The following is a 57,671-nucleotide window of genomic DNA, read 5'->3' on the forward strand; positions in this document are numbered from 1 at the left end:
GATCTGTTTCAGTTAATGACAACCATCGACAAGCAGTTCATGGCGGGATTGGCTTATTACTTAGGTGTCCAGGAATTAAACGCAGGAATGATCCGCATTGGCCCGGGTGTTCCGGCCTTACAATGGAATTCGATTTTAGAAAACAAACCGACCATTTTGATTGCCGTACCCAGTTTCTTAGTCAACCTGATTGACTATGCAAAACAAAACGGGATTGATGTCAATCAAACTTCTGTTCGTTCGGCGATTTGTATCGGTGAGCCGATCAGGGAAGATGACTTATCCGAAAATGTCCTGGCAAAACGTATTCACGCGGACTGGAATATCGAATTGTTCTCAACCTACGCCTCAACAGAAATGGGAGCCGCTTTTACGGAATGTACAGCACACCAGGGCGGACACCTGAACGAAGATTTGATCTACCTGGAAGTCCTGGATGATGAAGGAAATGAAGTTGCCCATGGTGAAAAGGGAGAGATCGTGGTCAGCACCCTAAACACCGAAGGAACACCACTTATACGCTATAAAACAGGCGATGTTGCACGAATTTACAGGGAAACCTGCAGCTGCGGAAGAACTTCTCCGCGTGTTGGCCCAATCCTGGGCAGGAAAAATCAAATGATAAAATTTAAAGGAACGACCATTTTCCCGCCGTCCATCTATGAGATTTTTGACAGCAGATCAGAGATCACTTGTTATAAAATTGAAGTAGCAAAAGATTACCTCGGACACGATACGATTACGATCCTCTTGGAAAACAGGATCGAACACTCACCCGTAATGTTTAAGATCATTGAGGATTGCAAGGCCAAATTACGTGTTGTTCCGCATTTTGTGTTTTTGGAAACGGACTATTTGAGAAGCCAGGTTTTTAAGAATCATATGCGGAAACCGGAGAAAATTGTATTCAAATAAGCGACTTCAACTCTTCCGGAACCCAGGAAAACAAAGGGCAGTTTGTCCGCCGCGGCGGACGAACTTGCAACTTTGATGTCCGAATTTTAATCATTACAACCCCGCACCCTTAGAACTACCAACTAACTAACCCGGTAAACCAAAAAAAGCCCGTCAGTTGACGAGCTTTCCAATATCATACTTTCATTCTACATCTTCACAATGTGTGCAACGGCATTTACCAAAGTACTGTGTTTTTTAACGAATGGATTTGTTTCATCCCAAACGTAACCTGCTAAAACGGAGCAAATTTGCTGTCTGATCAGGTCATCTACTTTTTCGCTAAAGAAAATATCTCCCAAGGTTCCTTCATACCAAGCAAGTACATACGTTCTGAATACATCAATTCCCTTTTTCAAAACAACACTGTAGTCATTCTCCCAATCCACCTGTTCACCGTGTAACTGTTTCGCAACCAGTGCTGCAGCCTTATAACCGGAAGAAATTGCCAGCGTTACTCCCGAGCTGAAAATCGGGTCGAGGAATTCAGTACTGTTCCCGCACAAAACATAGCCTTCACCGTAAACTTGTTTCACGGAAACCGCATAATTTACGATCAAACGCGGTTCAAACATAAATTCTACACCGTCGTATCGTCCGTTTAATCCCGGGAATTCAGCAACTTTTTGTTTGAAGAGTTTTCCACCGTCTGCGTAACATTCTTCAACAAATTCTTTATTTCCAACAATTCCTACTGAGGCCGTCCCATCCGAAAAAGGAATGGACCAGATCCAGGCAGTATTGTCATTGAACGCATGTACAAAGATGTTTCTGCCATCTTCCGGTGTTCTCCTTGTATCGTCCAAATGCGCAAAAACGGCTCCACGAGGCGGAGTTGCAACGGGAACTTCCAAATTAAACATTTGTGGAAGCACACGTCCGTAACCACTTGCATCCATTACAAATCGGCAATGAACTTCATGAATATCCCCGTTTTTATCGCGATAAGTAACTACTTGTTTTGCTGCAGAAGTTTTCACATCCGTTACTTCTGCCTGGAATTCAACTTCCGCACCTTGTTTTTCAGCCTCTTTGATCAATGCATGATCAAAATCAGCACGTTTTACCTGAAAAGTATAAGACCAACCTTCTGAAAACTGGTTTTCAAATAAGAAATCACAGCGTTCTCCGTCGTGGTAAAAACAAGCTCCTGTTTTCACCTGGAATTTCAATGCTTCAACAGCTGGAAGAAGGCCCAATTCGTCCAAATAATCCATACTGTGGGGTAATAAGCTTTCACCAATCACAAATCTAGGGAACTGCATTTTTTCCAAAACCAAAACCTTCAGACCCTCTTTAATTAATTTAGAGGACGCTACAGAACCCGCGGGACCTGCACCAATTACAACAACATCAACTTCTTTAGTCATACATTTTGATTTTTTCTATTACTTGCTTATTATCTACAAAATTAAAAGATGTTACAAGAGCACCAATAGTCGCTCCCAAAATTCCGTGAAATATGATGTTTTGACCTGTCAAAAACAGGTTCGGAACATGGGTCTTTGTATTGATCTGCGTCTTGTGTGTGTGGTTAAAATCTTTTTGGATCCCATACATCGATCCATTAGGTGTGGAAACATAATCCCTGTATGTGATCGGTGTGGAGGAATAAATCTCTTTCACTTTGGATCTGATACCCGGAAAGCGTTCTTCCAGGCGATTCAATGTCCGTTCTTCACACAATTTCTTAAATGCCTCATACTCTTCCTGCCTGCTTCCTTCTTTCACAATTGTACGAACCGAGTCTTCCCATGCTTTCAGTTCATTAAAATCAAGATAACACATCACAGAGATCGATTCTGCATACTCCTTCGTATTCTTCGAAACCTGTGCAGAGGTAAAAGTCATCTGTGGCCATTCTTCTGTAAAATGAAATTCTTCGTTCCAAATATTATCCGTATAGTAATCGTAATAATTCGAATTGAAGTAAGGGAGGGTATTTTCATGCAGCGACAAATAGATCATGAATGATGCAATCGTATTCGGAAGGGCGTTTACACGGTTGGTATAAGCAGTTTTGAAATGTTCCTTTCCGAACAAATGAATCGTTTCCTTCGGATGAAGATTTGAAATCACAAAATCGCATTCGAACTCTGAGCCATCGCTGCAAATCACTGAGCGAACTTTCCCGGAATCATCATAATTTGCTGCTACAACTTCTTTTCTTCTAAGAACTTCCCCGCCGTTTTCCGCAATCTTCTTCATCAGCAGTTTCGCTATTTGGGATCCCCCGTTTACAAAGCGATAGCTACCTTTGATGAAACTGTTCAGGATCAGGGCCACCACATAAAAGGGTGTTACTCCTTTTAATCCGGCATACAATGGTCCGGAACCCAAAATGGCTTTGACCAGATCTTCATTATCAGTAAGTGTCGAAAGGTGCTCCCAGGCACCAACCTGCAGAACTTCCGTATGCTCGACATAATTAATTTCCGATTCCAGCTCAATGTTGTAGAGTGGAAAATAGGTACAGTAAAGCTTGATTTCATCGGCAATCCGATCAACATCCGCTTCATTATCCGGAAAACTCCTTTTGAGCTGGGCTCTAAAATTATCGTATCCGATTCCATGCTTCGCACTAACCCCATTTGCCAGACGTACAATATCGAATGCGTTCTCATCCAGGCGCTTCATTTCCAAATCATCGAAAATCTCCAGGTACTTGAAGATCTTGTACAGATTCTCACCCTTATCCAAACCGCCAACATAATGAACTCCCGTATCAAATATCTTTTTATCGCGGCTAAACACCTGTAATGAACCTCCGATCTGATGATTTTTCTCCAGTACTTGGACATGATAGCCGTGTTTAGCCAATATCAGCCCACTGACCAAGCCACCGATTCCGCTTCCGATTACTATTATTTTCTCCTGAGAATTCAACTTACAGTCGTTTAAGAATCATCAATACATTGGATGTTTTTGATGAATGTTCAATTAATTCGAATCCAAACCCATTTTCCTGGGCAAAACGCTCAATTTCTTTTGCTGACAAGAATGACAGATCATTTGTTGTCTTATTAAATTTAAACCATTTCGTAGAAAGAATCTCGGTTAACTTCGTGTTTTTCAATCTATCCTGGAATTCAATGATCCCGTCACGGATTACAATAATTCCGTCCTTACCCAATTTCCGGTTCACATTCTCCAACAACTGAAGTTGTTCATCCGGTCGCAGGTAATGAATGACATCATTAAAGAAATAAACATCGGATTCAGGTAAATCCCATTCGCGGATATCCGCATTGATAAAGCTTAAATTCTGAGATCTTTTGATGCAGTTATCGGCCACAGCGACTTTATCCTCATCATAATCCATTCCGATTATTTCCCTGTGCGGATCGAAATAATGCAGGAAGACAGAAAGATATCCGTATCCACAACCCACATCCACAATATGTTTCCGATCACCGATCAAGCGATTATAAAAATCAAAATTCTTTCTTTCCATTGCCCATTTTACACGGACGTACCATTCCAGAACAGGTCCTTTCAGTAAATAGTTCTCCATTACCTTCCGCGAATAGAAAGCAGTAGTGGCGTACTCTTTTCTAAATTCCTTCATTCCATCACGCATCACCTTAACTGCGCGCTTTGAAAACTCACTATAAGATTCCTCCTCTTGTGCACACATCCTGTCAAGAGGTTTTACGAGAATTTGTCCTTGATTAATAATTAAATCATTCTTTGGATTGACCTCGTGATTTCCAAGAATTAACAAGGGTTGAATCGGAATATTTAATTCTTTGGAAATATAAAATGCGCCTTTATGAAAACGTTTGATCTCTCCGTCAGCACTTCTTGTTCCTTCCGGGAAGATCACGATCGAATATCCCTGGTTGATACGGTTCCTGATATCATCGAGGTTTCCTTCAGCTCCCTCTTCGGCAAACAAATAACCTCCGTAACGGATAAAGGGAGCAAAAATCGGTGAATTGTACACCCATTTTTTCACCATGATAATCGTCTTCGGATGAAGCATTAAAACAACCAGGATATCCAGGAAAGAAGTATGGTTCGGAATAATTACACTTGGTTTTTTATAATCCAGTTTGTGTTCATCAACTATTTTCTTCTTCACATGAACTCCTGCGTAAAGTGTTGATTTAGCTAACTTGGAGATACAAAAATTGAGAATATTCCGTTTGTGAATCCGCTTCATTGGTGTTGGAATCAGAATGAAGATCAAAAGAATATTCAGAATCAAACTTCCCACAAAAAAGTAGAAGAACAACAATAAACTATAGATAAAATAGAAAAAGGTAATTGGCCCCCGGCCTCTTTTGATCCGGTTCAGGACGAAGAAGTTGTAAACACGTGGCTGAACATATAAGGTTATGAGCATAATGGACCCGATCCCGATCACACTAATTGCCCCGATAGAATGAATAGCAGGATGCTGAGCAAAAATGAGAACACCGGTTCCGATTATTGTTGCAATGCCAGAAAGAATTATCCCGGATTGCGTGGACTTTAACGAATTCACACCGCTTCTTGCCTGTTGGATCAGTCCGTCAGTGGTGAAAATACTGAAATCATCACCCAGTCCGAAAATAAAAGTTGCGACGATAATATTGATAAAGTTGAACGGAATATCAAAAATACTCGCGATTCCCAGGATCCAAACCCAGCCTAAAACCATCGGGAAAAATGCAAACAAGGTCAATTCAATTCTTCCGTAAATAACCAATAATGAAAAGAATACGAGCATGGATGAAAACAGGAACAAGTAATCGAAATCCTGTTTTACGACATTTAGCATTGATTTGGCCATTTCAGAAATATCCAGCACAAATACACCATCAATCTTAGCCAATTGTTCTTTAACCTGGTCTTGTTTGTCTTTCTTCACAGTAATTGAAGTGACATAAGTATGTAAACCCCGATCCTCCGAAACAAACTTATTTAAACCAATTTCATCTACTAATTCCCGGCCTTCCTGCTTATCAAAAACAGGTTTACGGATCAACTGAAAGAAAGGCTGAAAACCAGCTGCATTCAAACCGAACTGAGGAGCACGCTGTCTTATTTCCTCTTCCACTGCGGGGTTTGCCTTCCAGAAACTCAACCAGCGATTTTCAGATTCCTTTAATGTCTGATTGGAAGGGAGGTAAGGAGATAAGGAAACAAATTCGGAAATTCCATACTGTTCCTTACTGGAAACAAAGCTTCTATAAACTTCATCGTTTTGGTAGCGTGCTGCTTCCATTTCCGGCGCAGATGAAAATACGAAGAGCTTTTTATCAGTATTCGGATTGATTCCCGTATAGAATTTTTCCTTTTGTTTTAATTCCGGTGTATGAAACGAAAGGTTATTCATATCCGAATCAAAGTTCACATTCGAAGAATGATATAGGAAAACCAGCGACACCAAAGTTATCAAGAGGAAAGAGACTCTAACAAACGCCTTATTTAGTTTAAAACTACTTTTATAGTCTCTGTTCTCATTTATTCGAATATTCAAACGCTCAATCAGAACAGGGAGAAACAATAGCGTGAAAAGAACTGATCCGGACAAAGTACACAACGCAATCAGTCCGAAATTTTGCAGAACTACGGAATTAGTAAAAAGCAATGCGGAAAGGGCAGCAATCGTTGTAAAGCTTCCCAGCATCATCGGTGAACTGATTTCCTTAACAGTCTTTACTACATTTCCCAAATGTTTTAAATGCGTAAAGAAATGAAAGGAGTAGTCGAGCACAATTCCCAGCAAAACGGAAGAGGTAGCTAAAGAAATTGCAGATATTTCAGGATGCAGGTATCCAACCAAACCTGCACCGCTCAAGATTCCGAAAAATCCGGGTAAGAGAAAATAAAACGGCGCCAGGACACTTCTGTAATAGAAAACTAGCAGCAGTAAAATGGCTGAAACACTAATAATGGAAGTCAAAAATGCATCAAACTTTACCTGTCTGGCATTTTCCACAGCAATCTGAAAGGTTCCGAAATAATCGAAGTTCAATCCCTTTTCCTTGGCTTTTGCTTGCTTGAATTTCTCCAGTCGATTGGCAAATGCTTCCAATTTCCTGGTGTCTTTTTGGTTCAGGTCGATCGTTCCGAAGAAAAAAACATGCTTTTCATTTCGGGAATAAACCACACCGTCCTTTATCACGTAGTTACCGGAATCACTGCTTGGATTCAACTGCTTAAGCTGTCCGTAAAACAATCCCAAAGGATCATTGGCAGCCAATTTACTAATGAAAAAAGCGTTCGGCCCTGTCAATAAATGAGAAGTGCGTTTTAAGGCTGTTTCAATAGAATCAGGTTGAAGCTTTGTGCGGATCTGTTTATAATCTTCATTTGTGAGGTTGCGAACCGAGCTTTTTTGTAAGAAGGCTATCAGAGCTCCTTCGTCCACTGATTTAATTACCTCAATATCCTTCAGCTCCTTAGAAAATTGCTTTTCCAGATCCGCTTTGAGGCCTTCCAGTTTTTCCAGGGTGATTTCTTCATCTTCCTGGGCTCTTATAGAGAAAACGACTTGTTTATTGAGTTTGTTCTTTTGAACTATATCATTGAACTTCTTGAATTCCTTACCTTGAGGAAAGATAGCATACAGGTCTTCGTTGATCTTTAACCTGGAAACGCCAAAAAGCAAAAAAGCGACCACAAGCGTAAAGCTTCCCCAAAAAACAAGTCTTTTTTTAAGAAAAAATTCAACTATTCGAGCGCAAATTTGACCGATCATTTGTGTTAGTTTCAGGAAGAGGAGAAATATTAGTTGGCAAAACTACAAAAATATCTCATGTTGTGAGTTTTGAGCCTTTTTTGTATGCATTGAGTAGTCTCTTGAATTTAGGTTTGTCCCATTTTTTCAGGATAATTAAGGACGCATTGAATGCTGTTTTGACTGCAATCGGAACTCCACCGCCTAATTCCGCCCACTGCCCACCAACAATCAGGTTTTTAACCGGTGTGCGGTAATGCGCAATTTTACTCTGCATATTTTTCTTACCCGGTCGTGTTCCCATCATGGAACCATTCTTATTCCCGGTGTAGCGATGGTAAGTTATCGGAGTAGCGACTTCATAAAACAAAATATGTTCGCGTAGATTGGGACACATTTTGGATTCCACCCGCTCAAAAATGATTTGAGCAAACTCATCCTTCAATTTTTTATATGCTTCTGTCCGGACAAAATCCCCTTTTGCATTTCTTTCAGTTTTCCAGTTATCCATGTAATCCATCCATGCCGGAACATACAAGGTAATCGTCCCTTTTCCCTCCGGTGCAAGGGTATGATCTCTGACGGTCGGAGCCAAAACAGAAATTGCAGATTTATGTGGATCACCTGAGCTGTGCTCTTCGCGGGTACTGGATTCCTCACAGATTAATGTCAACTCATGTCCGAAACCTAAACTTTCAGCCGGGCAGTCTATTGCAACGGAAATCGTTACCGAAGAACTGTACATCTCGGAATCATTGAGCACTTCAAAAAATTTCGGAGGCACCAAATTGGGTGGTACCAATTTGCGGTAAAGGAAATCCACATCACAGGCTGCAATAACATATTTTGTTTTCACCAAATATTCTTTTGCCCTGTTTTTATAGCGAACACCGGAAATTACATCCTCATTGAATTCAAAACCGGTAACTTCAGAGCTCAGGCGTATCTCACAATGATCTGTTTCCACCTGTTTTTCCAGCCACGCCGGAATAACCTGACTTCCACCAATCGGTGGATTTTGGTAATCCGAATTATATGCCCAAGCAATCGGGAAGATGCACGACAACAGATCGCGCTCCGTGCAGAACAGTTCCTGTAATTCCGGATCCTTGAAAAATTTGCTCAATCCTTTTTTCACATCGTTTCCACCTATCGCATATGGGATCAGGGGATAAATGATTCCCAGCTGTTTCATCCGGAAGAATGGGATTTCAAATGGAGATTTTGTCTCAACGGACTGAAAAAACTCTGCAAATCTCAGTGAAACTTTCGCTATTCGCTTCGCGACCTTAAAAAATCGTTCAATTCCTGATTTTTCGTGCGGGAAATCATGGATCAACTGATCTCTCAATTCATCCGGATTGTTTGTAAGTATGTAATCGTGATTGGTAGAAATGTGACGTTGAATGCGTTTCATCAGTTGTGGTTTCGGATAATCTTCACCCAATAGTTTAAAAACACGGGTCACAGTTCCTTCCTCATTGTACTGATTCAACCAATGAATTGCCGTATCGAAAATAAAATCCTTCCGCTCAAAACCCTGCAAATATCCACCAATCAGATAATGCTTTTCAAGTACAAGTACTTTCATTCCTGATTTAGATAACAGCGCAGCAGAAAGTAAACCGCTGACACCTGAACCAATGATGGTGACGTCAAATTCTTCGTTCATTCGGCTTCAAAATTAATGAAATAGAGCTTTCAATGCTTCGAAGACCCGAATTTTAGTAAAATGCTAGCTACTAAGAATTAACATACGGGCAAGAAACTATTTTTTTTTCTAACTTTGCCGCCACATTTTAAATTAACCCTGATCGAACAACAGTAACTAAACTCAAATTCGACATAGATTGTACCCATGAAAGCATTAAACTCTTTATACGAGGCGCAAAAAATTGCCTTTAGTCCGTTTGTATTTCAAACAGTTTATACCATGTCCAGCTTGGGAATTATGGACGAACTATATGAAGAAAGAGATGGCTTAACGATTGAGGAAATTGCAAAACGCAAAAAAATCAGTGAATACGGTGTTCGTGTTTTGGTTGAAATGGCTAAAGCAGCAGATATTCTCGAATTGAATGAAGATAAATACACGCTTTCCAAAATCGGGTACTTTTTAACACGGGATGAAATGACCAAAGTGAACATGATGTTTACACAAGACATCTGTTACAAAGGATTATTTCACCTGAAAGATTCCATTCTGAATGGCAAACCTGAAGGATTAAAAGAAATCGGCCCATGGAAAACGATCTACGAAGGTTTATCACTCCTTCCCGAACCCTTAAAAACATCCTGGTTCGAATTTGACCATCATTATTCCGATAATTCATTCGGAGAAGCATTGAAAATTATTTTCCAGCACAATCCGAAACACATTTACGATATCGGTGGGAACACCGGAAAATGGGCTATTGCCAGTACACAGCACGATCCAAACGTTCGTGTAAGCATTTTTGACCTGGGGGTTCAGTTGAAAGTTGCGCAAGCAAACATCGAAGCGATTCCTGAAATAAAAGACCGCGTAGATTTCAACGAGCGCGATATGCTTGATCCGAATTCAGAAATTCCGACCGGGGCAGATGTTTATTGGATGAGCCAGTTCCTGGATTGCTTTAGTGAGAAAGAAATTGAAGCAATCTTACTGAAGATTAAGAAAAACATGAAACCTGATTCAACGATTTTCATCATGGAGACTTTCATTGATGATCAGCGTTTTCCTGCGGCAGAGTTTAGTTTGATCGCTACTTCACTTTATTTTACGGCAATGGCAAATGGAAACAGTAAAATGTATTCCTCTTCTGCAATGAAATACATCGTTGAAAAAGCAGGTTTTGAAACCGTTCAGGAGCACAGACTTCATATGGATCGTTTCCACACTATTCTTGAAGTTAAATTACCGAAATAAGTTACTCTCCACTTTACAAATTACATGAACAAACTTGATTTAAAACAAATAGAAGCATTTAGCCTTGAGAAAAAGGAATATGTGATTTCTGACGATGTTCGTAAAGAATTAGAAAGATCATTTTCATTCCTTCAGGAATTTTCAAGTGATAAAATCATATATGGAATCAACACCGGTTTCGGGCCAATGGCTCAATTTAAAATCGATGAAGACAAACTCAATCAACTTCAGTACAATTTAATCAGAAGTCATTCATCAGGAACAGGAAATGTTCTGGATGCAGAATCTGCACGTGCTGTTGTTCTTTCACGTTTAACGAATTTCATGCAGGGAAATTCAGGAATCAGCTACGGAGTAATTGAAAAGCTCGTTCAATTCCTGAATCATGATATCATTCCTGAAATTTATGAGCACGGTGGAGTCGGTGCAAGTGGTGATTTGGTTCAATTGGCTCATTTGGCTTTGAATTTAATCGGTGAAGGGTATGTATATATCGATGGAGTTCGCAGAAAAACTTCCGAAGTTTTAGCAGAAAAGAACATCACTCCTCTTAAAGTTAAATTGCGGGATGGGCTTGGTTTAATGAACGGAACTTCCTGCATGTCGGGGATCGGTTCGGTTAACCTGATCTATTCCTACCGCTTATTGGACTGGGCTATTGCAGCGTCCACAATGATCAATGAAATTGTAGAAGCATATGACGATTCTTTTTCTGTAGGTCTAAATGAAGTAAAACTGCATGCAGGTCAGCAGGCAATTGCCAAATCAATGCGTGATTTCCTTACGGACAGTGAACTGATCCGCAAACGCGAAGAGCTTTTTTCAGACGATAAGGTAGCAGAAACCACTGAATTCAAGAAAAAAATCCAGGAATACTATTCAATTCGCTGCATTCCTCAAATCCTTGGTCCGGTAAAAGACACCCTGGATTTCGCGAAGGCGATCGTTGAAAATGAAATCAATTCCACCAATGATAACCCGGTTGTAAGTTTAGAACGCGAAAATGTTTTCCACGGAGGAAACTTCCACGGCGACTATATTTCATTGGAAATGGATAAGATCAAATTGGTTATCACCAAATTGACGATGCTTGCTGAAAGACAGTTAAACTTCCTGTTAAACAGCAAAATCAATGGTATTTTCCCTCCATTCCTGAACACACAAACTTTGGGTTTGAATTTCGGGATCCAAGGAATGCAGTTTACGGCAACTTCAACAACTGCAGAAAATCAAATGCTTTCCAATTCCATGTATGTGCACAGTATTTCCAACAACAATGACAACCAGGACATTGTAAGTATGGGAACAAACAGTGCAGTTATTACCAAAAAAGTGATTGAAAATGGTTTTCAGGTAATGGCGATTCATATGATGTCAGTATGTCAGGCGATTGATTTACTCGACGAAACCAAGAAAAACAAACTTTCTTCCAAGACTAAAGAAATTTATCATCAAATTCGTGCCGTTTCTCCAACAATTAATGAGGACATCCCGCAATTTGAAGCTATTAAAAACGTTACAAACACCCTTAAGAAAACAACTCTCAACCTATGAAATGTGCTCTAGTGACAGGTGCATCCAGAGGAATTGGCCGTGCAATTGCGCTACAATTATCTCAGGACTTAAACCTGCATATTTTAATTAATTACGCTTCCAATCAAGCTGCAGCGGAAGAGACCCTGAATTTGATCCGTCAATCGGGTGGAACCGGTGAGATCATGCATTTTGATGTAAAAGATGGTGCTGCTGTAAAAGCTGCCGTTGAAAACTGGTATTCAAGCAATCCTGAAGGAATTATCCATGTTTTGGTAAACAATGCAGGAATCACAAAAGACAATTTGTTTCCCTGGGTAACGGAAGAAGATTGGGATGCTGTTTTGAACACTTCGCTGAAAGGGATGTATAACTGCACACAAGCAATTATACAACGCATGCTAAGACAACGAAGCGGACGCATCATTAATATCGCTTCTTTGAGCGGATTAAAGGGTGTTCCCGGACAAACCAATTATTCTGCTGCGAAGGGAGGAATGATCGCAGCAACCAAAGCACTTTCACAAGAAATTGCGAAACGAAATATTACAGTAAATGCCATCGCTCCGGGCTTCATTGAGTCGGATATGACTAGTGAGCTGGATATGAATGAATTAAAAAGAATGGTTCCTGCAAACCGCTTTGGAAAAGTGGAAGAAGTGGCGTATCTTGCAAGTTTTTTGGCGTCTGAAAAGGCGGCCTACATTACTGGAGAAGTAATTAATATTAACGGAGGAATTTACGCTTAATGGAACATCGTGTAGTAATTACCGGAATTGGTGCCTATTCCTGTTTGGGTGAAAACCTGGACACGGTTCTGGAATCCCTGCGTTTAGGCCGCAGCGGAGTTATTTATGACGAGCAGCGTAAAGACTTTGGTTATCGTTCATGCTTTACCGGAATGGTTGCCGAACCGGACCTGAATCCGTTCTTGTCCCGTCGTCAGCGAATTGGAATGCATCAACCGGCACGCTTTGCTTTTATGTCAACGAAAGAAGCCATGGAAGGATCCGGCCTGGATGCTGACTTTTTAGATAAAACAGAAACCGGAATTATATTTGGAAACGATTCAACGGCAGGTGCTGTGGTTGAAACGGTAGATAAAGTACGTACAAAGAAAAATACCACTCTAATCGGAAGCGGGGATATTTTTCAGAACATGAATTCTACCGTAAATATGAACCTTTCAACGATCTATAAACTGAAAGGAATGAATTTTACGATTTCTGCAGCTTGTTCTTCAGGTTCTCATTCGATCGGAATGGGATATTTACTGATCAAACAAGGCTTGCAGGAACGCGTCGTTTGTGGAGGTGCACAGGAAATCAATGTCTTTGCAATGGCAAGTTTCGATGGTTTGGGCGCCTTTTCCGTGAGAGATGCCGACCCATCGATGGCAAGCAGACCATTTGACCGCGACCGCGACGGACTGGTTCCTTCAGGTGGAGCAGCTACTGTGATTATCGAATCTCTGGAATCAGCTTTGAAAAGAAACGCACCTATCTATGGTGAGATCGTTGGTTTCGGCTTTTCTTCCAATGGTGATCATATCTCAAATCCAAACTTCGACGGTCAGTTCAGATCTTTGAACATGGCTTTGAAGCAAGCGAATTTAACTCCTGATGATATTGATTATGTAAATGCCCATGCAACTTCAACTCCAATCGGAGATTCAACGGAAGCACAGGCGATTTTCAATGCATTGGGGTCAAAAGTTCCCGTAAGTTCTACCAAGAGTATGACTGGGCACGAATGTTGGATGGCAGGTGCAAGTGAGATTGTTTACTCCCTGTTAATGATGAATAATGACTTCATTGCACCGAATATCAATTTTGAGAATCCGGATGAAGACTCGAAAAAGATCAATATTATTCCAAGCTACAAAGAGCAGAATATTGATTGCTTCTTGTCAAATTCATTTGGATTTGGAGGAACTAATTCCTCGTTAATTATTAAAAAGTATAAAAAATAGAGTTACCTAAACATATGAAAAGAGAAGACATCATTCTTACAACAAAACAATTTTTATCCGAAGAATTTGAAGTGGATTCGGCATTAATTTTACCTGATAATAATTTACAGCAAACTTTGGATTTAGATAGTTTGGATTATGTTGACCTGGTTGTTGTTATTGAAGAAAACCTGGGCATCAAACCAACTGCAGACGATTTCAAAACGATCGAAACATTTAACGATTTCTACGACCTGGTTGAACAACGTTTGAACGCTTAAAAGTGAATGGAACAAAAATGGGACGGTAAAACCAAAGGTTCACTTTGGGGATATAAGTTTTTTATCTACTCTATTCGATTCCTGGGGGTTCGGTTCGCTTACTTTTTTTGCATCGCTGTTTCCGGTTATTTCCTGCTCTTTTCCCGAAAACCGCGAAAAGCTTTAATTTCCTTTTACCAAAAAGGATTTAATTACACCAAGTGGCAGGCAATTAAGGCAACAGCGAAAAATCTGTATTTGTTCGGACAAACACTGATCGATAGAATCGCTTTAAAAACCCCGCGAAAAAGAATCTTTACCTTCCGTTTTAACAATGAAGAAGCTTTGATCAAAATGAACGAAGCTGGTAAAGGCGGATTTCTTTTTTCAGCGCATGTGGGAAATTGGGAGAATGCCGGAAACCTGCTTGGTGAACGAATCACATTGAAAATTAATATTTTGATGCTCGATGCCGAAGTTCAAAAAATCAAAGCCTACCTGGAAGATGCCGCCGGAAAATCACAATACCAGCTCATCCCGATCAAAGATGATCTTTCGCACCTCATTTTGATTCACCAGGCACTAAAACGCAATGAATTGATCGCCTTACATGCCGACAGGACAACACCTGGTCAAAAGAACTTTAGATTCCCGTTCTTGAACGGTTATGCAGAATTCCCTGCAGGACCATTTATTATGGCACATAAATTCAAAGTTCCGCTTACCTTTGTATACGCAGTCAAATCAGGTAGTACGCACTATGAATTAAGTGCCACAGATCCGCTCCTTGAATTCGAATCTCCTGAAAAAATTGCGGAAGCATATGTAAAACACCTGGAAGAGCAAGTGAAAGCGAGCCCAACTCAATGGTTTAACTTTTTTGAATATTATGTTGATTAACAAAGAAAACATTACCTCAATCATCCCTCAAAGAGCTCCTTTTGTGATGATTGACAGTTTATTGACAGCAGACGAAAGTGGTTTCAAAACCGAGTTCAAAATTGTTCCTGATAATTTGTTCCTGGAGAATGCCATTTTATCGGAATCAGCATTAATTGAGAATATTGCACAAACCTGTGCCGCCGGTTTTGGTTATTTGAACAGCCTGGAAGAAGATGGTGAACCAAAATTGGGATTCATCGGTGCAGTTACGCAAGTTCAGGTTGAAAAAACAGCAAAACAAGATGACCTGATTGAAACATCGGTTCAAATACTAAGCACCTTTGATACCATTCATTTGGTAGAAGGCGTTGCCAAATCAAACGGACATGTGCTTTTGACTTGCCAAATGAAAATTGTTCTCGCATGAAAGTCTTAAAATCATCCCTTTTAGTTCCCGTACGTTTCAGTGAAACGGATGCAATGGGAGTTGTCTGGCATGGTAATTACCTGAAGTTTTTCGAAGATGCCAGAGAACAATTCGGTAAAGATCACGGAATGGAATACCTCGATGTTTACGGAAAGGGATATTTTATTCCGATTGTCAAATCAGAGATCACGCATAAATCCTCTATTTTTTACGGAGAAGCCGCATTAATCAACGTTACCCTGGAACAGCACGATTCAGCGAAGATCGTGTTTCGTTACGAAGTAATCAACGACACAACCAAACAGGTTGCAGCTACAGGAATGACCATGCAGGTATTTATGTTCGTTTCCGACCGTACATTGGAATTAATCAAACCCGAATTCTATCAGATTTGGGAGCAAGCTCAAAACTGGATTGATGCATAAACCCGTTTACATACAATATCTTTCCTTGGTAAGCCCGCTTGGAAACACGGTTGAGCAGCATTTAGAGGCTTTCAAAAACGGTGTTTCAGGTATTAAACTTACAGAAAAAGCCGGTTTTCAGGATACAAGTATCCCGCTGGCTAAAAGAGAAGGAAATTCTTCCAACCGGTACGATACGCTTTTAAGAGAAGCACTGGAGAAAGCCCGGCAAAAACTTTCATCGAAGCTCTTCGAAAACATGGCTGTAATTGTAAGTTCCACCAAAGGAAACATTGATTTGCTTCCCGGTGATACTTTTGCAAGTACCAAACCCATCATACATGAGTTCTTTCCGAAAACAGATGTATTTATCATATCAAATGCATGCGTTTCCGGGGTAATTGCAATCAATACTGCAGCCGATTACATTCTTGCTGAAAAATACCAGGAAATAATTGTCATTGGAATCGATGCGGTTTCCGAATTTGTTTCTTTCGGTTTTCAAAGCTTGTTTGCCTTAAGCAACGAAGCCTGCAGACCCTTTGATAAAGACAGAAACGGAACTACTCTTGGTGAAGGATGCGGAATAGTTTTGGTTTCCGAAGAAAAAGTAAGCGAATCTGCTGTTTTGTACAAAGGAGGCTCTTCATCAAATGATGCAAACCACATTTCCGGACCCTCAAGAACAGGCGAAGGCTTGGTGCGATCCATTGAAAAAACATTTAAAAGAAGTGGTTTTACAGCTTCAGACATAGATTTCGTTTCCGCTCACGGAACAGCAACAGTTTTCAACGATGAAATGGAAAGCATTGCATTTGGCCGCACAAACCTGAATCAGGTTCCGCTCAACAGCATGAAGGGTTATTTCGGACATACTCTTGGAGCAGCCGGTGTATTGGAAACTATCATGAGCATCATTTCTATGGAGCATAACACTTTGTTTCCATGCATTGGATACTGTGAAACAGGAACGTCGGTTCCCTTAAATATCATTCAACGTATGGAATCAAAAGAAATCAATACGATTCTTAAAACAGCTTCCGGTTTTGGAGGAGGAAATGCAAGTTTAATCTTACAAAAACTGCCGTGAAGATCCTAGCACATAGTTACGTTTGTCCACAAGCAGTTTTGCTGAATGGAAAACCGGTCTCAGACCTCAAAAACGAAGAGAATCCTTTCAAGTCGGCATACCAGCAGCTTGGAGTAGACTATCCGAAGTTTTACAAGATGGATGTGCTTTCAAAAATGGCCTTTATCGGAACAGAATTGCTCCTTCCCTATTTTCCGGAAGGAATTGATCAGGAAAATGATCTTCAACTCATTTTCGCAAACAGTTCGGCAAGCCAAAATACAGACAACCTGTTCGTAGAAAGCTATGAGAAACTGAAAAACCCAAGCCCTTCCCTGTTTGTATATACTTTACCGAATATCGTTACGGGCGAATTATCTATTCGTCACAAATGGTACGGTGAAAATTGCTTTTATGTGGAAGACAGCTTTAACCCCGGCCATTTTTCAGAATGGGCACAAATGGCATTCGATAAGGGAAATAAAAGCTGTTTATGCGGATGGGTAGAGGCAAAAACGGATGGCGAACAAGAATGTTTCCTATTTTTGCTAACTAATTCTGAAAATGCTGACAATTCAATCGAACTTGAACTTTCAACACTAATTAAACAATACAGAAATGAGTGACTTAAAAGAAAACCTAAAGGCTCAAATTATTGAGCAATTGAACCTAGAAGACTTAACTCCCGCAGATATCCAGGATGATGCTCCACTATTCGGAGATCAGGGCCTTGGATTGGATTCAATTGACGCATTGGAATTCATCGTTTTATTGGATTCCAACTATGGAATTAAAATTGCAGATCCGAGTGAAGGAAAAGAGATCTTTCAATCAGTAAACACACTGGCGGATTATATTTCTAAAAACCAATAAATGCGCATTTACGTTACTGGATATGGTGTGATTTCTTCTATCGGTGAAAACGTAGAAGAAAGCTTACTCGCTTTGCGTTCTGAAAAAACAGGAATTAAGCAGGGCCAGAAGACCTATACAGAACGTTTTAAAGTAGGTGAAATCAGCTGGACGAATGAAGAATTAGTTCAGCGCTTTCAATTGACACAAGATGCTTCCCGAACTGCTATTCTGGGTATGATCGCAGCCAAAGAGGCATTCCGCGGACATTCATTGAATCCGGGAATAAGAACGGGGCTGATCTCCGGAACTTCCGTCGGCGGGATGGATGTGAGTGAAATTGCTTACAAAGATTTTCTAAACGGTGAAAGTGATGATCTGAGTATCTATAGAAATCATCCAAGCGGATCTACCAGCGAACAAATTGCAAAAGAATTGGGAATCGACGAGTATGTGAACACCATTTCTACCGCTTGTTCTTCAGCCGCAAATTCAATCATGCTGGGAGCAAGAATGCTTTTAAGCGGCCAATTGGATCGCGTGGTGGTAGGAGGAACTGATGGCTTGTCCCAGTTTACCATTTCAGGGTTTAGGTCCCTAATGATCTTTGATGACGAATGGTGCAGGCCTTTCGATGAAACAAGGAAAGGACTGAATCTCGGTGAGGGTGCAGGATACATTGTTTTGGAAACAGAAGAAACCATTAAAAAATCCGGTAAGGAACCCATAGCAATACTTTCCGGCTGGAGCAATGCTTCGGATGCTTATCATCAAACAGCATCTTCGCCCGAAGGATTCGGTGCCACACTTTCCATGAAAGGAGCATTAGCCGTAGCAGGACTGAATCCGGGTGACATTGATTATATCAATGCCCACGGAACCGCAACCCCGAACAACGATCTGTCCGAATCCCACGGGATCAAAACTGTTTTTGGTTCGGCAGTTCCTCCATTCAGTTCAACAAAAGCCTATACCGGACATACTTTAGCCGCTTCAGGTGGAATCGAAGCAGTTTTTGGTATCCTGGCATTAAACCGGGGCATATTGCTTCCGAATCTGAATTTCAAACAAGCAATTGAAGAGACCGGTTTAGTTCCCGTGAAAAACTATTCCGAAGGAAATACGATCAAGCATATTTTATCCAACTCATTCGGGTTCGGAGGGAATAATTCGACCATCATTTTAAGCAAGGTTTAGCATGTATTTCATTCAACATATAGAATCGATTACGCACCAGGATTCATTCCAGAAAAAAAACATCTGGGATGAACTAAAACCTTTAACAGCCGATACAGGATTGATCTCACCGGATTACAAAAATTATATTCCGGTTGCCGCACTCAGAAGATTGAGCACCATTTTACGCATGGGAATCACCGTTTCAAAGGCCTGCCAGGAAAAGGTTTCACATGAATTCGATTCAATCTCCGTTGGGACAGCACTTGGTTGCTTAACAGACACGGAAAAATTCCTGGTAACGATCAATACAGTTAGCGGTGATATTCTTTCCCCGACAGCCTTTATTCAAAGTACGCACAACACTATTTCCGGACAGATCTCGCTGGATCTGAAGAATCATGCATATAACATGACACATACTCAAAATGCACTTTCTTTTGAAGTGGCATTGAAAGATGGTCTTTTGTGCATCGATGAGGGGAAAAGCTCCGTTTTGGTTGGTGCTGCAGATGAAGCCATTCCATTTTTGGAAAGACTCCGCGGCTCCCTGATCGAAACGAGTCATCCATTTACATCAGGAGCAACTTTTATGGTCTTATCCGGCAAAAAGGGAGAATCAATTTCGCATATTCAGGCATGTGAAGTATTCTTTTCTGAAGGAAACACTGAAAACAGAATAGAAAAATTTCTAAGTTCAAATAACTGCAGTCTCCAGGAACTCGACCTGGTTCTTGAAGCCGGTTCGGATTTTAAATCCAAAACCAGCGCACATTATTCCTTTCCGGATTATTCAGGATATTATCAAAGTGCTTCTGCTTTTGCCGTACATATGGCAAATGACTGGTTCATTGAAAACTCCGATTCCGAAGCTATTTTGATTATAAATAACATGGAATCAAACAAATTGGGCTTAACGCTCATCCGCAGAAATGAAGTGGAAGCATAGATTAAATATTTTAGTAGCACTCAGCACACTCCTGATTGTTCTTGTGGTCTTTTGGAACAGTCCTTATCTATGGCTTTGGATTGCTTACATTTTCTCCAATTTTTTGCTCATCCTCGTTTTTGGAATTGTTTTTCTCCGTTTTCAATATTTCTATCCTACTATTTTCCGCAACATAGGTAAGGAAGTAATACTGACATTTGATGATGGTCCGGATCCGGAATTAACGCCACGCATTCTGGATGTCTTAAAAAAGCACGGCATCCATGCGATCTTCTTTGTAATTGGTCGCAAAGTCCAGGAGCATCCGGAAATCTTTCAACGCATTATAGCTGAGGGACATACCATTGGGAACCATACGCAAAATCACTCCCTTTTTTTTGCCATGCTTAACACCGAAAAAGTAGGAAAGGAAATTGATTCTTTTTCGGAGACTATCAAACCGTTTCTATCTGAAAAGCCAACTATTTTCAGGCCACCGATCGGTTATACCAATCCGAAAATTGCAAGAGCGCTCAAAAGAAGGAGAATGAAGATCATTGCTTGGAGCGTGCGTTCATACGATTCATTCAAAAACAAGGAAGCCTTACTGGACCGTCTGGTGAAATATACCAGGAACAGCAGTATTGTCTTATTGCATGATAATTTGGTTCAAACAGCAGATATACTGGAAGAGTATATTCTTCAGGCAAAAGCGAATGGTATTATTTTTGCAAACCAAGAACACCTGAAAAAATTCATTCATGAAATTAATAAGTAGTTTACTTCTTTTATTGGTTGTTTCAACCAGGATTTGCGCGCAGGAATATACCAGGATTGCCGATCCGAAAGCGTGTAAAGCCGCTTTAGAAAAACAGCATAAAGAAACAAAATCCATCCAGGCAGATTTTATGGAAACTGCAACTTCCTCCCTTTTAACGACAGCCCAAAAAGGATCAGGTAAAATGTGGTACAAGAAGGAGAATAAAATTCGCTGGGAAAAGACTAAACCCGAAAGCCAGGTTATTCTAATTAATGGAAAGACAGTTAAACTGCAGGAAAAAGGAAAAGAAGTAAGCAGTGCTTCCTCCAAAATGGTCGTGAAGAAAATCCAACAGTTAATGGTTCAGATGATGACCGGAGAATTTTTAAATGAAAAAGAGTTTAAGATCAGCTACTATGAAAACAAATCGAACTACAAACTGGTCCTTACTCCGAAAAGCGATAAAATGAAGCGCTATGTCTCCGAAATCAATCTGATTTTTGGCAAAAAGGAACTCACGATCAAGGAACTCACGATGTTGACCGACAGCGATAACAAGTTGGTTTACAGTTTTTCAAACATGGAAATTAACGGCACAATTAACGATACTAAATTCACTACATTCTAATGATACTTAAAGACACTTTTTATAAGATCAAGGCACTCAGGTTTGAAGAAAATGTGCTTGAAGCCGAAATTTCTATCAATGCGAAACATGCAATTTACGAAGGACATTTTCCCAATAACCCGGTAACGCCCGGTGTTGTGCAATTGGAACTTGTGAAAGAGATCCTGGGAACACACTTCAACAAAAACATTCAACTAAGATCCTTAAATACCAGTAAATTCCTGGCTATATTAAATCCGGAAAAAACTCCTGAAGCCCTTTTCAAAATGACTATTACGGAACAGGAAGATCAAAGTCTAAAGGTTTCCGGACAGTTAAGCAATTCAGAAGGAATTTGTTTGAAATTCAGTGGTATTTATATCTAAACAAAAAATGTAGGGATGCGATTAATCGCATCCCTACATTTTTTAACGCTTATATTTTCGGTTCTTTCCGGAACATTTTCAGCAACCCAAAACTCACCAAAAAAGACACCACAAAAGCAACAGTGGCAAAAACGCAGGCTCCGATAATATATTGGTAGGCATTGTTCTGAATTGCTTCCAAACTGAGATCTGCAAGCTGGGAGGCATTTGTTTCACCGGTCAGAAATAGTTGTCCGCTTAGAAAACTTCCGTAAATGATAAACGGAATCATCGGAGGGATTGAAATATTTGCCGCCGCAATAAACAACACCTTATTCATTCGGAATAAGACAGCCAAAGGAATCCCTATCAATAATTGAAATCCCCAAATAGGAACGATTCCCATAAAAAATCCGAAACCGATAGACAATGCCTTTTTAAAATTTGATTCCTCGGGTTTGATCGCCTCATGCTTAATAATATTCCATGTCCGGATTGAAAAAAACTTCCGCGGATAATACCAAATTAAAGCTGTGAGAACCAAAACGGTATTCAGAATGCTGATCCGCGTAAAATCCCTCGCCGGACGGAAATGAGAAACACGTTCGTCAGGATCGTACTTTACCTGGATAGGTACAGCAACAAAAGGAACAAAACGCCAGGCTAATTTTACAATCACCTCGATCTCCAATTCAAACTTATTGGTGAACAGCCAAATCTTCTTCAAAGGTTCCAAAGGATAAATACGGAAACCGGTTTGGGTGTCGGGTAAGCTTATCCAGGTTTCAACCTTAAACCAAAAATTGGAAAATTTATTTCCAAAGGAACTTTTTTGCGGCACTCCTTCCTGGTTCATATTCCTGGAACCCATGATCACAGCACCCGGATGCTTAATTGCCTGCTCAATCAACAAAGGAATATCGCTCGGATAATGCTGCCCGTCGGAATCAATCGTCAAAGCGTTTGAATAACCTTTCTCCTGGGCAAGTTTAAAGGCTTTTCTAAGAGAATAACCCTTTCCTTTGTTTACTTCATTAACCAGGATGCTTACTTCCTTTTCGAAAGATTTCAGAATTTCGGAGGTAGAATCCGTAGAACCGTCATTTACCACAATCACACACTCGGAAGGAGCATACTCCAACACTTCCCGAATAACACGCTCCAGGGTTCGCTCGTTATTGTAGGTGGGAATAATTACGCAAGCATTTATGCTTGTTATTGATGCCAGACTTGATTCCATGAAGCACAAAATTAATCATAACTTTCCAAGATTCACTGCTGACATTGTCAGATTGATATTTCAAAAGCCGGCAAAAAGTAGTTTAGAAACAAAACCTTGTTAAATTTGTACACGTAAAGGTTAAACACTTTTTCTAAGACCCCAAATTAACTATGGCAAAGAACATCTTAGTTATACATTATTCTCAGTCCGGACAACTTACAGAAATTCTTCAAAATTTCTGCAGTCCGTTCACGGACAGTACAATAGAATGGGTAAAGGTTGAACCTCTTACACCTTTTCCATTTCCATGGAATAGTGCAGCATTCTTCAATGCTATGCCAGAAACCGTTCTTGAGAAACCAATTCCGGTAAAACCCCTTCTCTTTGAAAGGGATCAATACGACTTAATTATTTTCGGTTATCAACCCTGGTTTCTTTCTCCTTCGCTTCCTGCATCTGCTGTTTTACAAGATGAAAAATTTCGTAAAATCATGAATGGTACAAAAATTGTAACCGTTTTGGGCTCTCGGAATATGTGGATCAATTCCCAGGAAGCAGTAAAAAAACAAATTGCTTCTGCCGGCGGAAAATTGGTGGGAAATGTTCCATTAATTGATAAAACAAGTAATTTAATCAGTGTTATAACAATTTTGCATTGGATGTTGACCGGTCAGAAAACGAAAAAATGGGGCATTTTCCCGAAACCTGGTGTTTCAGATGAGGATATTGAAAATGTAAGTCAATTTGGCGCTTTGTTAAAGGAAAAATTAAACGATAATCAAACAGACAGATTCCAGGAAGAACTTGTGGAAAAAGGCGGCATTAATATCCCGATTTCTATTCTATTCATCGAATCAAGAGCAAAAAAACTGTTCATGATCTGGGCAAATTTGATCACAAAGAAAACTGCAAAAGGAGGAAATCGTAAATTTTGGATTAACTTCTTTAAATATTATTTGATTTTCGCTTTATTTATTGTTTCGCCAATTGTTTTAATGATATATCATATCTTTGTACGCCCCTTTACAGGACGACAAATTAAACGCGAATTAGCATATTACAGAGGCACTCAATTGAGATAAGAATGAGCTTGAAAGAAGTATATATAACACGTACGGCATCTTTTTTACCGAATAATCCCGTTTCAAACGATGAGATGGAGGATTATTTAGGATTAATTAACGACCGTGCTTCCAAATCCAGAAGGATTGTTTTACGCAATAACGGAATTAAAAACCGCTATTATGCAATCCGAAAAGATGGAACTGCAACCCATACCAATGCAGAAATGGTTTCATTGGCTATCCGCAAACTATTTACGGATAACCCGGAAGAAATCAAAGAAGTTGATCTGCTCAGTTGCGGAACTTCATCACCCGACCAAATGATGCCGTCTCACGGTGTAATGGTTCATGGCTGGTTACCGGAATCCGCAAACATTGAAGTAGTTTCTCCTTCCGGGGTTTGCTGCTCAGGAATGCATGCGATGAAATATGCATTTATGTCCATCAAATCAGGGATGAGCAAAAAAGCGATCTCTTCCGGATCAGAACGTTTATCCCGTGTTCTTAGCTCCGACAAATTTGAATTGGAAATTCAAAAACTCACCGAGTTGGAACAAAATCCTTATTTGTCTTTTGACAAAGATTTTCTTCGCTGGATGCTCTCTGACGGCGCTGCTGTGTTTATGTTAGAAGATCAGAAAAACGCCGAAGGTCCTTCACTGCGTATTGATTGGGTAGAAGGGATCTCTTTTGCGAACGAGATCGAAGCATGTATGTATATGGCGTCTGAAAAATTGGAAGACGGAACTCTAAAAAGCTATATGGATTATGATCCTCAGGAAATGATTGAAAAATCCATCCTGAGTATCAAGCAGGACGTGAAGTTATTGGATGAGCATATTGTCAAATTGGGATTCCATAAATTGAAAACCAAATTTGAAGAAAGTAATTTAACCCAAAACGATGTAACGTGGTTCCTGCCACACATGTCGAGTTATTTCTTTGAAGACAAAATATATTCACAACTGGCAGAAAACGGGATGGAAATTCCTAAAGAACGCTGGTTCTCCAATTTGGCTACTCACGGAAATGTGGGAGCCGGATCGATCTACCTGATGGTGGATGAACTTTTCAATAGCGGCAAATTAAAAACAGGTGATACCATTTTGCTTGCTGTCCCGGAAAGTTCCAGGTTCTCTTATGTGTTTGCTTTCTTAACAGTTTGCTAAATGAAAAAGTCCGAAGTTCCGCAAGATAAAAGTGCTCTTGAAAATTTTACAAGAGAAGTCTGTTATGTAAAGAACGAGAACGGTCAATACGATACTGAATTAAGTACCGGATGGGAAGCTAAAAAAGTTGCCCTGGATGAAGCATGGAAGGAAATTGAAAGAAGAACTTCGGATGCGCGGGAACGAATAAAAAAAGGAGAAGCAAGTCCCATTCTTTACTTCATGGAAGAAAAATTAATGGATTTCACCGTTTTAGCGGGATATACCGGAATCTGGAAATTTCGCATCAAAAGACATTTAAAACCGGGCACATTCAGTAAATTAAGTGATCGCGTGTTAAAGCGTTATGCCGATGCATTTGAAATCTCCGTTAACGAACTCAAAAATTTTAAAGCTTAGTGTCAGAATTTACTCATCACCAAACAGCCCATTGTGAAAATGGGGTTACTGTGAGCTTATTAAAGCATCATGGTGTGGACTTTATTACTGAGCCGCTCGCTTTTGGAATGGGATCCGGTTTGTTCTATATACACATCCCGTTTATGAAGGTAAACAATGGCCCGGCTATTTCCTTCCGAACAATGCCAGGAGCTATTTTTAAACGCACTTGTAAAGCTTTGGATGTAAAGGTAGAGCGCAAAAAATTCAGCGATCCGAAAGAAGCAACAGCTTTTCTGGATTCCAAACTCGCACAAGGATTAAAGGTAGGATGCCAGGTTGGTGTCTTTCACTTGCCTTATTTCCCCAAAGAATACCGTTTTCATTTCAATGCCCATAACCTCATCGTTTTTGGAAAAGAAGGAGACCGTTACCTGGTGAGTGATCCCGTAATGGAAATCACTACTTCTTTAAGTACTGAAGAACTGGAGCGCGTGCGCTTCGCAAAAGGTGCTCTGGCTCCAAAAGGACACATCTACTACCCGGTAGAAGTTGGTGAGATCACACAGGATCAGGTAAGATACGCTATTGCAAAAGGTATTAAGCGAAATTGCAGGGATATGCTGAAGATTCCCGGAGCAATTGCAGGAGTGAAAGGAATCGTTTATACATCCAAAAAAATTCGTGGCTGGAGAGAAAAATTAGGCCCTCGTCAGGCTGGTCTTTACCTGGGTCAAATAGTTCGTATGCAGGAAGAAATTGGTACCGGTGGTGGTGGATTTCGTTTCCTGTATGCAGCATTTCTGGAAGAAGCATCAGTGATCATGCAAAATGATCAGTTAGCGAACATCTCTGAAAAAATAACAAAAGCCGGCGATTTGTGGAGAGACAGTGCTCTTCAAATGTCCGGAATTTATAAAGGCCGTTTAACGGAACAAAAAGATTTTGATGCCTGTGCCGATTTATTGGTTGAAATCAGTGCAGTTGAAAAAGAAGCCTTCCAGGAACTGGCGAAAATTAAATTCTAAACACAATGCAGGAGACTCTTTTGCATGTTTCAAAAGTTTATAAATCTTACGGAAAAAATACGGTTCCGAGCTTAGACGGAGTGGATTTTACCGTTTCAAGAGGAGAAATCGTTGGGATTTTCGGACCTAATGGTGCGGGAAAAACAACACTTATTTCCATCCTTTGCAGCATTTTAGACCCAACCTTGGGTTCTGTAACTTATCATCTCAACGGAGAAAAAAGTCCGCGGGAAATAAGAAGTAGTCTTGGATTTGTTCCGCAGGACTTTTCATTCTTCCCCGAACTTACGGCAAAGCAAAATTTATCCTATTTCGGAAATCTGTATGATCTCAAAAAAGATGAATTAGCGCAAAAAATAGATGAATTATTACAAAAAGTAGGACTTTTTCATGTGAAAAATCAAAAAGTATCCACTTTTTCGGGAGGAATGAAACGGCGTTTGAACCTCATCATTTCCCTGCTTCATAATCCTTCGATCCTGTTTCTCGATGAACCTACCGTTGGGGTTGATGTTCAAAGTAAGATCGCCATTATGAGTTTGCTGCAGGAATTGAATCGGCAGGGAACTACTATTATTTATACTTCTCATCATTTAAAGGAAGCTGAGGAATTTTGCAATCAGATTATCCTGATCGATCACGGAAAAATTATTGCGAATAATACATTGACCAACTTGTTGGAAAAACACGAGGTAAGTAACCTCGAAGATTTAATTCTTAAGTTAACCGGAACACTTTTGCGCGACTGATGAAAAAATTAAAGGCATCCGTATGGAAAGAAATACTGCTGGTTTTGCACGACAAAGTCGGGCTGCTTTTGATGTATCTAATGCCCCTCTTATTGGTTTTTATCATTACAATCGTTCAAAACAGTGCGTTCCAAATTGTAAATGAGAACAAACTTACGGTACTTATCTCCAACCAGGATAAAGGTTCATTAGGCGATTCACTGGTAAAAGCCCTGGTGCAATCAGGGAGTTTTGAGATCCGGAAGAAGGACCGGCTATCCGAAGCAGCTGTAAAACGCACAACCATTGACGAAGATGCCATGCTTGGAATCTACATTCCATCCGACTTCAGTGAAAAAATGGCCGGTAATGCGGATAATATTTCCAAATTAATGCTCGAACAAATGGGCGTAATTGAGAAAGCACCAAAGACCACACCACGGAAGCAGGAAATTTCGATTTACTTTGATCCGGTTGTCCAGGAAAACTTTCGTATATCTGTTATCAACGGAATCCAGTCTATCACAAACGGGATCGAAAACGAAGAAATGGTTTCGAAACTTTTCCAGGAAATGGGTTACGATTCCATTCCGGCAACTATTCGTCAGGCAATCGTAAACCGCGAAACCAAATTAAAAATTGCGAATGCAAGCTTAAATGAGGTCGCGGAACTGATTCCGAACTCCAGCCAGCACAATGTTCCGGCATGGTCGATTTTTGCTATGTTCTTCATGGTTATCTCATTGGGGGGGAATATTGTGAAAGAACGTTTATCCGGGAGTTTTTTAAGGTTGCAAACAATTCCGGGCGGATTTGCATTGACCCTTATCTCCAAATTCCTGGTCTACCTTTTTGTAGCCTTATCCCAGTTACTTCTCCTTTTCATGATGGGAATTTACATCTTCCCGTATCTCGGCTTACCGAAACTGGCCATGCCAAATGCCTTTCTGCCTTTTATGGTCGTTACCTTGCTTTCAGCCGTTTCAGCAATTTCATATGCGGTTCTGGTCGGAACGTATGCTAAAACGCAGGAACAGGCTAACGGGTTCGGTGCCATTTCCATTATTATTTTTGCAGCAATCGGGGGAATTTGGGTCCCGAATTTCGTCATGCCGGATTACATGCAGACGATCGGAAATATTTCACCGCTTAAGTGGTGTTTGGAAGGATATTATATCCTTTTCTTGAAAAATGGTGCCTGGGGAGAATTAATTGGTACTATATCTTTCTTATTTTTGTTTACTGTAATTTGTCAACTCTTGATATTCATAAAGTTGAGAATTCAAAATTATCTTTAAAATATGACTACAAACAGAGAAGAATTAATCGTTGAGTTCAAAGAACATTTGATCAAATATCTGAATTTGTTGGATTTAACTCCAGCAGATATCAAGAATGACGAAGTCCTATTTGGAGGAGATTTAGGTTTAGATTCCATTGATTCGGTAGAATTAATTGTTTTACTGGATCGCGAGTACGGGATAAAAATCAAAAACCCTACTGAGGGTAGACAAATTTTGGTGGATGTCAATACGATCGTAGACTACATTGTTGCGAACAGAACAAAATAAGACCGATGGCTGAAATTGTTGTTACGGGAATGGGTGCAATCAGTTCAATTGGATTAACAATTGCTGAAAACCGACATTCCCTGGAACATGAAATTTCAGGAATCCGAAAAGCCAGACATTTTAAATCTCATTATTCCGATTCCCTGGTATTTGGTGAGATTGATCAAAGCGATGAAGAATTATTGCTTGAATTGGGTCTTGAAAAAGGACTTGGCTATACACGTACTACCCTTATTGCCGTCAAAGCATTCCGGGAAGCAATTCAAGACGCACAACTTAGTCCGGAGGATCTTGCTTCCACACGAACAGCTTTTATAAGTTCGAGTACGGTTGGAGGAATGTGTTACACGGATGATTTGTACCACGACGCCAATTTACAAGGTTCCCCCTCCGAATTCGTAAAACACTATGAAGGTTCGGACCACGCCTTACAAATTGTACGGCTCTACGGCATGAAAGGAATCACGGACGTAATTAACACCGCGTGTTCTTCATCTGCTAACGCCATTGCACTTGGTGCCCGCTTGCTGGAAACAGGAAAAGTGGATCGCGTAATTGCCGGCGGAAGTGATTGCCTGGCGAAGTTTACTGTAAATGGTTTCAATTCACTTCGCATCCTGAGCGAACAAGCATGCAAACCGTTTGACAATACCCGGGAAGGTTTGAGCCTAGGTGAAGCTGCTGCCTATCTTGTTTTGGAACGAAAGGCAGATGTCACCGATTCAAAAAAGATCCATGCCATATTCTCAGGTTTTGGAATTTGCAACGACGCATTTCATCCCTCTGCAACTTCAGATGATGCAAGAGGACCCAGACTCGCAATGGAGTTAGCTTTAAAACGGGCGAACTTAAACCCCGAAGACATTCAGTATATCAATGCGCATGGAACGGGAACTCCCAATAATGACTTAACTGAATCATTTGCCTTTTCAAAGCTATTTAAAGACGTTCCGCCGTTTAGTTCTACCAAATCCTATGTCGGACATACATTGGCCGCTGCAGGTGCATTAGAAGCTATTTACAGCATTCTTTCCATTCAGAACCGGGAAGTATATCCAAGCCTGCGAATCGAAGAACCGATCCCGGACTTTCCGTTCAAGCCAACCTTGAAATATGCACCGGATGTAACTATCAATCATGTTCTTTCCAATTCATTTGGTTTTGGAGGAAATTGCACCTCATTAATCTTTTCGGCATGTACATAAAAGATTTATACGCGATTTCTCCGCAAAAAACCCACGACTTGTCATTCGAAAATGGAGACTGGCTGGTATTCAATGAATTTATATACAAAGCGATCGAGCCTTCTTACCAGGATATTATTCCCGCCTCTCAGCTAAGAAGAATGGGAAAAGCTGTTCGAATGGGAATTGGTGTTTCGCTGCCTTTAATGGGAAGAAATCCAAAACCCGATGGGATTATTTTCGGAACGGCAAATGGTGGCTTGGAAGATTGTATCAAATTTTTGAATCAGATCGTTGAGTACAACGAAGGAACTTTAACGCCTACAAACTTTGTACAAAGCACACCCAATGCATTAGCGGGGCAAGTTGCACTTATTTCCGAAAACATGGGCTACAACATCACCCACGTGAACGGTTCTTTAGCCTTCGAATCAGCCTTGCTGGATGCTTCACTCTTTTTTGATGAACACGGACAGGAAGAAAAAACCATTTTGCTTGGAGCAGTAGAAGAAATCTCAGACTACAATTACAATATCGACCATTTGGGAAAACGGTTCAAACAGGAATTGGTTTCAAATGAAGACTTACTTTATTCCAATACACCCGGTTCGTACTGCGGTGAAGGCTCTACCCAATTTTTCCTGAGCAACAATCCTGAAAAAAGCCTTGCAAAATTCAGTGCATTGAAGCAATCTTCCTGTCTTTCTAAGAATGAAATTGGAGATTTTGTGTTGAGCTTTCTTGCAGAACAAAACATGAATCCTGAAGATGTGGACTGTTTACTGCTTGGCAAAAACGGCGATTCATTAACGGATTCCTGGTATGATGAACTGGCAAAACCCTTTGGTGATAAACCTACCGTTTACTTCAAAAAATCTGTAGGAGAATACCGCACCGTGAGTGCCTTTGCAAGTTATCTTGCAGTTCAGTTATTAAACGGGAAGGCACATCATTTAATAGAAAATGGTGCAGCAGCAGAACCGCGCACCATTTTAATTTATAATCACTTTGACGCTGTTCGGCACAGCTTGATCCTTATTCAGAAATAAGACCTTACTTCTTCAAAATGGTAATTGTCTTCCTTCCTTTTAAAGGCATTGTCCGAAACACAATATCCCAGATTGGCGTAGATACCCCAAAAGCTTTGTCGTGCTGCTGGTAATGATGGATATTGTGATGTCTCCACCAGAAGTTAAATCGCGCAGGTGCCGGTTTACTGTGCACCATCCAGTGAATGCTGATATACGCCAGATAACCCATCAGGAAACCCGGACCGAAAGTAAATGCTTCACCTCCCATTATCAGGTAAAAAACACCTAACAGGGCGCTTGCAATGATTAATCCCGGAACCGGTGGCAGAATAATACGATCTTCATCGCTCGGATACTGATGATGAATTCCGTGGAACATGTATTGCAGCCCTGTATCATAAGATGCATCTTTCAGCTTATGATAGACAAAGCGGTGTAAAACGTACTCGCCGAAAGTCCAGGCAAAAAACCCAAGAAAAAACAATGAAATTAATTTGATCGTAGTTCCTTGAAAATAATGCATATAAACCCAAAGCCAAATTATAGCTACAGTGCTATACAGTACAATAATTATCCAAAGTTTTGTCTTAGTTAGAACCTCCAGAAGAGGTGACTTGAATAGTTTAGGCGATTTTTCATCAGGATAAACACGGAATTCATAATTTTGATTATTAGATGTTGATTCCATAGAATAGAAATTAGTGAGTATTACTTTTTGAATTAACTTGTCAATTTTGGCACTCAGTTGTTCTATCACAACCTGTAACAAAGTTAAAACAACTTTGAACGCAAATAGTTCTAAAACATAACTAAATCGTGATTTTTTAGTTAAAAAAAACTAATTTCTCTAGATGAGTTTCAGCAGGATTCTATGGAGTTCTGAATAAGTGGAAGTCTCTAATATGAAATCAACTGACTTACCGCTATTTACAATAACCTGGGCGGTTGTAGTTCCCCAAGCAAGAATTTTAGCCTCATTGGGGATGGTATTCAGTGAAATAAAACTCAGATAATTGGATGGGCTTGTAAATATATAAATTGAAAAAGCCGTTCTGAACAAAATCGGGTCTTCAACTGTTTCATAAACTACCAGGGGAATCTTCTGTGCTTCCGGAAGTTCAACTTCTATAGACTTATTGGATCTGGCAGATTGCGGAAAAAGGGCGCGCCGGGAACCAAGCCATTCTTTAAACTTAACTGCGATCTCTTTTGGGTTTCCGGCATTCTCGCCAAAAAAAGACACCACATAACCTTTTGATTCAATGTGATTTTTGGTCTCCGATCCGATACATGCAATTTGTTGATTTGATTCCGGGCTAAAATCGTCAGAAGCAAAGAAATCAAATGAGCGGGGAGATGAAAAGAAAATGACTTCCCATTCACCGGGAACTTCAAAAGGAACTTGTTGAAAGGAAATAAATGATCTTCGGGCTAAGAGAATTCCGTTTTTATTGCAAAAATCAACGATTGGAAGAGATGAATCACTATTCGAACTAAGAAATATACTCCTGATCTTCATCTTCTTCGGCTAGTAAAGCTTCTAAAACTACATCAACCATGTCCAAATCGTGCGGTCCTTCAAATTCAAACCATTGAGCTCCCTGTTCCCAATCGTGTGCAAATGATACCAGTAATCTGCCCTCCTCCGGGCAATAAGCTCCAAGCGGAAGCTGACAACCTCCCTGTAAACGATTCAGCACCGTTCTTTCCAAAGCGATTTGAGATTGAATATCCTCGTGATTCATGGCTTGCATGAAATTATACAAATCGTGGTCGCTTTCCCTGATCTGCAGAGCCAAAACACCTTGCGCAGGAGCCGGAATAAATTGTTCGGGATCCAAAACGATTTCGTGCATCCCTTTCAGATCTAATTTCAGGCGGTCCAACCCGGCTTTGGCTAGTAAAATGGCATCGTATTCACCATCCACCAATTTTTGAAGCCGTGTCGGAACATTTCCCCTTAAATCTTTGATTTTTACATCCGGACGGTATCCGACCAATTGTGATTTTCTTCTTGCTGAGGAGGTTCCCACCACAGCTTCTTGTTTTAAACTCCAAAAGGCTGTTTCATCAAAGGCTTTCGGGTGTATCAGCAATACATCTGCAGGATTTTCTCTTTCCGAGACTGCTGCAATAATTAATCCTTCCGGCGGATTTGTTTCCAAATCTTTATGAGAATGTACTGCCAGATCAATGGTTTCCTGGAGTAAAGCTTGTTCGATCTCCTTGGTGAAAAATCCTTTTCCTTCCAATTTATCAAAACTCAGGTGTTGAATTTCATCTCCCTGTGTTTTTATAATGGTGATTGTTACTTCAGCACCAAGTGCTTCCAGCTGATTTTTCACATGATTGGCTTGCCAAAGTGCTAAATCACTTCCGCGCGAACCGATACGAATTTTTCTCATGAAGTAAAATTACGATTTAAACATGATTTCTTTTGCCATAATCATTGGCATGCTCATGTATTTTTTCTCCATGTAACCAACCACTTTTTCCAGGATCTCCATCGAAGAAGGATCTAACTGATCCAGTTCATTCTTAAAGATCTCATTGAAAGCAGTTGCACGAATATCCTTAACCATTTGGGGAACAGGTCTCATAGCAACTTCTATTGCACGCATCTTTGCAATGTTGCGAAATTCATTATTTGCCTCTTCTAAAATCTGCTCTACATGAATTACTTCCTGGGAGCGTTCTTTCAAATGACTGTCTGAGATTTGCTGAAGAACTTCTATTGAAATGGATCTTGTCGGGTAATTGGCATGAACTTCAGAAGAAATATCACTTGGCAATGCAAGATCAACTGTAATCTTAGGATTTGTTTCGCCATTCAACAAGATTGAGTACACTTTTTCGTCTACTATCACGTCTTCGGAACCCGTACAGGAAACCAAAATATCAAAGCCTTCGGTATAATTTTCCAATTCGCTTAAGGGGTATGCTTTCCCCCCCAATTCTTCTGCCAGCAATTCCGCTTTCTCAAGTGTTCTGTTGAAGATCACAAAATTGTTCATACCGTGTTTCTTTAAGAAACGCAGCATAGCAGTGTTTGTAACACCGGCACCAATAGCTAAAACACGTGCATCCTTCGGAGCATCCATCCCCACCAGTCGTTGGTAAGCAATGGAAACAACCGAAACCGGTTTCATCGAGATCTTCGTTTCGGTATAAACGCGTTTTGCCGTTTCGATCGTATGACGAAATAAAATACGCAGGGCATCACCGGAAAGTCCCAAATCACGAGATTGCTCATAGGCTTGTCGAACCTGGGTAATAATTTCCCTTTCACCGATAACCAATGAATCAATTGATGCCGCTACTCTCAAAGCATGATTTACCGACTCCATTTTTCCGTAAACAACTGCTTTGGAAGCAAAGAAGTTTACTTTCTCCTCATTAAATTCAGGATAAAGGGAGGAAAAGAAGTCAAAAAGAAACTCGGGAGAAACGATTTCATTCGTAACTAAAAAGTATTCTACGCGGTTGCAGGTCGACAAAAACATAATTTCATCAATATGCAGACGTTCCTTAACGGATTGGAAGCGTGATTGAACAGAATCCTGTTCGATATGCAAAGCTCCAATTTTGGAGACTTCCAAATTTCGATGCGTAAATGCGATTGTATGCAGTTGCTTAATCACGAATGGTCTTTCTAGTTTATTGTGCTTGCAAAATTGGGAAAGAAGAAGCTTTTAATTGTCAGAAAACTGTCAGCTCATTTAATTTAGAATCGATATAAACAATTGGAAACCCATAAGAACAAAGGGATAGCGGAAAAACGGGCTCGCAAAATATGACGAAAATCATGTTTACAGCATCCCGAAACAAGGAAAAAACCAACTAAGATCATAAAACTTATACGGGGAAGTGAAGAATCAGCTGCTTTGCATTTAACTTACTTCGTGTTCTGAATCCCTAAATAAACCAGTAAAGCCGGGACAATCACGGTAACGATCGTCACCACGGCATTTATATTGAATTTCTTTTGGTCAACTTTCGAATCGGTAGGCCTGGACTCAAACCTATATGCGATATCCGTTGAATCATAATAGGCAACCAGGTCCATATATTTGCCGATCTTTTTCTTTCCATTCGTCTCCTTCAACATAAAAGGTATTGTTTTCCGGTCAGTAGTGCGGTATTTGTAAACAAATGATCTGTAACCCGTAGAATCGTAAATATCAATGTCGTAAGGTTGTATTCCAAGTCTCTGATTCACGGTATCCAAACTCATGCCGGGCTTTAGCTGCATGACCTGTTCCACATGGGTATATTTAGGAGCTGAGACAATACATGATTGTAAAAAAATTGCAGGAATCAGAAGAATTGCCAGGATCTTGTTTCCGTTTTTCATAGTGAATCAAAAATGGATTGACAATCAAATTACGAAAACCGATATAAAATAAGAAGCCATTAAGTCGGAGGGCCGACAGAATTAACTTCTTTTTACATTTTGATCCCTATGGCCAAAGATTTACTATTTCCCTCCATTCTCATGTAAGTCCCGCAAACAATTCTGATCAAATACCGGAATGGGTGAATTCCCAACCAGGTTTGAAAAGATACTTCCTGTCTCAACTTCCCAATGCATCAGGCAATTTGAATTGTCACAATGAGAACCATGCGCTGCATCCTGGTGAAGATTATACATGGCAGATCCCAAATTTACCAATCCCAAAATATGACCGAATTCATGATTCATAACTGTAGTTTCGAGTTTATACAGTTCCGGTTCGCCGAATCCTCCCGAATTATCCTGTAATGACTTTTCATAAATTACCATGGAAGTATTGTAATACGCATGACCCAATACCATACTTGAACCCTGGTTCTCATTGGAAGGTCCATCCAAAAAGAGAAAACAAACGGCCAGATCTTTCTTGTATGTAAATTCTTCCCGATGGTTATTCTCGAGCGTTTTTACATCATCAATGGAATAGGAAGTTTTTCCCTGGGCGGTAATTTCCTTAAAAACCAAACGGATTCCATCGGGTTTATTGCAAGTGCTTGTGATAAGCTGCTTTAAATTTTCAATCGCCTGATCGGTAGGTCTGAAACCACTCATGAAAATGATCTCAACCGAAATGGATTTGTAGTCCTTGTCCGAAAGGATATCACGAGCAGAATGACCAACTTCCTGCCGGTGAAATTTTTTAATTCGCCGATCACTGTCCTTCTTGCATGCCGGAACTGTCATTAGCAAAAATGCTAACACCAAAAATGTAATGGATCTCATAAAATAGTGTTTCCAGACAAGTTACTACTTTATTAGAAAGTAAAAAATTAAAAGGGAGAAAGGAGAAGTTAAAATCATGTTTATAGGTTTCATAGATCATGTTTTTTAGTAACTTAATTAAGAAATGAAAAAATTAACGCTCTTTTCTAACTTTTACCTTTTGACTTCTCACTTTAACATGAAAGTGTATCTTTGGTCCCCACAAACCTTTTTTCATGAAAGAAAAGAATGCTGAATTAATTCAAAAACGCGATGCCGCTCAATTAGGGGGCGGACAAGCAAGAATTGACAAACAACATGCTCAGGGGAAACTAAGCGCACGGGAACGAATTATTTTGCTGATGGATGAAGGCTCATTCCAGGAAATCGGAATGTTTGTGGAGCATCGTGCTACTTCATTCGGACTGGACAAAACAAAGAGCCCGGGCGATGGTGTGATCACCGGTTTCGGTACAATTCACGGAAGAGTTGTTTATGCCTTCTCCCAGGATTTCACTGTTCTTGGAGGTTCCCTTTCAGAAACACATGCTCAAAAAATCTGCAAGGTTTTGGATCTTGCCATGAAAAATGGTGCGCCGGTTATCGGTTTAAATGATTCGGGAGGTGCCAGAATCCAGGAAGGAGTCGTTTCCTTAGCAGGTTACGCAGATATTTTCTACCGCAATACACGGGCTTCAGGAGCAATTCCTCAAATCTCAGTGATCATGGGGCCTTGCGCCGGTGGTGCGGTTTATTCTCCTGCATTGACAGATTTTGTCTTTATGGTTGAAGATACTTCATACATGTTTGTAACCGGACCGAACGTCGTGAAAACAGTAACACACGAAGAAGTTAGTTCGGAAGATCTGGGTGGAGCGAAAGCACATGCTGAAAAATCAGGTGTTACCCATTTTACGGCTGCAAATGATGTTGAATGCTTGCGAAAAGTACGCGACTTGCTTACATACATGCCGCAAAATGCCATGGAACTGGCTCCCCAATACGGAACAGCTTTATTCGCTAAAGAAAAAATGAACCGCATTCAGCATATCATTCCGGATAATTCAAACTTGCCGTATGATATACGCGAAATCATTGATTGTCTGATCGATGACGACACATTCCGCGAAGTACAGGCTGAATTCGCACCTAACATTGTTGTTGGTTTTGCACGCTTAGACGGAAGATCCGTTGGAATAATTGCAAATCAGCCTGCTTCAATGGCCGGGGTTTTGGATATTGATTCTTCCAGAAAAGGTGCACGCTTTGTTCGTTTCTGTGATTCATTCAATATTCCTCTTTTAGTATTGGAAGATGTACCGGGCTTCCTTCCGGGGACAGACCAGGAATGGCGCGGAATCATCACGCATGGAGCAAAATTGCTTTATGCTTTTTCCGAAGCTACCGTTCCAAGAATTACCGTAATTACCCGCAAAGCTTATGGTGGTGCATTTGATGTAATGAACTCCAAAAACATTGGTGCAGATTTAAATTATGCGTGGCCAACTGCGGAAATTGCTGTAATGGGAGCTAAAGGAGCTGCGGAAATTATCTTCAAAGCTGAAATTGCTGCTGCTGAAGACAAGGAAGCAAAATGGAAAGAAAAAGAAGCGGAATACGCAGAGATGTTCGCCAATCCTTATCGTGCAGCTGAAAGAGGTTTCGTAGATGCGGTTATTTTACCGGAAGAAACCAGAAGCACCTTAATTGCTGCTTTCAAATCACTGGAGAAAAAATCCGAAACATTACCAAAGAAAAAACACGGGAATATTCCCTTGTAATATTTCATAAACAAGTTGGGGCGCGATTAATCGCGCCCCAACTTGTTTTATAAGGTTTCCCGAATATCCCTCACCTGAATTTGCAGGGTCGTTCGGTTTTGCCAAGTATTTGTTTCAAGCGTAAAAGCACAATCAAATGCGCAGCCGGCGGCAATCAGATCGGCTTTATCCGCCATATTGAATCCGATGGCAGAAAGTTCTATTCCTGAAACAGGATCCACCAAATCAAACTTCAAATGTGCTTCCTTTAAAATGCGCTGTTTACTGGCATATGCATTTCGAATACAAAAGACCGGTTTGTCATTTCCCGGGCCAAATGGCTCCATCTGCTCCAACATACGGTAAATCCGCGGGACCTGAAGCACCGATTCTCCGGCCAGGAACAAATTTGAAGCGGCAATTTCCAGGTCAATAACCAATTCTTCTACTTCATCAATCGCTTGAATGTTCTTCTGAACGTAGGCATCAAAATGTTCTCTGAACAAAGAAATATTTTCCAGGGGCAAAGACAGGCCGGCTGCATGCTGATGTCCGCCGTATTGAGTAAGTAAATGCTCACACGAAGTAATCGCCTCGTATACATTAAATCCCGAGACCGAGCGTGCCGAACCGGTTGCCTCTCCTTTATTTTCGGTTAAAACAATGGTAGGTCTGTAATGATGTTCGATTAAGCGCGAAGCAACGATACCCACAACACCTTTATGCCAACCGGATTGAAAAACCACCGTCGATTTCCGACTGATAAAAAGATCATCTTGAGCAATCAAATCCAAAGCTTCCAGCGTTGTTTGTGCATCCAATATGCGTCTTTCGGAATTGTATTCATCAATTTCCAATGCAATCTTTTTTGCCTCTTCCTTCGATTCGGCCAGCAACAGCTCAACAGCCCTCGAACCGCTTTTTAAACGGCCTGCGGCATTGATTCGTGGGGCAATGGTAAAAACCACGTTGGACAAATCCAATGGGAATGAGCGTTGTGCCTGTTCAACAAGTGCTAAAATTCCTGCACGGGGATTACTATTCAAATACTGAAGACCGTGTTTACATAAAATCCTGTTTTCTCCGGTAACCGAAACAATGTCCGCACCAATGGCAATCGCCACCAGATCCAGGTATTCATAAAGCCGGTCAGGTGCTTTATCATTTTTTGAGAACCATGCCTGAAGTAATTTAAATCCGACACCACAGCCGCACAGTTCTTTGAATGGATACTCACATCCCTCTTGTTTTGGATCCAAAACAATACAATCCGGAATTACGGAACCCGGGGTATGATGGTCACAAATAATGATGTCCAATCCTTTTTCGTTCGCGTATTTTACCTTTTCAACTTCCTTGATCCCGCAATCCAAAGCGATCAATAATTTGCATCCTTTTTCCAATGCTGTATTAATTCCGTTGTAAGACAATCCGTAACCTTCTTCATAACGGTCAGGGATGTAAAATTCAACCGGGGCAAAATCCTTCAGGACGCTGTAGACCAAAGCCACGGCAGTTGTTCCGTCCACATCATAATCTCCGAAGATCATAATCCGCTCACCATTCTCAAGCGCCGCTTCCAATCTCTGGACCGCTTCAGACATGTGTAACATCAGAAAAGGATCGTGCAGATCACTTAAATCAGGAGTGAAAAATGAACGAATGTCCGGCAGAGTTGTAAGATTTCTTTGAGTTAGTAAAGAAGCCATGATCGGACTCACTTTTAAGTCATCAACCGTGGCTTGAATTTTGTCAGAAGCAGGTCTTTGTTTGATAAACCAGTGTTTTTGCATAAATTTCCGTTTTCTAATATAAGTTATGAAAAAAGTTCTTCTTGTTTTTAGTCTGCTTGTACAATTTTTGAGTTTTTCCCAAAAAACCGTCCAGTTCTCTGATCCGCTTCCTTATGGAAGCAGTTCACAGTTATCTACTGATAAAATTCACTTTGGAAAATACAAAAGTAGCGATTCGCAAGTGACTTATGTGATCGATGAAAAAGGCATTTCAATTGTCACCTTTGCCATTGCCAGCATCACCAGGGAACAGGTTCGCGAATCTTCCAAATTACAGGTAAGAGGAAATTACATATTCGGAATCAAAGCCAATGATTCGCTGCCATGCGTTTTGGAGGGTGAAAACTATTACTATGGAGTCGAATCAAAACTTCTGATAGCAGGTGAAGGTTCACTCAATACCTTTGTTAAAATCAACTCAAACAAATACGTCATCAATTTCCATGAAGGCATGTATTTCGAGCCCAGTATTGTGACTTTCGCAGGAGGGAAAATGACGATCGTACACAGTGAATTGAACTATCAACCCTTGTTTCAATCCCTTTTGCAGGTCAACACAATTACACGTTACGGTTCGGAAGTAGCAATCCTTGCACCCACTTTTGAGCAGTGGGAACGTTTGGAAGCAAGCCTGTTTACGGGAAAAAAGTTGATCTATACAAAAGAATAGCACTCGGTAATTTTCTCAAAAACTCCGGAATTTTCGACGAAAACCCGCTCAGACATATTTTTTAACACTAAACTTATCTGATATTTCCTTAATTTTGCAACAAATTAGTATGTTATGAAATTAGGTGCAACAGAAATTATTTTAATCCTAGCTGTAGTTCTTTTGTTATTCGGAGGTAAAAAAATTCCTGAATTAATGAAAGGTCTTGGAAAAGGGATCAGAGAATTCAAGGACGCTAGTAAAGGCGAAGAGGGTGCTTCTGCTCCAACAACTACAGAAGAGAAAAAATAGATTAAGACAATCCATTCTACATGTATAAAACATTTTCGGAAGTTAAAGTTGCACTCTCCGCAGGGAAATCTGTGGAGAATATCGTGCATTCTTACTTAGAGCAAATTGAAAAGAATAAAGATCTGAACGCCTTTCTGGAAGTATTTACAGAAAGCGCTTTGGATCAGGCTCGTTTGGTAGATCAAAAACTAACTTCAGGGAAAGCAGGTAGATTGGCCGGAATGGTTATCGGGTTAAAGGATAACATTTGCTATAAGGGTCACTCAGTAAGCGCCGGGTCAAAAATCCTCGGCGGTTTTGAATCGCTCTACTCCGCAACTGTTGTTGAACGGCTTCTAGCTGAAGACGCAGTTATCATCGGCCGCTTAAACTGCGATGAATTTGCGATGGGAAGTTCGAACGAAACTTCTGCCTATGGTCCGGTTAAAAACAACCTGCGACCAACACATGTACCGGGAGGTTCTTCAGGAGGTTCCGCCGTTTCTGTTTCTGCAGGAATGTGCACCGTTGCTTTGGGTTCAGATACCGGAGGTTCGATCAGGCAACCGGCTTCTTTCACAGGAACATTCGGGTTTAAGCCAACTTACGGAAGAGTTAGCCGTTACGGCCTGATTGCTTATGCATCTTCGTTTGATCAGATCGGTCCTTTTGCAAACAATTTGGAAGACACCGTACTTGTGATGGAAGTCATGGCTGGAAAAGACCCTCTGGACGCAACCAGTTCTTCAAAACCACTTGGCTTTTCTACGGAAATTCCTGAAATAGGGAAAAAGAAAATTGCTTATTTGAAAGAAGCACTTGAGAACGAAAACATTGACAGCGAAGTGCGTGAAATGATGGAAAAAACCATTTCGGATCTGCGTGCTTTGGGTCATACAGTTGAAGGAGTCAGCTTCCCTTATTTGGAATATTTAGTCCCGACATATTACGTCTTAACGACTGCCGAGGCATCGTCCAATCTTTCGCGTTTCGACGGAGTTCATTACGGTTATCAGTCTCCGAAAGCAAAAGGAGTTGAACAGACATATACACTTTCCCGTTCCGAAGGATTTGGAGTAGAGGTTAAGAGACGCATCATGGCCGGTACATTCGTCTTATCTCATGGGTATTACGATGCTTACTATACAAAAGGAATGAAGGTCAGACGTGTGTTGAAAAACAAAACCAAGGAGATCTTCAGTCAGTTTGATCTGTTGATTTTACCCACAACGCCATCCACTGCATTTGAGTTCGGATCAATCAATGACCCGATCCAGATGTATTTACAAGATATTTTTACGGTACATGCGAACTTAACCGGAAATCCCGCGATTGCAATTCCACATGGAACACACAGCAACGGATTGCCTATGAGTTTGCAAATTATGGCTGATGATTTCAATGAAGAAGCTATTTTCTCATTGACTAACCAGATCATGAACAATTAAACACCCCATTTGCCTATGAAACGATTCGGATTAGTACTTCTTTTGCTTTTTATCACGTTGCTGAATTCATCTGATTTATTTGCGCAACGCAGACCAAAACCACCGGTTAAAGATACCGTAACCGGGGAAGTATTTATCCGAATAGTTGACCAAAGCCTGAATCTCTATTACGATGATCTCGCAAAAGGCTCAAATTACGATTCGATTGTAGATGCCCTGGAATACGAGGCAGGAACAGTTCCTTTATTTTCGGATGAAGACTATTGCAAACGACTGGCAAAACTCAATGAAGTTTCCACGTTTGGATTTGATTGCAACAACGTATCGCTTACAACCATCAAATTTTTTGCTCAGAATCGCCGGAATTTTGTTCGGGTGGCTCTCGGACGTGGTCGCTTGTACTTTGACCTGTACGAAGAAAAACTTGCCGAATACGGACTCCCGCTCGAACTGAAATACCTTTCGGTCATTGAAAGCGGATTGAGACCACAGGTTAAGTCCCGTGCCGGAGCACTTGGTTTATGGCAGTTTATGTATGCCACCGGAAAGCAATACGGTCTGAAAGAGAATTCATACATGGACGAGCGCATGGATCCTGTGAAAGCAACCGATGCTGCTTGTCGTTACCTGAAAAAACTATACGACATTTACGGGGATTGGAACCTGGCTTTGGCGGCGTACAATGCCGGACCGGGAAATGTCAACAAAGCGATCCGCCGTTCCGGGGGAAAAAGAACTTACTGGGAAGTAAGACCCTATTTACCGCGGGAAACACAAGGCTATGTGCCCAATTTCATCGCTGCAACTTATTTGATGACCTATCACGCGGAGCACAATTTGCTTCCTGCAGAACCGAAAATTCATTTTTATCAACTGGATACACTTTGCCTGAATCGTGGAATTCATATGCAGACCATAGAAAAATTGGTTTCATGGTCGGTTGAAGACATTCAGACTTTGAACCCGGTATATAAAACTTCTTATATTCCGCCAACCTTTCCGCAGCAATGTGTTACCGGTCCATTGCAAAAAATTGGTTTGCTGGTTAGTTTGGAGGATTCGCTTTATGCTTTGGAACAACGTATTTATGGCTCGGGAGGGTACAAAAATCTCCTGCCAACAGATGTAGCGGTTGATCCGAAAAATGATCGCTTGGTAGTTTCAAACCCGGTCGACAAGATTGATGTTCCGAAAACGAAAGTCATTACAACGATCAATTATACCTATCACAAAGTGAAAGCAGGGGAAAGTCTCGGAAGTATCGCAGCTCAGTACAACGTCGCTATCCAGGAATTAATGGATTGGAATGATCTGACTACGGCCCGGATTACAGTAAATCAATTACTGAAAATTCAAACCAAGGTCAGTACGACCGTTGAAAACGAAGACTACAAGGAAGCCGTGGAAGACAGCATTCACAACGCTACAAATAAAACTCCCGTTCCACCCGTTCCAACTCCTGCAGTTGCAAAAAAATACTATTCGATCCGAAGTGGGGACACTTTTTCTAAAATTGCCTCAAGACATGGTTTAACCATGAATCAGCTGTCGCGACTGAATCCGGGAGTTTCTCCGAGCCGAATCCGAGTAGGACAACGATTACGTGTAAAATAAGTCATCATGAGCTCGCTTGCAGTTGTCATAATCACTTTAAACGAAGAGCGAAACATTGAGCGCTGTTTAAAATCCGTTCGGGACCTGGCTGATGAGATTATTGTGCTCGATGCATTTTCTACCGATAAGACAGCTGGGATTTGCGCGAAATATCCCGTTCGTTTCGAACAAAGGGCCTGGGAAGGTTATTCCGCAAGCAAAAACTATTTAAACAGCCTCGTTTCTTCCGACTATATTCTTTCCCTTGATGCAGATGAAGCTTTGAGTGAAGAGCTTTATAACGAAATCAAATCAGAAAAAGAAAAAGGATTTTCGGGAACTTATTCCGTCAATCGTTTAACCAATTACATGGGAAAATGGATTCGGCACAGCGGATGGTATCCGGATATCAAACCCCGCTTGTTTCCAAAAGAAGGTTCCTATTGGGCCGGAGAATATGTTCACGAAGAATTGGTACATCCTTCTTCCGAAGTGACCCTGTTAAAAGGAGTTTTGGAACATTATTCTTACTATTCTTATGAAGATCACCGGGCTCGGGCCGACAAATACTCGCTCTTAACTGCTAAAAAATTTCATGCGAAAGGGAAGAAAGCAGGACCGCTGAAGCCCACAATTAGTGCTCTAGGACGCTTTATTGCCATGTATTTTATTAAATTAGGGTTTCTGGATGGCTGGAAAGGATTTAAAATTGCTCAGATAAGCGCCCAATCCAATATCCTAAAATATAAAGAACTAAGACGACTGAATCGTGAAGGAAAGTAAAAATTGGAACGGAAAACACATTGCAATCAGTCGCGTTGACAGTATTGGTGACGTGCTTTTAACACTTCCGGTGACAGCCTGGCTCAAAGAAAAATTTCCTGCCTGCCGCATTACTTTCTTCTGTAAGAATTACACAGCCCCAATTGTAAAATATTATACTGCGGTAGACGATATTGTTAAGGTGGATGATTTATTCACCTTGTCTAAAAGTGAACAGGCAGATGCCATAGAAAGTTTGGGAATTGACGTGGTGGTTCATGTTTTTCCAAAAAAAGAATTGGCAAAACTGTTCAAGAAAGCAAAAGTCCCGACAAGAATCGGAACATCTCACCGGCTTTTTCATTTGAATACCTGCAACGTACGCCCCAATTTTACCCGGAAAAAATCCCCGCTTCACGAATCTCAATTAAACTTTGAATTGCTTCGCCCCTTTGGACTTTCAGAGATTCCTTCGTTTGAACAAATCAATGCATATACCGCTGCATTTGTTAGCGAAAAACACGAACTCCCGGACGAACTGCAATCGCTTTCAGCTAAAAAGTATGTGGTGCTTCATCCCAAATCACAGGGAAGTGCCAGGGAATGGCCTGTTGATAAGTATGTTGAACTTGCTAAAGAGTTAATCGTAAAAGGATACGAGGTTGTTTTTACAGGTACGGAACAGGAAGGAAAATCATTTCGGGATCAAATCCCTAATGACCCTAAGTGTCACGATTCCACCGGAAAATTAACTATTGACCAGTTAATTTGGCTCATTAAAAATGCTTCCGGCTTGGTAGCATGTAGTACCGGACCACTTCATATTGCAGGTTTTCTCAATAGAAAGGCTGTGGGATTATTCTCTCCCAGAATCCCGATTCATCCGGGAAGATGGCGTCCCCTGGGAAACCTCTCCTCTACCCTGGTTTTTGATCCGGAATGTCCTAAATGCAAGGCAAAAAAAGAGTGTGATTGCATTTCTCAAATCCCGGTCGAAAAAGTCTTGAATGAAATCCTAAAATAGCATGAGACCCCTTCTCAGCATATTGATTTATACAAACAGCTGGGTTGCTTTGTGCGTAACAAGTTTGGTTTACGGTATTGGAACTTATTTCCGGCTCGGTCATATGGAAGTATTTGCTGTCTGGAGTTTCACCGGAACTGTGAGCGCCTATCAACTCCATCGTTTGTTCCGTCTACGCCAGTTAAATCATACCGTCCGGTCCAATCGGAGATTGCTTTGGATGCAAAACACCTATCCCTTTCAAATCGCCTGGTTTATTGTAAACTTCGTTGCCTGCCTGATCAGCATGCTTTATATCCCATTCACGAAAGAAGCAGTCGCGCTGATCGGAATCAATGCAGTAATTGTTTCTCTTTATGCACTTCCGCTTCGGTTTATTGGAAACGGCATTCGGAATATTCCCTTAGCTAAAAACAGTTTGATCTCAATCAGCTGGGCACTTATTGTCCTGACTCCCTTTGCATCCGAAGAGTCCCTGCACCTGGTCGACTGGCGAATCCCCGTACTTGTCTTCATCGCTACCTTTGCTCAAATCATCCCATTCGACAGCCGGGATGTTTCTCACGATCCGAAATCCTTATTAACGATCCCGCAATTGATCGGTGTTCAGAGAGCAAAATATGTTGGTTTCAATCTCTTAGTCGCCGCACTAATGCTCCAAACAAGTGTATTGGGCTTTCACTGGCTATTGCTGTTCATTCTCTTTTGCGGAGCAGTTGGTCATTTGATTTCCTTTAAAGTCGGTTATCAATTACGGCTGGAATTCATGTGGGAACTGCCTTTAGGATTGATGGGAATGTGGTTTTTGTTTAATTAAACTATCTACAATAAAACGACATAAATGTATGAATGAGCAAATCGAAAATATCGCATTAAAATATTTCAACATACATAAAAGAACCCCCAATCATTAAATTTCGAAAAAGTGAAGGGATATTGAGTGGTTCAGCGAGACCGGTAGGCGAGCTTTTATCTGCGCATTTGTGGTAAAAAATTAAGTCAAAACCAACTCCGGCTGGTAAAGACTATTATTAAGCATATGTCCCAGGTAAACGACAGTGAGGAAGTAATAACTAATTTGCTGTTTCCGATCTTTACCCTAACTTTGCCCAAAAATTAAGATTCCGTTAATGGCAGCAATAGCAACTTACGATTTTCAGAACAAACGCGCATTGGTGCGTGTGGATTTCAATGTTCCCTTGAATAAAGAAACCTTGGAAGTAACAGATGATACCCGCATTCGCGCAGCCCTTCCAACAATCAAGCATATTCTTGAAAACGGTGGAAGCGTAGTGCTTATGTCACATCTGGGAAGACCGAAAGAAGGCCCGGAAGATAAATTTTCCCTGCGTCATATTAAACACCGCATCGAAGAGTTACTTGGAAAAAGCATTAAATTCTCTTCTGATTGTATTGGTTCGGCTGCACTTGAAATGAGTAAAGCTTTGAAACCCGGAGAAGTTCTCTTGCTTGAAAACGTTCGCTTTTACAAACAGGAAACTTCCGGAACTGAAGCTTTCGCTGCGGACCTGGCAAAACACGGCGATTGCTATGTGAATGATGCCTTCGGGACAGCTCACCGGGCACACGCTTCAACAACGGTTGTCGCTAATTACTTTCCGCATGATAAAATGTTCGGTTTGTTATTGGAAGCCGAAATCAAAAGTGTTGACCGCGTACTGAACAGTGAAGACAAGCCATTGACAGCAATTGTTGGGGGTGCAAAAGTTTCATCAAAAATCACCATTATCGAACGACTGCTTGAAAAAGTAGACAACCTGATCGTAGGCGGAGGAATGGCTTATACCTTCATAAAAGCTCAGGGCGGATCAGTCGGAAGTTCTCTTGTTGAAGATGATTTCTTAGCGGTTGCGAACGATATCATTGAAAAAGCGAAAGCAAAAGGAGTTAATTTATACATCCCAAGTGATACCATCGTTGCGGATAAATTTGATAATAACGCAAGCACACAACTGGTTCCGATAGGAGAAATCCCAAGCGGATGGATGGGATTGGATGTTGGTCCGGATTCCATTAAGGCATGCGCGGAAATCATTGAAGATTCAAAATTGATCCTTTGGAACGGCCCGATGGGAGTTTTTGAAATGAGCAATTTCCAGAAAGGAACAGCAGAAGTAGCAAAGGCGATTGTCCGTGCAACCGAAAAAGGTGCTTTCTCATTAATTGGCGGCGGAGATTCCGTTGCAGCCATCAACCAGTTCGGATTGGCAGATAAAGTAAGTTATGTCTCTACCGGTGGTGGAGCAATGTTAGAATATTTGGAAGGAATTGAGTTGCCCGGAATCAAGGCGATCCGTTCTTAAAGAGAAAACCGGTTTGTGTTAAGCAGATCGGTTTTTTTTGAATCTCTGCTCATCTGAAAGAGCAAAATTTTCAACCGCCGGCTGGAGATGGTCATTTAATGAGATTAAATCTCAGATTATTTATTTCTTCGAAGCTAAATAGCGTTAGTTAATCCGTCAATTGAATCAATGACGGTTAGTATACCCACCACCAAATAAACCAATGCATGAAAAAAACAATCTTAATGATCCTTCACCTGGCATTCATAACACCAATATTCAGCCAGGAAAGTGAAACTCCTCCTATCAAAAACAAACACACCGTGTATGCTGAACTTTTTGGGCAGGGTTTTTCCGGATCGCTTAATTATGATCTGCTTTTCAATTCAGATAAAAAGTGGAAACGTTCATTAACTGTTGGAATAATAGCTGTTCCAAGATCATTTGGATTTGGCGACGGTGCCTATTTCGGAGTACCTGTTTCTTATAACTGGTTATTTGGTACCAAACGGAGCTTTTTGGAATTGGGTGTCGGATTAACAACTCAAGTCGGGGAAGATTACAGTTTGGAATCACCTCAAAAAAGATTATCGAACATGTACACGTATTTCACTCCGAAAATCGGCTACCGTTTTCAACCCTATAAAAGTGGTTTGTTCTTCAGAGCTACGCTGACACCGCATGTTGCATTGGTCAATACCAATTTCAATGTCCGGAACGGAAATCTCATGACCTCAAATTCCTTCTTTCAGAATTTCATGAACCTGGGATACAAAGCATTTCCATGGTTCGGCGTAAGTTTGGGCTATACATTCAAATAAGTGTAAAAATGAAAATCCGGTTTCAAATAATTTCATTCTGCCTGGTTTCGATGTTCTCATTCGGGCAACAAAACGGTGATAAGCTCGTACTGGAAATCTCACCGGTAAACGGAAGTTTAAATTCGACTATTTCGTATAACATTCAAGGGAAAATAAGTTATCAATTCAATAAATACCTTTCAATTACCGCCAGGCATAACCAGGGACTATACGATATTTTTTCCGTAGGAGAAAAAACCTCTCCGAACGTGAACAGGAAGAACTCTTTATCGGATATTGCGCTTGGAGTCACATTGATAAACACACAAAAACCGATTGCCGATCCAACAGAAGAAGCGCAGCCAAACTGGATCCATAAACTATTGCAATTGGATTTGGGTTTGACCTATTACAAATATGCAGCTGTAAGAACCGACTTTTATTCTTACGATCTGGACGATCACGGCAATTACAAGGTAATTAACAGCATTAACCGGCTTTCGGCTTCCCTCGGATTTTCCTTTATACTTCGAGAGAACAATATTACCGATCCGAACAATATCAAACTCAAAAGACAACATACATTCTCCGCAGGAGCTTATTACGGTTTGAATTATGATTTACAGGGTTATGTGAAGATTCCCGGCGAAAATCCTAACCAAAGAGCTCCTAAGGATTACAAGTTCAGCAGAGGAGGCTATTATGTCAGATACAACTTCCGCCAACAAATCAATCAACATCTTTTCCTGGGGGCAGACTTATTCGTTGCACGAATGCCTCATGTAGAATACACTCCAAATAAGGACCTCTTTGTATTCAGAGGCGGCGAGGCCGAAATTAGATTTCAGCCCTATGCAGGGATAAGCGTTGGCTGGGCGTTTTAAAATTCTTTTCACCAGGGCAATCTTTTACATTTTTCGCGTCTTACAAACAACTGAAACAGGAAACTTAATCTGCTCATGACACCAAATCAAGCCAAAATTGTCCTTACCAATCCTTGTTCCGAAAACTGGAATTCCATGCAGGTCGATACTATCGGACGTTTTTGCCAATCCTGTCAAAAGAGCGTGATCGATTTCACTTCAAAGTCGGATAATGAGATCAGATCCTTCCTGAAAGACAAACAAGGAGAAAAATTGTGTGGCCGCTTCCACGCTCATCAGGTGGAGCGCATTCGTATTGAGATTGACCGGAACATTCTTGTCTCCGATATTCCATTCTGGCAAAAGTTTTTAGTCGTGCTTTTAGTTTGTTTCGGACCCGATTTCCTGGGTGCTGATTTCGTATTTGCACAAACGGATTCCATACCGGTTAAAATGGAGCAGCTTGATTCTGTACCTGTTTCTGAACCGGATTCCACTCTGGAAGTTACTGTTGATTCTGCAATAATAGAGCCTTTCGAAGGTAAAACAGATACAAGAAAATTGAGTTGTGATCCTAAGTTGATTACTACTATTGGATTTGTAATGGGTGATATTTCAATAGTGTATAAGCCACAAGACTTTCCGGAACCGAAAATCCGTCTTCCTATGCTTTCCTATCAACCTGAAAAGAACGCCGTTCCTAAAACAGGAATCGCACAACTCCCAAAAAACAATCCTGAAACTCCAGGACATCCGGAAAAGAAATCTTCACCTCCGGAAAATGCAGTTATTGCTGATAATGAAGTAAGACGAAAAACAAGAAGAAGTTAATTAACTACGTTTCCTATTCCTGAATTTAACTAATTAGTTTCAATGAAACACATCCAACAATCCGCGCTTCTATTTCTGTTCTTTTTGGCAATCATCAGTTTATCGGTGAATCGATGTACCAATCCAGATCCAAAAATTTTACCGTTAGAAAAAGAAACGCCTCATAAACCAGATCACAAAATTGATTTTTCACATGATGCGCATGCACAGGTTGATTGCAAGTATTGTCATAATTCTGCAAATGATGGAAAAACGGATGGAATCCCGACAGCGAATCTATGCATGAAATGCCACAAACAAATTACGGGAGATTCCTTATAGATCCCACATAGGTTATGTACGGATACTTCCACTGTTAAGTATGGGTAAAGCATGGATATAGCTTAGATACCCCACCTTTCACACTGCGAAACTTTAGTGAAGCAGTGTTTACATTCAACCTACGAAGCTCGAAAGAGCGAAGTAGGTTTCACATTCGAAGCTCGAAAGAGCGCTGAAAGCCTTGACCGTAGCGTCAATGGAAGTAGTCTTTTTAAAACCAAAGTGATTTCAAATCTACTTTAGTCTTTATTTAAAATCCTGACAACTGGAACTGTTCGTCAGGGTTAAGAATTCTACTTATCCAGGACCTTCGGAATACGGAAATAATCGGAATCTTTCTTCGGAGCGTTTTTCAATGCTTCAGCTTGAGTAAGCGTTACTTCCGGTTCGTCGTCACGCAATACATTGACTTCGTCACTCATGAAGATCAAAGGTTCCACATCATCTGTAGGAATCTCAGACAATTTCCCCATAAAGCCTATGATCTTATCCAGATCCTGGCGAATAGCAACTTTATCGTCACCTTCAAAGCGAAGTCGTGACAGATGTGCAATGTGATCAATTGTTTCTTCTGAAATCTTTTCCATGCTGCAAAATTACAAAATTTGATTCAATCAGTTCTTCATCAGGCCTCTTTCTCTCAACGGCCCAGCCAAAGTATCAAAGACATATGCCGAAAGTTCATCTTCGGTCATTGTTTTTTGCTGCTCCACTGAAATTGCATCGTGCATATAAATACGGGAAACCCCGGGATGTGCATAACCTAAGATTTGGTCAGGGTCAGAGAACATGTGGTAATGATCCAAAAAGGTGATCGGAACAATTGGAATCTCACAACTCTTGGAAAGTTTGAATGCACCGGATTTAAATTCAACCATTTGAGGCAGATCATTATCCGGGATTCCTCCTTCCGGGAAAATAACGATCGACCAGCCTTCCCTAATTGCATTCTTTGCCTGGATAAATGATTTTGCCGCTTTCATTCTATCGTTTCGATGAACCGGAATATTCAGTTTTTTGAAGAAGGTCTTCATTAAGGGATAATTCAAAATCTCACTTTTACCCATGAATAAGAAACGATGTCTGGGCAAAATGGAATACATAATGAAAATATCAAAATAGGAAGTATGATTGGAAACAATCATGTAAGGACCCTTGGGCAGACATACTCTTTTCAAACGGTGAACCCAGATCCCGCAAAGCAATCGAACACAGGAACTCCAAACCACATTAATGGGGAAACTCCATTTTTTCCAGGAATCCCTCAAAAGAGTCAAATAAAGGAATGGGTAAAAGAATAGCAATGTTGCAACGAAAACCAGTCCAACGTAAAACTTATAACATAAACTTAAGACACCCAGGAACTGCTTCACCTCTCAAAAATAACGCTTCCAATCAAAAATCAAACACAAAAAACAATCCCGCTATTGAATTTCTACCCGATTCATTCAAATTAGCTGAAAGAAACCAGTAAATTCGCAAAAAACAATTTTAATGGCACGAATTCTTACAGGTATACAAAGCACGGGAACTCCACATTTGGGGAATCTGCTCGGTGCTATCTTACCTGCAATTGAACTGGCAAAGGATCCGAAAAACGATTCCTTTCTTTTCATCGCAAATCTGCATTCTCTTACTCAAATCAAAGATTCGGGAATTATGAGTGAAAACACCTATTCAACGGCGGCTGTATGGCTGGCATGTGGCCTTGACCCTGAAAAGACTACATTCTACAGACAAAGTGATGTGGCAGAGGTGACGCAGCTTATGTGGCATTTATTGTGTTTTTTTCCATTTCAGCGTTTAACGCTTGCACATAGTTTTAAGGATAAGTCGGATGTTTTGAGTGACATCAATGCCGGATTATTCACTTACCCCATCCTGATGGCCGCAGATATCTTACTTTACGATGCAGAAGTGGTTCCTGTAGGAAAAGATCAACTGCAACACCTGGAGATTGCACGCGATGTGGCGGTAAAGTTCAACCTCAAAATGGGCGAAACATTCGTTTTACCGGATGCCCGTATTGATGAGACAACTAAAATCGTCCCCGGAACGGACGGTGAGAAAATGAGCAAGTCGCGCAATAACGTGATCAATATATTTCTCCCGGAAAAAGAACTGAAAAAGCAGGTGATGTCTATTGTGACAGACAGTAAAGGACTGGAAGAACCAAAGGATCCTGAGACGTGTCACATTTTCCGTTTATATGAACTGTTGGCTTCCCCTTCAGAGATTGAAACGATGAAAGCGAACTATTTGGGAGGCGGATTTGGCTACGGACATGCAAAAAACGCCCTTTTGGAACTGATATTGAATAAATTTTCAACAGAAAGACAAAAATATAATGAGTTAATGGCAGATAAGTCCCAGATTGATAAAGCCTTAGAAATTGGGGCCTCCAAAGCAAGATTGATCGCCAGCGAAACCTTAAATCGCGTCCGTGGTAAAATCGGATACTAAAAATTTTTCTATTGAGTTGTACCGTTTAATCAAAAAGTACTATATTTGAATCAACTTATGTTACACCAACATAAACTACTCTTATTAAACCAACATGCTGAAGCTCCTCTTAAGGGGCTTTTGCCTTTTTAGGGAGTAGGGTATTAAAAGATGAGTATACGCGTATATTTTTCCCAAACTACCGAAATTTGTTTTAAATGTTATTTTTGTAAAACACTGCAACGCGCTTACTATGTTTAAACAGTTCGTTCTTATTTCCATACTTGCTGTCGGTTTCGTTGGCTGCTCGGATGACTCCGTGAATGTTGAAGACCTGAAAGCAATCGGTGGTGCCAAATATGGAGGAACATTTCGGTTTATGTCTTCGGAAAAAATTGAAACATTGCTTCCACTTCAGGCAACCACGCTCTACACACAACGAATTACTTCACAAATTTTTGACCCGATTTTACGTTTGGATGCTTCGGGATCTAAAGTTATTCCATCGATTGCAGAAAGCTTTTCGGTGTCACCTGATGGAAAATCCTATACACTGGCAATCCGAAAAGGTATTTACTTTCATCCGGATGAATGTTTGGATGGTGAAGGAAAAGAATTGACCGCAGAGGATGTAAAGTTCACATTGGATATGTCCTGTAGCGGATTGAAAATAAATGAAGTCAGTTTCATGTTGAATGACCGCGTAGTTGGAGCATCTGCCTTTAACAAAGCAACAAAAACCGAGTTTAAAACCGGTGGAGTTACGGGAATAAAAGTGCTTAGCCGCTACAAAGTTCAGATCGACCTGGTTGAAGCATTCGCCGGGTTTGATAAATTATTGACTTATTCCGGATTTGGGGTTTTTCCAAAAGAAGCCTATGAATTCTACAAGGATGATATCAAAAAACACCCGGTTGGAACAGGACCGTTCATGTTAGAAGAATTCTCAGACAAAGGTCTGAAAATGAAGCGGAATCCCAACTATTGGGCGAAGGATCAATTCGGAAACCAGCTTCCCTTTCTTGCTGCTATTGAACTGAGTTATACCAAAAATAAACGCAGCGAATTAATTGCATTCAGAGAACGAAAAATTGACCTGGTCCTGGAAATTCCTACAGACGAGGTAGATAATATTTTAGGTTCACTGCAGGAAGCCCAGGAAGGAAAAACCGTGAAACACAAAGTTGATTCGAAACAATCCTTTTCAGTGACCTTTCTTGGGATGTCCCAGCGAAATCCGGTTTTCCAGGATGTCCGTGTCAGAAGAGCGATCAACCATGCGATAGATCGTGTAAGTTTGGTGAATCACACATTGCAGGGTGAAGGCTACCCGGTCTTGAACGGATTTATTCCAAATACAGAGTTCTTCCCGGCAAGCCGTGTAAAAGGGCCTGATTTCAATGTGTCAAAAGCAAACGCACTTCTTGCCCAGGCAGGTTTTCCGAATGGCGGAGGCTTCCCACCCCTGGTAATTTACGTAAGCGGCAATAAAGATGCGGCGAATCATTTACTGGCAAAAGGAATTGCAAAACAATTGAAAGAAAACCTGGGAATTTTAACTTCCGTAGAATTGGTGGATTTTGAAAAACGAAATGACTATGTTAAATCGGGGAAGGCCAGTCTTTGGGTCTCAGGTTGGATCGCAGATTACCCGGATGGAGAAAGCTTTCTAAGCATTTTCTACGGAAAATATGCCAACCTCAATTCAGCATTCATGAATCCGTTCAAGTATAGAAATACCAAATTTGATGATTTGTATGTGAGCCTGAACAAAGAGCAGGATCCGGATAAACGCACGGATATCATGGTGGAATGTGATCAGCAAATTGTAAATGATGCCGTGGTAATTCCACTAACGAATGATGACTTCATTACCATGATTAATTCACGCGTTCGAAATTTTAAGACAAATTCATTGGAAAATTTAGATTTTTCAAATATCTTTATCAAAGAACCAAAGGGTTCAAAATAAATTTTTAACTAACTCTCAGCTTGCAAAAAAGTTAAGGCAGTCCAGGGCGGATTGCCTTTTTTTATTGTTATTAGTGACTTAACATAATCTCAAAAATTTAGTAACTTAGAATCAAAACCTCCATAGTAAGTTTGTCGCTTTATAAATAGACCAATGGTAAAAAGTCAGGAATCCGGTTCTCCCAAAAACAAATCGCACAATGTAAAATACTTTAATCGCGAGCTAAGCTGGCTGGCGTTTAATGATCGGGTGTTACAAGAAGCTTTGGATGATGAAGTTCCATTGGTGGAACGCTTGCGCTTCCTGGGAATTTATTCGAACAACCTGGATGAATTTTACCGCGTTCGCGTAGCAAACGTCAAAAGAATGATCCAGGTCGAAGATCAAAAGGTTGACGGATACAAGGGAACAGCTGATGAACTTTACGAGGAAATCCGGAATGTGGTAATTAAACAGCAGCGTAAATTCGAACACGCCTATGCTTCCATTCTGCACAAACTGAAACTGAAAGGAATCAAGCATTACGACGAACTGACAGTAAACGACCAACAAAAAAGCGAATTAAAGAATTACTTTTTCTCTTCGGTAATTCACGATATTGTTCCCGTTCTTATTGATAAAAAAATGCCTTTCCCAAGACTTCGGGATAAAGCAATTTATTTGGCGGTACGGATGGAATGGGACTACAAAAGAAAAGCGCGCTATGCCTTGATAGAAGTTCCCAATCTGGTCTCGAGATTCTACATTCTGGAGTCTGAAAAAGAGAAAGGGGTTATTTTGATTGACGACATTATACGCCTTCACCTGGCTGATATCTTCCCGATCTTCTCATTTGATACGATAGAAGCATTTACCTTCAAATTTACAAGAGATGCCGAATTAAACTTAGATGATGATGTTTCGATGTCCTTCATTGAAAAAATGGAAAAAAGCATCAAACAGCGTAAAAAGGGAGAACCGGTCCGGATGGTATATGATCACCGGATGCCCCAGGATTTACTGGAAATGCTGATCAGAAGCCTGAATTTAACCTTAGGTATAAATACCATTGCAGGTGGGAAATACCATAATTTCAAGGATTTCATGAAGTTCCCCGATTTCGGGAATAAGGAATTCGTGTATGCAAAATACAAGGCTGTGGACCACCCCAGTTTTCACAAACAACACAGTTTGATCAAAGTTATCCTGGAAAAGGATGTGCTTCTTCATTATCCTTACCATCGTTTTGACCATGTCGTAGATTTACTGAGAGAAGCCGCAATTGACCCCAAGGTTTCTTCTATTAAAATCAACATTTACCGGGTTGCCAAGAATTCGCAGGTAATGAATGCACTGGTCAACGCCGTAAGAAACGGGAAAGATGTAACGGTTGTACTGGAATTACAGGCTCGTTTTGATGAGGAGAACAACCTGTCCTGGTCCGAACGGATGAAAGAAGAGGGAGCGAAAGTGTTGTATGGTCCGGAGGACCTTAAAATTCATTCCAAACTCATCCAGATCAAACGCATTTCCGATAAAAAAGAACAATTGATAACCTATGTGGGTACAGGTAACTTCAACGAACAATCCGCACAGGTATATACCGATATGGGTCTTTTAACGGTAGATAAGAAGATTGCAGAAGAAGTGCATGAGGTATTTCATATGATGGAACATACCCTGCATCATCATCATTTCAAAACACTCATCGTTTCTCCTGTCAATGCGCGGAAAAAATACGTGAGTTTAATTACAAATGAAACCAAGAATGCCAAAAAAGGGTTACCCGCATATATCCACATGAAGATCAATAACTTGGTCGATTCACAACTCATAGATAAATTATACGAAGCATCTCAACATGGGGTAAAGATCAAATTGATCGTCCGCGGGATCTGCTGCCTGGTTCCCGGAATTAAGGGTCTAAGCCAAAACATAGAGGTTCTGAGTGTTGTTGACCGTTTTTTGGAACATACGCGATTTTTAATTTTCGGAAACAATAACAAACCACTCTACTTCATTACTTCGGGAGATTGGATGGAACGGAACCTGGACAAACGAATAGAAGTTGGTGCACCGGTTCAAGATAAACTATTGAAGGACCAGATCAATTTCGTGTTTTCCATGCAATGGGGAGATCGTGAAAAAGCACGGATCATTGACAAACATCAAAAGAACTCCTATAAAGAAGCAACTGATTCCGAAGCTGTTATTCGCTCACAGGTGGAGCTTCAAAACTATTACCGCCAGTTAATCGAGAATTTGGATAGCGAAAAAAGTTCAAAGGGATGACTTCGATTCAGCTGCGTCTATGCTATAGCTCTTAGCCTTCGCAAAGCCGCTTCGGCATAGCAAGGTTAGCGCAAGCATTTAGTCACCTAAATATAAAAGGCCATTGAGTTGAGTCGAAATGCCTTTCAATTAATCAGAAGCCTTCTTTCTTCAATTCCTCTGCGTAAGCTTTTGTAATCAGAGGAATGAATATCTCTACCGAAACACCGCCA

57 protein-coding genes (2 of these 57 cut by a window edge) are annotated in these 57,671 nt (G+C 40.7%); 42 read left to right on the forward strand and 15 right to left on the reverse strand.

What is annotated here, in order from left to right; genetic code table 11:
• Positions 1-915, forward strand: partial view of an AMP-binding protein gene (locus K0S23_RS11945; RefSeq protein ID WP_300357602.1) — the 3' portion only. It extends 327 nt beyond the left edge of the window; only the last 915 of its 1,242 coding nucleotides appear in the window; its start codon lies beyond the left edge, outside the window; the stop codon is at positions 913-915.
• Between the two features lie 188 nt (positions 916-1,103).
• On the opposite strand, the gene K0S23_RS11950 is transcribed toward K0S23_RS11945, so the two are convergent.
• The 4 genes from K0S23_RS11950 to K0S23_RS11965 form a co-directional block, all read right to left on the reverse strand.
• Positions 1,104-2,324: an NAD(P)/FAD-dependent oxidoreductase gene (locus K0S23_RS11950; RefSeq protein WP_300357604.1), complete on the reverse strand. Its 1,221-nt coding sequence runs from the start codon at positions 2,322-2,324 to the stop codon at positions 1,104-1,106.
• The gene (locus K0S23_RS11955) at positions 2,317-3,840 is read right to left on the reverse strand and encodes an FAD-dependent oxidoreductase (protein ID WP_300357607.1); all 1,524 of its coding nucleotides are present in this window, start codon (positions 3,838-3,840) and stop codon (positions 2,317-2,319) included. Before K0S23_RS11955 ends, K0S23_RS11950 begins: the two co-directional genes overlap by 8 nt.
• A gap of 1 nt (position 3,841) precedes the next feature.
• Entirely contained in the window at positions 3,842-7,567 is a 3,726-nt protein-coding gene (locus K0S23_RS11960; protein ID WP_300357610.1) for a trifunctional MMPL family transporter/lysophospholipid acyltransferase/class I SAM-dependent methyltransferase, read from the reverse strand.
• A gap of 133 nt (positions 7,568-7,700) precedes the next feature.
• Positions 7,701-9,296: an NAD(P)/FAD-dependent oxidoreductase gene (locus K0S23_RS11965; RefSeq protein ID WP_300357613.1), complete on the reverse strand. Its 1,596-nt coding sequence runs from the start codon at positions 9,294-9,296 to the stop codon at positions 7,701-7,703.
• 186 nt (positions 9,297-9,482) lie between these two features.
• Between K0S23_RS11965 and K0S23_RS11970 the strand changes: the two genes are divergently transcribed.
• From K0S23_RS11970 to K0S23_RS12045, 16 genes are read left to right on the forward strand one after another with little or no spacing between them, the layout of a single operon-like run.
• Complete coding sequence (locus K0S23_RS11970) at positions 9,483-10,532, forward strand: methyltransferase (RefSeq protein ID WP_300357614.1); 1,050 nt, start codon at positions 9,483-9,485, stop codon at positions 10,530-10,532.
• A 24-nt stretch (positions 10,533-10,556) separates the two neighbouring features.
• Positions 10,557-12,086, forward strand: coding sequence for a histidine ammonia-lyase (locus K0S23_RS11975; protein ID WP_300357616.1), 1,530 nt, complete (start codon positions 10,557-10,559; stop codon positions 12,084-12,086).
• Entirely contained in the window at positions 12,083-12,814 is a 732-nt protein-coding gene (gene fabG, locus K0S23_RS11980; protein WP_300357618.1) for a 3-oxoacyl-ACP reductase FabG, read from the forward strand. Before K0S23_RS11975 ends, fabG begins: the two co-directional genes overlap by 4 nt.
• Positions 12,814-14,037 (forward strand): beta-ketoacyl synthase, encoded by a 1,224-nt coding sequence (locus K0S23_RS11985; protein ID WP_300357620.1) that lies wholly within the window; start codon positions 12,814-12,816, stop codon positions 14,035-14,037. Before fabG ends, K0S23_RS11985 begins: the two co-directional genes overlap by 1 nt.
• Positions 14,038-14,051: 14 nt before the next feature.
• Entirely contained in the window at positions 14,052-14,297 is a 246-nt protein-coding gene (locus K0S23_RS11990) for a phosphopantetheine-binding protein (RefSeq protein ID WP_300357622.1), read from the forward strand.
• 6 nt (positions 14,298-14,303) lie between these two features.
• Positions 14,304-15,176, forward strand: coding sequence for a lipid A biosynthesis acyltransferase (locus K0S23_RS11995; protein WP_300357624.1), 873 nt, complete (start codon positions 14,304-14,306; stop codon positions 15,174-15,176).
• Positions 15,166-15,585, forward strand: coding sequence for a hypothetical protein (locus tag K0S23_RS12000; protein WP_300357626.1), 420 nt, complete (start codon positions 15,166-15,168; stop codon positions 15,583-15,585). The genes K0S23_RS11995 and K0S23_RS12000 overlap by 11 nt, the downstream gene beginning before the upstream one ends.
• On the forward strand, positions 15,582-16,010 hold the full coding sequence (locus K0S23_RS12005; protein WP_300357629.1) for a thioesterase family protein: 429 nt from the start codon (positions 15,582-15,584) through the stop codon (positions 16,008-16,010). Before K0S23_RS12000 ends, K0S23_RS12005 begins: the two co-directional genes overlap by 4 nt.
• The gene (locus K0S23_RS12010; RefSeq protein ID WP_300357632.1) at positions 16,003-17,079 is read left to right on the forward strand and encodes a beta-ketoacyl synthase N-terminal-like domain-containing protein; all 1,077 of its coding nucleotides are present in this window, start codon (positions 16,003-16,005) and stop codon (positions 17,077-17,079) included. Before K0S23_RS12005 ends, K0S23_RS12010 begins: the two co-directional genes overlap by 8 nt.
• Entirely contained in the window at positions 17,076-17,684 is a 609-nt protein-coding gene (locus K0S23_RS12015; protein ID WP_300357635.1) for a 3-oxoacyl-ACP synthase, read from the forward strand. Before K0S23_RS12010 ends, K0S23_RS12015 begins: the two co-directional genes overlap by 4 nt.
• Positions 17,677-17,931 carry a phosphopantetheine-binding protein gene (locus K0S23_RS12020; protein ID WP_300357637.1) on the forward strand — a complete coding sequence of 85 codons (255 nt, stop codon included), beginning with the start codon at positions 17,677-17,679 and terminating at the stop codon, positions 17,929-17,931. Before K0S23_RS12015 ends, K0S23_RS12020 begins: the two co-directional genes overlap by 8 nt.
• Positions 17,932-19,107, forward strand: coding sequence for a beta-ketoacyl synthase (locus K0S23_RS12025; protein ID WP_300357640.1), 1,176 nt, complete (start codon positions 17,932-17,934; stop codon positions 19,105-19,107). It begins immediately after the preceding gene.
• A gap of 1 nt (position 19,108) precedes the next feature.
• A complete protein-coding gene (locus tag K0S23_RS12030; protein ID WP_300357643.1) occupies positions 19,109-20,035 on the forward strand; it encodes a beta-ketoacyl synthase chain length factor in 927 nt (308 codons plus the stop codon).
• Entirely contained in the window at positions 20,019-20,792 is a 774-nt protein-coding gene (locus K0S23_RS12035) for a polysaccharide deacetylase family protein (protein ID WP_300357646.1), read from the forward strand. The genes K0S23_RS12030 and K0S23_RS12035 overlap by 17 nt, the downstream gene beginning before the upstream one ends.
• A complete protein-coding gene (locus tag K0S23_RS12040; protein ID WP_300357650.1) occupies positions 20,776-21,402 on the forward strand; it encodes an outer membrane lipoprotein carrier protein LolA in 627 nt (208 codons plus the stop codon). Before K0S23_RS12035 ends, K0S23_RS12040 begins: the two co-directional genes overlap by 17 nt.
• Positions 21,402-21,767, forward strand: coding sequence for a hypothetical protein (locus K0S23_RS12045; protein WP_300357653.1), 366 nt, complete (start codon positions 21,402-21,404; stop codon positions 21,765-21,767). Before K0S23_RS12040 ends, K0S23_RS12045 begins: the two co-directional genes overlap by 1 nt.
• 49 nt (positions 21,768-21,816) lie before the next feature.
• On the opposite strand, the gene K0S23_RS12050 is transcribed toward K0S23_RS12045, so the two are convergent.
• Positions 21,817-22,986, reverse strand: a complete 1,170-nt coding sequence (locus K0S23_RS12050; protein WP_300357656.1) for a DUF2062 domain-containing protein — start codon at positions 22,984-22,986, stop codon at positions 21,817-21,819.
• A 152-nt stretch (positions 22,987-23,138) separates the two neighbouring features.
• Between K0S23_RS12050 and K0S23_RS12055 the strand changes: the two genes are divergently transcribed.
• Genes K0S23_RS12055 through K0S23_RS12095 form a run of 9 tightly spaced genes read left to right on the forward strand, consistent with a single transcriptional unit; the run spans position 23,139 to position 31,139 of the window.
• Entirely contained in the window at positions 23,139-24,050 is a 912-nt protein-coding gene (locus K0S23_RS12055) for a hypothetical protein (protein WP_300357659.1), read from the forward strand.
• Positions 24,051-24,052: 2 nt separating this feature from the next.
• Positions 24,053-25,201 carry a beta-ketoacyl-ACP synthase III gene (locus tag K0S23_RS12060; RefSeq protein WP_300357662.1) on the forward strand — a complete coding sequence of 383 codons (1,149 nt, stop codon included), beginning with the start codon at positions 24,053-24,055 and terminating at the stop codon, positions 25,199-25,201.
• Complete coding sequence (locus tag K0S23_RS12065; RefSeq protein ID WP_300357664.1) at positions 25,202-25,600, forward strand: hypothetical protein; 399 nt, start codon at positions 25,202-25,204, stop codon at positions 25,598-25,600.
• Positions 25,600-26,607 carry a BtrH N-terminal domain-containing protein gene (locus K0S23_RS12070; protein WP_300357667.1) on the forward strand — a complete coding sequence of 336 codons (1,008 nt, stop codon included), beginning with the start codon at positions 25,600-25,602 and terminating at the stop codon, positions 26,605-26,607. Before K0S23_RS12065 ends, K0S23_RS12070 begins: the two co-directional genes overlap by 1 nt.
• Positions 26,608-26,612: 5 nt before the next feature.
• Entirely contained in the window at positions 26,613-27,356 is a 744-nt protein-coding gene (locus K0S23_RS12075) for an ABC transporter ATP-binding protein (RefSeq protein ID WP_300357670.1), read from the forward strand.
• Positions 27,356-28,633 carry an ABC-2 transporter permease gene (locus K0S23_RS12080; RefSeq protein WP_300357672.1) on the forward strand — a complete coding sequence of 426 codons (1,278 nt, stop codon included), beginning with the start codon at positions 27,356-27,358 and terminating at the stop codon, positions 28,631-28,633. The genes K0S23_RS12075 and K0S23_RS12080 overlap by 1 nt, the downstream gene beginning before the upstream one ends.
• A gap of 3 nt (positions 28,634-28,636) precedes the next feature.
• On the forward strand, positions 28,637-28,906 hold the full coding sequence (locus K0S23_RS12085) for a phosphopantetheine-binding protein (protein WP_300357674.1): 270 nt from the start codon (positions 28,637-28,639) through the stop codon (positions 28,904-28,906).
• A gap of 5 nt (positions 28,907-28,911) precedes the next feature.
• Positions 28,912-30,111: a beta-ketoacyl-[acyl-carrier-protein] synthase family protein gene (locus K0S23_RS12090; RefSeq protein ID WP_300357676.1), complete on the forward strand. Its 1,200-nt coding sequence runs from the start codon at positions 28,912-28,914 to the stop codon at positions 30,109-30,111.
• Positions 30,102-31,139 (forward strand): beta-ketoacyl synthase chain length factor, encoded by a 1,038-nt coding sequence (locus tag K0S23_RS12095; RefSeq protein ID WP_300357679.1) that lies wholly within the window; start codon positions 30,102-30,104, stop codon positions 31,137-31,139. The genes K0S23_RS12090 and K0S23_RS12095 overlap by 10 nt, the downstream gene beginning before the upstream one ends.
• Positions 31,140-31,143: 4 nt before the next feature.
• Here K0S23_RS12095 and K0S23_RS12100 read toward each other — a convergent pair whose 3' ends face one another.
• The 6 genes from K0S23_RS12100 to K0S23_RS12125 form a co-directional block, all read right to left on the reverse strand.
• A complete protein-coding gene (locus K0S23_RS12100; RefSeq protein ID WP_300357680.1) occupies positions 31,144-31,644 on the reverse strand; it encodes a sterol desaturase family protein in 501 nt (166 codons plus the stop codon).
• A gap of 324 nt (positions 31,645-31,968) precedes the next feature.
• Positions 31,969-32,640 (reverse strand): uroporphyrinogen-III synthase, encoded by a 672-nt coding sequence (locus tag K0S23_RS12105; protein ID WP_300357682.1) that lies wholly within the window; start codon positions 32,638-32,640, stop codon positions 31,969-31,971.
• The gene (gene hemC, locus K0S23_RS12110) at positions 32,615-33,526 is read right to left on the reverse strand and encodes a hydroxymethylbilane synthase (RefSeq protein WP_300357684.1); all 912 of its coding nucleotides are present in this window, start codon (positions 33,524-33,526) and stop codon (positions 32,615-32,617) included. The genes K0S23_RS12105 and hemC overlap by 26 nt, the downstream gene beginning before the upstream one ends.
• A 9-nt stretch (positions 33,527-33,535) precedes the next feature.
• Complete coding sequence (gene hemA, locus K0S23_RS12115; RefSeq protein WP_300357687.1) at positions 33,536-34,762, reverse strand: glutamyl-tRNA reductase; 1,227 nt, start codon at positions 34,760-34,762, stop codon at positions 33,536-33,538.
• Positions 34,763-35,016: 254 nt separating this feature from the next.
• Complete coding sequence (locus K0S23_RS12120) at positions 35,017-35,475, reverse strand: hypothetical protein (RefSeq protein WP_300357690.1); 459 nt, start codon at positions 35,473-35,475, stop codon at positions 35,017-35,019.
• Positions 35,476-35,598: 123 nt separating this feature from the next.
• The gene (locus tag K0S23_RS12125) at positions 35,599-36,357 is read right to left on the reverse strand and encodes a membrane metalloprotease (protein WP_300357693.1); all 759 of its coding nucleotides are present in this window, start codon (positions 36,355-36,357) and stop codon (positions 35,599-35,601) included.
• Between the two features lie 215 nt (positions 36,358-36,572).
• Here K0S23_RS12125 and K0S23_RS12130 point away from each other — a divergent pair, with 215 nt between their 5' ends.
• Positions 36,573-38,117, forward strand: a complete 1,545-nt coding sequence (locus K0S23_RS12130; protein ID WP_300357696.1) for an acyl-CoA carboxylase subunit beta — start codon at positions 36,573-36,575, stop codon at positions 38,115-38,117.
• 47 nt (positions 38,118-38,164) lie between these two features.
• Here the strand turns inward: K0S23_RS12130 and recJ are convergent, their stop codons facing one another.
• A complete protein-coding gene (recJ, locus tag K0S23_RS12135; RefSeq protein WP_300357698.1) occupies positions 38,165-39,889 on the reverse strand; it encodes a single-stranded-DNA-specific exonuclease RecJ in 1,725 nt (574 codons plus the stop codon).
• A gap of 25 nt (positions 39,890-39,914) precedes the next feature.
• Here recJ and K0S23_RS12140 point away from each other — a divergent pair, with 25 nt between their 5' ends.
• The 12 genes from K0S23_RS12140 (at position 39,915) to K0S23_RS12195 (ending at position 50,774) form a co-directional block, all read left to right on the forward strand.
• Positions 39,915-40,559 carry a hypothetical protein gene (locus tag K0S23_RS12140; protein WP_300357700.1) on the forward strand — a complete coding sequence of 215 codons (645 nt, stop codon included), beginning with the start codon at positions 39,915-39,917 and terminating at the stop codon, positions 40,557-40,559.
• 114 nt (positions 40,560-40,673) lie between these two features.
• Complete coding sequence (gene tatA / locus K0S23_RS12145) at positions 40,674-40,850, forward strand: twin-arginine translocase TatA/TatE family subunit (RefSeq protein ID WP_300357702.1); 177 nt, start codon at positions 40,674-40,676, stop codon at positions 40,848-40,850.
• 20 nt (positions 40,851-40,870) lie between these two features.
• Positions 40,871-42,277: an Asp-tRNA(Asn)/Glu-tRNA(Gln) amidotransferase subunit GatA gene (gene gatA / locus K0S23_RS12150; RefSeq protein ID WP_300357704.1), complete on the forward strand. Its 1,407-nt coding sequence runs from the start codon at positions 40,871-40,873 to the stop codon at positions 42,275-42,277.
• Positions 42,278-42,292: 15 nt separating this feature from the next.
• The gene (locus K0S23_RS12155) at positions 42,293-43,891 is read left to right on the forward strand and encodes a lytic transglycosylase domain-containing protein (protein WP_300357706.1); all 1,599 of its coding nucleotides are present in this window, start codon (positions 42,293-42,295) and stop codon (positions 43,889-43,891) included.
• 6 nt (positions 43,892-43,897) lie between these two features.
• The gene (locus K0S23_RS12160; RefSeq protein ID WP_300357708.1) at positions 43,898-44,653 is read left to right on the forward strand and encodes a glycosyltransferase family 2 protein; all 756 of its coding nucleotides are present in this window, start codon (positions 43,898-43,900) and stop codon (positions 44,651-44,653) included.
• On the forward strand, positions 44,640-45,656 hold the full coding sequence (locus tag K0S23_RS12165) for a glycosyltransferase family 9 protein (RefSeq protein ID WP_300357710.1): 1,017 nt from the start codon (positions 44,640-44,642) through the stop codon (positions 45,654-45,656). The genes K0S23_RS12160 and K0S23_RS12165 overlap by 14 nt, the downstream gene beginning before the upstream one ends.
• A gap of 1 nt (position 45,657) precedes the next feature.
• Positions 45,658-46,473, forward strand: a complete 816-nt coding sequence (locus tag K0S23_RS12170; protein ID WP_300357712.1) for a hypothetical protein — start codon at positions 45,658-45,660, stop codon at positions 46,471-46,473.
• Positions 46,474-46,786: 313 nt separating this feature from the next.
• Positions 46,787-47,980, forward strand: coding sequence for a phosphoglycerate kinase (locus tag K0S23_RS12175; protein ID WP_300357714.1), 1,194 nt, complete (start codon positions 46,787-46,789; stop codon positions 47,978-47,980).
• A 206-nt stretch (positions 47,981-48,186) separates the two neighbouring features.
• Complete coding sequence (locus K0S23_RS12180; RefSeq protein WP_300357716.1) at positions 48,187-48,780, forward strand: hypothetical protein; 594 nt, start codon at positions 48,187-48,189, stop codon at positions 48,778-48,780.
• 8 nt (positions 48,781-48,788) lie between these two features.
• Entirely contained in the window at positions 48,789-49,643 is an 855-nt protein-coding gene (locus tag K0S23_RS12185) for a hypothetical protein (RefSeq protein ID WP_300357718.1), read from the forward strand.
• Between the two features lie 75 nt (positions 49,644-49,718).
• Positions 49,719-50,453, forward strand: a complete 735-nt coding sequence (locus tag K0S23_RS12190; protein WP_300357722.1) for a hypothetical protein — start codon at positions 49,719-49,721, stop codon at positions 50,451-50,453.
• A 42-nt stretch (positions 50,454-50,495) separates the two neighbouring features.
• Positions 50,496-50,774, forward strand: coding sequence for a cytochrome c3 family protein (locus tag K0S23_RS12195; protein ID WP_300357725.1), 279 nt, complete (start codon positions 50,496-50,498; stop codon positions 50,772-50,774).
• A 293-nt stretch (positions 50,775-51,067) separates the two neighbouring features.
• Here K0S23_RS12195 and gatC read toward each other — a convergent pair whose 3' ends face one another.
• Together gatC and K0S23_RS12205 are read right to left on the reverse strand one after the other, a co-directional pair.
• Entirely contained in the window at positions 51,068-51,361 is a 294-nt protein-coding gene (gene gatC, locus K0S23_RS12200) for an Asp-tRNA(Asn)/Glu-tRNA(Gln) amidotransferase subunit GatC (RefSeq protein ID WP_300357727.1), read from the reverse strand.
• Positions 51,362-51,388: 27 nt separating this feature from the next.
• Positions 51,389-52,147 carry a 1-acyl-sn-glycerol-3-phosphate acyltransferase gene (locus K0S23_RS12205; protein ID WP_300357729.1) on the reverse strand — a complete coding sequence of 253 codons (759 nt, stop codon included), beginning with the start codon at positions 52,145-52,147 and terminating at the stop codon, positions 51,389-51,391.
• A 121-nt stretch (positions 52,148-52,268) separates the two neighbouring features.
• On the opposite strand from K0S23_RS12205, the gene trpS reads away from it, so the two are divergent.
• From trpS to ppk1, 3 genes are all read left to right on the forward strand, one after another.
• Positions 52,269-53,237, forward strand: a complete 969-nt coding sequence (gene trpS, locus K0S23_RS12210; RefSeq protein WP_300357731.1) for a tryptophan--tRNA ligase — start codon at positions 52,269-52,271, stop codon at positions 53,235-53,237.
• Positions 53,238-53,469: 232 nt separating this feature from the next.
• Positions 53,470-55,188 (forward strand): ABC transporter substrate-binding protein, encoded by a 1,719-nt coding sequence (locus K0S23_RS12215; RefSeq protein ID WP_300357733.1) that lies wholly within the window; start codon positions 53,470-53,472, stop codon positions 55,186-55,188.
• Positions 55,189-55,341: 153 nt separating this feature from the next.
• Entirely contained in the window at positions 55,342-57,459 is a 2,118-nt protein-coding gene (gene ppk1, locus K0S23_RS12220; protein WP_300357735.1) for a polyphosphate kinase 1, read from the forward strand.
• A 133-nt stretch (positions 57,460-57,592) separates the two neighbouring features.
• Here ppk1 and K0S23_RS12225 read toward each other — a convergent pair whose 3' ends face one another.
• Positions 57,593-57,671: the final stretch of a histidine kinase gene (locus tag K0S23_RS12225; RefSeq protein WP_300357737.1), read on the reverse strand. 1,820 nt of this gene lie beyond the right edge of the window; 79 of the gene's 1,899 nt are visible here — the last part of the coding sequence; the start codon falls outside the window, past its right edge; its stop codon occupies positions 57,593-57,595.

This window comes from Fluviicola sp. (genome assembly GCF_029266855.1).
GTDB lineage: Bacteria > Bacteroidota > Bacteroidia > Flavobacteriales_D > Crocinitomicaceae > Fluviicola.

Coding starts and splice junctions, on each gene's coding strand:
- K0S23_RS11950 (WP_300357604.1), bottom strand. CDS start 2,324: ATGACTAAAGAAGTTGATGTTGTTGTAATTGGTGCAGGTCCCGCGGGT.
- K0S23_RS11965 (WP_300357613.1), bottom strand. CDS start 9,296: ATGAACGAAGAATTTGACGTCACCATCATTGGTTCAGGTGTCAGCGGT.
- K0S23_RS11970 (WP_300357614.1), top strand. CDS start 9,483: ATGAAAGCATTAAACTCTTTATACGAGGCGCAAAAAATTGCCTTTAGT.
- K0S23_RS11975 (WP_300357616.1), top strand. CDS start 10,557: ATGAACAAACTTGATTTAAAACAAATAGAAGCATTTAGCCTTGAGAAA.
- fabG (WP_300357618.1), top strand. CDS start 12,083: ATGAAATGTGCTCTAGTGACAGGTGCATCCAGAGGAATTGGCCGTGCA.
- K0S23_RS11985 (WP_300357620.1), top strand. CDS start 12,814: ATGGAACATCGTGTAGTAATTACCGGAATTGGTGCCTATTCCTGTTTG.
- K0S23_RS11990 (WP_300357622.1), top strand. CDS start 14,052: ATGAAAAGAGAAGACATCATTCTTACAACAAAACAATTTTTATCCGAA.
- K0S23_RS11995 (WP_300357624.1), top strand. CDS start 14,304: ATGGAACAAAAATGGGACGGTAAAACCAAAGGTTCACTTTGGGGATAT.
- K0S23_RS12000 (WP_300357626.1), top strand. CDS start 15,166: ATGTTGATTAACAAAGAAAACATTACCTCAATCATCCCTCAAAGAGCT.
- K0S23_RS12005 (WP_300357629.1), top strand. CDS start 15,582: ATGAAAGTCTTAAAATCATCCCTTTTAGTTCCCGTACGTTTCAGTGAA.
- K0S23_RS12010 (WP_300357632.1), top strand. CDS start 16,003: ATGCATAAACCCGTTTACATACAATATCTTTCCTTGGTAAGCCCGCTT.
- K0S23_RS12020 (WP_300357637.1), top strand. CDS start 17,677: ATGAGTGACTTAAAAGAAAACCTAAAGGCTCAAATTATTGAGCAATTG.
- K0S23_RS12025 (WP_300357640.1), top strand. CDS start 17,932: ATGCGCATTTACGTTACTGGATATGGTGTGATTTCTTCTATCGGTGAA.
- K0S23_RS12030 (WP_300357643.1), top strand. CDS start 19,109: ATGTATTTCATTCAACATATAGAATCGATTACGCACCAGGATTCATTC.
- K0S23_RS12035 (WP_300357646.1), top strand. CDS start 20,019: ATGAAGTGGAAGCATAGATTAAATATTTTAGTAGCACTCAGCACACTC.
- K0S23_RS12040 (WP_300357650.1), top strand. CDS start 20,776: ATGAAATTAATAAGTAGTTTACTTCTTTTATTGGTTGTTTCAACCAGG.
- K0S23_RS12045 (WP_300357653.1), top strand. CDS start 21,402: ATGATACTTAAAGACACTTTTTATAAGATCAAGGCACTCAGGTTTGAA.
- K0S23_RS12050 (WP_300357656.1), bottom strand. CDS start 22,986: ATGGAATCAAGTCTGGCATCAATAACAAGCATAAATGCTTGCGTAATT.
- K0S23_RS12055 (WP_300357659.1), top strand. CDS start 23,139: ATGGCAAAGAACATCTTAGTTATACATTATTCTCAGTCCGGACAACTT.
- K0S23_RS12060 (WP_300357662.1), top strand. CDS start 24,053: ATGAGCTTGAAAGAAGTATATATAACACGTACGGCATCTTTTTTACCG.
- K0S23_RS12065 (WP_300357664.1), top strand. CDS start 25,202: ATGAAAAAGTCCGAAGTTCCGCAAGATAAAAGTGCTCTTGAAAATTTT.
- K0S23_RS12075 (WP_300357670.1), top strand. CDS start 26,613: ATGCAGGAGACTCTTTTGCATGTTTCAAAAGTTTATAAATCTTACGGA.
- K0S23_RS12080 (WP_300357672.1), top strand. CDS start 27,356: ATGAAAAAATTAAAGGCATCCGTATGGAAAGAAATACTGCTGGTTTTG.
- K0S23_RS12085 (WP_300357674.1), top strand. CDS start 28,637: ATGACTACAAACAGAGAAGAATTAATCGTTGAGTTCAAAGAACATTTG.
- K0S23_RS12090 (WP_300357676.1), top strand. CDS start 28,912: ATGGCTGAAATTGTTGTTACGGGAATGGGTGCAATCAGTTCAATTGGA.
- K0S23_RS12095 (WP_300357679.1), top strand. CDS start 30,102: ATGTACATAAAAGATTTATACGCGATTTCTCCGCAAAAAACCCACGAC.
- K0S23_RS12100 (WP_300357680.1), bottom strand. CDS start 31,644: ATGCATTATTTTCAAGGAACTACGATCAAATTAATTTCATTGTTTTTT.
- K0S23_RS12105 (WP_300357682.1), bottom strand. CDS start 32,640: ATGAAGATCAGGAGTATATTTCTTAGTTCGAATAGTGATTCATCTCTT.
- hemC (WP_300357684.1), bottom strand. CDS start 33,526: ATGAGAAAAATTCGTATCGGTTCGCGCGGAAGTGATTTAGCACTTTGG.
- K0S23_RS12120 (WP_300357690.1), bottom strand. CDS start 35,475: ATGAAAAACGGAAACAAGATCCTGGCAATTCTTCTGATTCCTGCAATT.
- K0S23_RS12125 (WP_300357693.1), bottom strand. CDS start 36,357: ATGAGATCCATTACATTTTTGGTGTTAGCATTTTTGCTAATGACAGTT.
- K0S23_RS12130 (WP_300357696.1), top strand. CDS start 36,573: ATGAAAGAAAAGAATGCTGAATTAATTCAAAAACGCGATGCCGCTCAA.
- recJ (WP_300357698.1), bottom strand. CDS start 39,889: ATGCAAAAACACTGGTTTATCAAACAAAGACCTGCTTCTGACAAAATT.
- K0S23_RS12140 (WP_300357700.1), top strand. CDS start 39,915: ATGAAAAAAGTTCTTCTTGTTTTTAGTCTGCTTGTACAATTTTTGAGT.
- tatA (WP_300357702.1), top strand. CDS start 40,674: ATGAAATTAGGTGCAACAGAAATTATTTTAATCCTAGCTGTAGTTCTT.
- gatA (WP_300357704.1), top strand. CDS start 40,871: ATGTATAAAACATTTTCGGAAGTTAAAGTTGCACTCTCCGCAGGGAAA.
- K0S23_RS12155 (WP_300357706.1), top strand. CDS start 42,293: ATGAAACGATTCGGATTAGTACTTCTTTTGCTTTTTATCACGTTGCTG.
- K0S23_RS12160 (WP_300357708.1), top strand. CDS start 43,898: ATGAGCTCGCTTGCAGTTGTCATAATCACTTTAAACGAAGAGCGAAAC.
- K0S23_RS12170 (WP_300357712.1), top strand. CDS start 45,658: ATGAGACCCCTTCTCAGCATATTGATTTATACAAACAGCTGGGTTGCT.
- K0S23_RS12175 (WP_300357714.1), top strand. CDS start 46,787: ATGGCAGCAATAGCAACTTACGATTTTCAGAACAAACGCGCATTGGTG.
- K0S23_RS12180 (WP_300357716.1), top strand. CDS start 48,187: ATGAAAAAAACAATCTTAATGATCCTTCACCTGGCATTCATAACACCA.
- K0S23_RS12185 (WP_300357718.1), top strand. CDS start 48,789: ATGAAAATCCGGTTTCAAATAATTTCATTCTGCCTGGTTTCGATGTTC.
- K0S23_RS12190 (WP_300357722.1), top strand. CDS start 49,719: ATGACACCAAATCAAGCCAAAATTGTCCTTACCAATCCTTGTTCCGAA.
- K0S23_RS12195 (WP_300357725.1), top strand. CDS start 50,496: ATGAAACACATCCAACAATCCGCGCTTCTATTTCTGTTCTTTTTGGCA.
- gatC (WP_300357727.1), bottom strand. CDS start 51,361: ATGGAAAAGATTTCAGAAGAAACAATTGATCACATTGCACATCTGTCA.
- trpS (WP_300357731.1), top strand. CDS start 52,269: ATGGCACGAATTCTTACAGGTATACAAAGCACGGGAACTCCACATTTG.
- K0S23_RS12215 (WP_300357733.1), top strand. CDS start 53,470: ATGTTTAAACAGTTCGTTCTTATTTCCATACTTGCTGTCGGTTTCGTT.
- ppk1 (WP_300357735.1), top strand. CDS start 55,342: ATGGTAAAAAGTCAGGAATCCGGTTCTCCCAAAAACAAATCGCACAAT.